Raw genomic sequence first — 56104 nt, 5'->3', positions numbered from 1 at the left:
GGTGATGGCGCGGCCACCGACGATTGCCACGGCGCGCGCAAGGTCCTCAACCGACATATTGTCGAGCAGCACTGCGTCGACTCCCAGCGTGAGCGCTACATCGAGCTGCTCCAGCGTGTCGACCTCGACCTCGATCTTCACCATGTGGCCTGCGGCGGCGCGCGCCCGCTCTATTGCCGTGCGAATGTCGCCGGCGATCGCGATGTGGTTGTCCTTGATCAGCACGGCGTCGTCGAGCCCGAAGCGGTGATTGGCGCCGCCGCCGACGCGTACCGCATATTTCTCCAGCGCGCGCAGGCCGGGCGTGGTCTTTCGCGTGCACACGATCTTCGCCTTGTGGCCACGCACGGCCTCGACCATCGCCGCTGTGGCAGTGGCGATGCCGCTCAGGCGGCACAGAAAATTGAGCGCCGTGCGCTCGGCCGTGAGCAGGCCTCGCGCCGGTCCGCACAACTTGGCGATAGTCTCGCCCGCCGCGACATCGCTGCCGTCAGCTCGCCAGATGTGCATGTCGATCGCAGGCTCGACGAGCATGAAGGCGAAGGCGGCCAGATCGAGACCGGCAACGATGCCCATCTGTCGCGACTTGAGCACCAAGGTGGCCGTGCGATCACGCGGGATCACGGCGTCGCTGGTCAGATCACCGCATCTGCCCAGGTCTTCGAGAAGAGCACCGCGCACGATCGGCTCGATCAGGGTTGAGGGAAGGGGTGAGAACGAATTCATGTCAGGGTGCTCCGTATCGGCGCCCGCCAGCTGAGTGCGACGGCGGTCTGTATTGCGCTGCACAGTGTCAGCCGTGACTGGCGCGCATCTGCATCGCGTCCGGGGAAATCGGAACGATAGTGCGAGCCGCGGCTCTCTTCGCGCCGCAGGGCCGCAATGGCGATCATCAGCGCGACCAAGGCGGGGTCGGAGGCAGCGCTGTCGTGAGCTGCGATCGGCAACAGGGTCGCCACCCCGTCGCGTAGCGTCTCGCTATCGCGGATGATGCCGAGCGCGGCCGAGACGATTGGGCGGATGCCGGAGGCGTCTGGCCGTCGAGGCACGAATGCGGAACACACGCGCGGACGCCGGGTGTGTGATACGTCGGCGACGCTTTCAGCAACCCAGCTCGCTGTGACCGCCGCTTCGATAAGCGAGTTGCTGGCGAGTCGGTTCGCGCCGTGCAGACCGGTGCATGCGACCTCGCCACATGCCCACAATCCCTCGATGGAGCTGCGGCCGGCAGCGTCTACAGCGACACCGCCCATGTGATAATGTGCCGCCGGGCGCACCGGGATCGGGTCGGTCGCGGGATCGATGCCGGCCTGGTGGCACAAATCGGCGATCGCCGGAAAGCGCTTGTCAAATCTGAGGCCGAGACATTGCCTTGCGTCCAGGAACACACGGCGTCCGACAGCGAGCTGATGCCAAACCGCGCGCGCAACCACGTCGCGAGGCGCAAGCTCGCCCCCGGGGGTTTCAGCGAGGAAACGCTCTCCTTGCTCGTCGATGAGCACAGCACCCTCGCCGCGCACCGCTTCGCTCACCAGCGGCATCGGCCGCCGCGGACCCTCGAGGGCGGTCGGGTGGAACTGCACGAATTCCAGGTCGGCGAACTCCGCCCCGGCACAGGCGGCGAGCGCGAGCCCCTGTCCACATGAGCCAGGAGGGTTTGTCGTATCGCTAAACAAGCCGCCGATGCCGCCGGTCGCCAGGACCACGCGGCGCGTTGGCAAGGCGATTGCGCCCGTGCACCCGGCCGCGACCACGGCGATAATCGCCCCGTCTTCCACGACAAGCCGGCGGGCCTCCACGTTTTCCAGGATAGTGATGGAGGCTGTGCGCCGTGCCGCGGCGATCAGCGCGCGGACCAGCTCGCGACCGGTGGCATCGCCCGCCGCATGCACGATCCGCCGCTGCGAGTGCGCCGCCTCAAGCCCGAGCCGCAACGCGCCGTCAGCGCGTCGATCGAATGCGACACCGAACCGCTCTAGAGTCCTGATCGCTTCAGGTGCAGCTCGGACCGTTCGCCGCACAGTCGTCACGTCGCAGAGACCGTCGCCGGCCGCGACGGTGTCACAAAGATGAAGTTCGGGACTGTCCTCGCCGCCGACACTTGCCGCAAGACCGCCTTGGGCGAGCTCGCTGCAGGCTCCGGTTCCCAGCCCCGCATTGGACAGAAGCACAACCGGTTCCGGCGCCAGATGAAGCGCCGTCATCAGGCCTGCCACACCGGCGCCGATGATGACCGGGGCCCCGCCGATGTCATGAACGTCGAGGCTCATATGGAAAGCATACGCTCGACCGAGCGGCGCGCGCGCCCTGCAATCCCGGGATGGATCCGAACCTCATGCCGGTTCTCCTCGAGTGCGACGCGAATGTTAGCCAGCGTGATGCGCTTCATGTGCGGACAGAGATTGCAGGGGCGGACGAACTCGACGTCGGGATGCGCGATCGCGATATTGTCGCTCATCGAACATTCCGTCATCAACACTACGCGGGGTGGTTTTTCCCGCTCGACATAATCCGACATGGCCGCGGTGGAACCCGAAAAATCCGCCTCTGTGACAACGTCCGGGGGGCATTCGGGATGGGCCAGCACGATGACACCCGGATGTGCGGCGCGCAGTTCGCGAATATCGGCCGGGGTGAAGCGCTCATGCACCTCGCAACGACCCTTCCAGGCGATGATCCCAACCTTCGTCTCGGCGGCGACGTTCTTGGCGAGATATTCGTCGGGCAGCATAATCACACGCGGCGCGCCGAGCGATTCCACCACCGCCTTTGCGTTGCCCGAGGTGCAGCAGATGTCGGACTCGGCTTTCACAGCGGCGGAGGTGTTGACATAGGTGACAATGGGCACGCCGGGATAACTCTGTCGCATCAGCCGCACGTCTTGTGCCGTGATCGAATCGGCCAGCGAGCAACCAGCGCCCAGGTCGGGGATAAGCACGGTCTTTTTCGGATTAAGCAGCTTGGCCGTCTCGGCCATGAAATGCACGCCGGCAACGACGATGACTTGCGCCTCGACTGTCACAGCCTTGCGGGCCAGCGCCAGGCTGTCGCCGACAATGTCTGCGACGCAATGGTAGATCTCGGGCGTCTGATAGTTGTGCGCCAGGATGATGGCATTGCGCTCGCGCTTGAGCGCAAGGATGGCTTCGATATCGTCCACGAAAGACGGCCATTCAATCGGCGGGATCACGCGCCGGACGCGCTCGTAGAGGAACGCGGCCGTAGGCAGCACGGCGCTCATTGATGCCCCCGCTTATACTCTAGTTGAAGATAACCGGCATATACTTGCCGTGAGTATAAGGGATGTCAACCCCGCGCCAGCGGCAATTTTGTCCCGGCGACGGCCCTTTCGTCGAGAACGGCGTGGCGGAAGCGGTAGAGCTTCGCCGGCCGACCACCGGTCTCCGCAGTGGTCTCGCCGGTCTCCTCGACCAGTTCCTGTTGCTCGATCAGGCGGCGAAAGTTCGGCTTGTGGATGAGCCTGCCGGCGAGCGCCTCCACGGTTCGCTGCAGCTGCAGTAGCGTAAAGGTCGGTCGCATAAGCTCAAAGACGACGGGCCGGTATTTGATCTTGGAGCGCAGCCGCGCAATGCCCGTTGCCACGATACGGCGATGATCAGCGACCATGGATTTGCTCGGCACCAGGGGAAGCGGCGTCTCCCGTCCTCTTCCGGCCTCTTGGACCAGGCCTGCTTCATAAAGTAACTCATATCGCTGAAGCACGAGCTCCTCATTCCAATAACGGTCGTCGAAGCCAAAGGCGATCGCCGCCCGCTGCCGGCGTTCGCGTCGCGTGGCCGCGTCGCTCGCTCCGTCTGCCCAACCGATCAAGCGTGGTCGCACAACATCCAGCACCACCGGCGGGGTGCCGGAGCGGTGGTCCTCCCATGGAAAATAGTCGTACCAGCTTTGCCAGCCGCACTTGCATGAGCCCGTTGCCTGTTCTTTGCTGGTCAAAGCGAGATAGCTGATGGAGATGACGCGCTGCTGGCGTTCGGCGCCGATTCGGTCCCGATCGGCGAAGGTGTAAAGCTGCTCGATGTACCCCAAGGGCTGGCCGGTCTGCTGCTCGACCCACCCCCTCAAACCGGATTGCGGCGACCGGTGCTCAAGCGCAAAAGGTCCGGACGGCAGGGTGTCAGCCTGGCCGATGGTTAGGAGACAGGGGTCACTTTCATTTACGGCCACGACGACGGCGATCAGGTCCACTTTGACTTGGTCCGCCTTGCCGGCTTTGTCTTTCCTGGTTCCTGTTGCCTGATCGTCCATGTTCGTGAAAGTGGTTGACCCGAGCCCGGGAGCCTTAATCGATTTAATGTAAGCGAGGCTGTCCGCACGTCAACACCGCACAGCTGCATCCCCATTTTTAGCTCTTCGCACTTGCACAAAAATGTGCCAAACGCGACACCCGCGGCGGGTAACGCAAGGGAAGGAGGGATGGGTTGAGCGCAGCTGGTGATCGAAAGGGAATTGCACCGCTGGATGTTCGGATGCGGAAAGGCCAGACTCCACTCGTCTGCCTGACGGCATATACCACGCCGATCGCCAGTTTGGCCGATCGACACTGCGACATCGTTCTCGTCGGCGACAGCGTCGGCATGGTCCTGCACGGCCTCTCGTCGACGCTGAGCGTCACTCTCGACATGATGATCATGCACGGCCAGGCGGTGCGCCGCGGTCTGGTGCGAGCATTGATGGTCGTAGACCTGCCATTCGGTTCCTATGAAGAAAGCCCCGAGCAGGCCTTCCGCAACGCTGCGCGCCTGATGGCGGAGACCGGTTGTGCAGCGGTGAAGCTCGAGGGGGGGCAGACCATGGCCGAGACGATCCGCTTCCTCGCCGCGCGCGGCGTGCCTGTCATGGCCCATGTCGGCTTGACGCCGCAGGCGGTCAATACTCTCGGCGGCTACCGCGTCCAGGGGCGGGGAGACGATGCCGAGCGCATCAGGCGCGACGCCGGTGCGGTCACGGAAGCCGGCGCTTTCTCGGTGGTGCTGGAGAAAGTGCCCGAGCCGCTCGCACGGCGCATCACTGCGGAGATCGCCGTCCCCACAATCGGCATCGGCGCCTCGCCGGCCTGCGACGGCCAGATTTTGGTCAGCGATGATATGCTTGGGCTTTTCGGCTCTTTCCGGCCGAAATTCGTCAAACGCTACGCCGAACTAGGCAACCAGGCCGATGCGGCGATCGCGGCTTATGCCGCCGACGTGAGGGAACGGCGCTTTCCGGCAGCCGAACATCTCTACGCCAACGAGACGAAGGCCGGAGACGTCACATGAGCGTGCCGATCGTTCGAACCGTTGCCGAACTCCGCGCTGTTGCCGCGGGATGGCGTCGCTCAGGCGCCCGTGTCGCCGTTGTGCCGACCATGGGAGCCTTGCATGAAGGCCATCTGAGTCTCGTGCGGGCCGCACTTCAGAAGGCCGAGCGGGTAGTCGTGACGCTGTTCGTCAATCCCAAGCAGTTCAACAGTGCCGCCGACCTTGCCGCCTATCCTCGGACGGAAAACGAAGATGCTGCCAAGCTCGTGCCGACAGGCGCACATCTGCTCTATGTACCGGATGCAGACGAGATGTATCCAGCGGGCTTCGCCACGGCCGTTTCGGTGTCCACTCTCAGCGAGGGCCTGTGCGGCGCCTTCCGGCCCGGCCATTTCGATGGCGTGGCGACGGTCGTGGCCAAGCTCTTCCTGCAGACCGGCGCTGACTTAGCCTTTTTTGGCGAAAAGGATTTCCAGCAGCTTCAGCTTGTCAGGCGCTTGGTCCGGGACCTTGACATCCCGATCACCGTGCTCGCATGTCCGACAGTCCGCGAAACCGATGGTCTTGCACTATCGTCGCGCAATAGCCGGCTCTCGCCAGCAGAACGCGCCATTGCCCCAAAGCTGGCTTCGGTCTTGCTCGACACGGCTGAGCGGCTTGCGCGTGGCTCTCCTGTCTTGCCCATGCTTGATGAAGCGCGTGCAACAATTCTGGCGACAGGCTATCGCGAGGTCGAGTACCTGGAACTTCGCGGCGAAACAGACCTGCAGCCGCTAGCAAGGCTTGACCGACCAGCACGCTTGCTTGTCGCGGCTTGGCTCGGCGACACGCGGCTCATCGATAACGTCTCAACATCCCCGGCTGGTAAGCGGCCAGGTGCACGGGGTTCGCTTCACCGGGAAGCAGCAAAGTAATGCCGGCGATGATGGCGACCAAATCGTCCGCGTCGCATCGATGCAGAGTCGTTTAGACCCAGGTTTCCGCCTGGCATCGAGCAACATTCGAGGAGGTCGCGCAAAGGGCTGATGTATCGCGTGTTCGAAAACTTCGTCGAGCAACTCTCTGCAAGCGTCGATGCAGTCGACCTACATGAGGCGATGGCGTCCGCCGCAGCCGGCTTCGACTTTCCGCTCTTCGCCTATTTCAGTTACCCGTCGGTCTCCGGCCAGACGCCGCGATTGATTTCAAATTATCCTTCATCCTGGACATCGCACTATCTGCAACTGCGCTACCACAGCCATGATCCGGTGATCCTGCGCGGGCTGCAAGGCTGGGATACTTTTGATTGGGGCGTGGATCGACCCCGCCAGTGTCTGCCGGCCTCGCAGCAAGAAATCCTGGAAAAAGCAGCTCACTTTGGCATTCGCGGCGGATTGACCATGTCCATGCATGACCATCGCGGCCGGTTTGCGGCGCTGACCTTCGCTTCCGACCAGTCCCGTCCGCCTCTCTTGCGGTCACTCACTCGCTACGAAAAAGCATTGCAGCTGGTCGCAATCAACTTTCATATACATGCCCGGCGCCAGCTCGCCGAAGATTGCGTGGTGGATGGCATAACGCTGACCCCGCGGGAGTTCGAATCCCTGAAATGGGCGGCGCGCGGTAAGTCCGCCTGGGATATCAGCCAGATCCTCGGCGTCTCGAAACGCACCGTGACCTTCCATCTGGAAAACGCCAAGGCAAAGCTTGGCGTGCGAACCATAAACCAGGGCATAGCGCGGCTGACTGCTTCCCGTCAGTGGAGATCCTGACCTCCTTTTGTTGGAAAGCTGTAAAGGTCTACAGGCTGCATCAATGTCGGCTTTGCTCTTCGATAGCGGGAACACATCCTGCACGGAGGCGACAGATGATGCAGCTGATAACACCTGAACTCTACGGCGAGTTTCCAAACGAGCTCAACGAAATGCACGGGCTCAGGCATCGGGTCTTCAAGGAAAGGCTGGATTGGGAAGTTCAGACCGAAAGCGAGATGGAAACAGACGCATTTGACAGCCTGAACCCCGTCTATCTGCTTCTCAAGGGATCCGACTGGCGAATTTGCGGTTGCGTCCGTCTTTTACCGACTACCGGACCGACAATGTTGCGCGATACCTTTCCGATGCTGCTGGGTGAGACTGCGGCGCCCGCGAGTGCCCGCATTTGGGAGAGCAGTCGTTTCGCACTCGATCTCCCTCCATCAGCGCCTAAGTCTGGCGGACTGGCGCAAGCAACATACGAGCTCTTCGCCGGCATGATCGAATTCGGCTTGGCGAATAATCTCACTCGGATTGTGACAGTGACCGATACGCGCATGGAACGGATCCTGCGTCTCGCAACGTGGCCGTTGACGCGCATCGGACAGCCGAAGCCGGTTGGTAACACGGAGGCGGTCGCCGGTTTTCTCGAGATTTCCCACGCTAGCCTCAAGCGCATCCGCTGGAGGGGACGTCTGAACGGACCTGTATTATGGCAACCGGTTCTCGGCCTGTCGGCGTAGCGCTTAACGATGCTCAGCCTGACCAATGCTCCTGCCGGCGGGCGCTACGCACGGTTGATATGCTGGCCGGACGGCGTAGTGCGAAGCTTACGACTATTCCGGTCGATTCCCCCGCACGACCTGGGCCCAGGAAGTTTTTAGGTGCAATCCGCAATTCCGGCGTTACCACGCCAAATGGCGCGCCCCGCCGCAGACACCCGAGTTTTTGGACGCCGTAAAACCCCGGATTTCTTACGCCGCAAAAAAGCAGCAACTCAGGGATCGTTCACAGAGCGGCCAAGTCCTGCACCGCTGGACGATTGCTCCTCTCAGCGGTGCCTTCTGGTACCAAAAAAGCCCCGGCGCTGGGTCGATGCGCCGGGGCTTTGGGCACGTACGAGCTACACCAACATGTCCGCTTATGAACGTGCGCTAACAAAGTGAACGAATGGTGAATCGCGCAATAGCTCGCCGAACGGGGTTCGTATTCATGCTCCCATCTAAGAAGTGCTGGCATGGTCAACGCTGCCGTAGGCCTAAGAGCGACGCGTCGCGGCGATGTCGGCCATGCCGTCCCTTTAGTTGTGTGCGTCATGTTCTGCAAAGATGGCGTGGCATTAGCGGTGACGTTGGCGTGTCCGCCGCGCAGCCCCCGTGTTAGCGGAGCGGCGGACATGGCGGGCCGCGTCTCAGGCGGCCAGTGCCCTCAGGTTCTCTTTCTTGTGCTCGCGCAGATGATCCATGTTGAGGTAGCGGGTCGCCTCAAGCCAGTTCTCGTGGATCTCCACTGATTGCGCGATTTTCCTGCTCGATTAACTGCAGAAGCGCGGCGTAACCGCCAAGCAGGCGCACCGGCGGAATATTTTCGCGCAATCCCTGTAACGTGAAGGAGAAGGTAACTAATGAGCGCGGCTCGTGCACGTGAGGTATATTTGAACGTGTGCAGCAGATCGTTGCGCTCTCCCCGGACACATCCGCGCGCCACAGAGCCTCGGTGGCCGGCCGCTCGGACGCGCAGGTGGAGCCAAAAATCCGCAGATGCATTCCGGTCATATGCTAGCTGCCAAGCATATGACCGGCATTTCGCAAGGCGCCTAGGAAGAGACCGGCATGGACGGTGACATCGATCTTGGCCTGCATTGACAGGGGCATGCTGGCCCAGTTCTCCAATGGCGAAATGAAATGTGAGAAAGTGCCATTGACCATGCAAGAGCGGGTAACAAGGCCTTGTCTGTCCAACGCGACCACGCCCGTCTGGTCGGCTCGATATCGGATGGCTGCGATCCGCTGGACCTCCGAGTCACCATCGACCCGCACGTCGAAAACCAGGACACCGTGGCTCCTCGTGGCTATCTCTGCGGCCTTTTCGTTGAAGCTTAGGGAGAGTGAGCGGACGCTTTCGACCGCCATCTGGAAAATCGCCAAATCCAGTTCATCCAACGCCATGTAGGCTATTGCGCGCAATATAGGGGTGATTGCAACGGCGGATTCGTGTTCCAGATCGAACTGATCCTGAAGCGGGGCGCGCGCACTGTCCTTGAACTTGGGCTTCTGCACTCCCGCCGTTAAAGAACTCCGTACCTTCCTCGTTACTTCGCCAATTCGCGTGTGGCCTGTGCAAGCATCCGTAGCGCAGATTTGGATAGGTCAGCTTCTTCCCCAGCAATGCCTCGAGTCGCTTCGCATTTGTCCTTCTGAGCATATGCTTGTTTGGACATTGAAAGAGCCCGCGGTCGGCGCCCGCTGCGCCACGGCACGTCAGCGACCAGACTCCCACCGGGTTCACAAAGTTGACTAGCTGGGGTAGGGGGACCGCAGAGAAATCTCCGGTCGCAGCCTTACCCGGTCAAAACAAGGATACCACGATGAAGACTCTCGTCATCTGCTCCGGCGGATTGGACTCCGTTTCCCTTGCTCACAGCGTGGCAGCGGAGCACGAGCTCGCCGGCCTCCTGTCTTTCGATTACGGCCAACGGCACAGGAAAGAATTGGGCTTCGCCGCTCTCTGCGCGGAGCGACTGAACACTACGCACCAGATCATCAACATCCCCGAAATCGGCCGCGGCCTTTCCGGCTCAGCGCTCACCGATAATTTCGACGTGCCGGACGGCCACTACGCCGAAGACACGATGAAGATCACGGTAGTGCCGAACCGGAACGCCATCATGTTGGCAATTGCCTTCGGTCTCGCCACCGCGCACAAGGCCGAAGCGGTGGCGATGGCCGTCCATGGTGGGGACCATTTCATCTATCCAGATTGCCGTCCGGCCTTCATCGAAGCTTTCCAGATGATGCAAGACCGCGCGCTGGAAGGCTACGCAGAGATTCGCCTTTACACGCCTTACGTCAACCTCACGAAGGGCCACATCGTCCGGGATGGAGCAAGACACGGAACGCCATTTGCGGAGACCTGGTCGTGTTACAAGGGCGGCGAGCGTCACTGCGGACGGTGCGGGACCTGCGTGGAGCGGCGCGAGGCGTTTCATCTCGCGGGGCACGCTGATCCTACCGACTACCAAGACCCTGTCTTCTGGCTCGAGGCGCTGCGGAGGAGAAGCGCCTGATGTTCCGCATCACCAAGGAATTCCACTTCTCGGCCTCGCACCAGCTCACCTCTTTGCCGCCGGATCATCAGTGCGCGCGCCTGCACGGGCATAACTACATCGTCGAAGTGGAACTTTCGGCGAAGGATCTGGACGCGCACGGCTTCGTGCGCGACTATCACGATCTGGCGCCGCTCAAACGCTATATCGACGAGAGCCTCGACCATCGGCACCTCAACGAGGTGCTGGGACATGAGCAAGTCACGGCGGAATACTTGGCCAGACATTTCTATGAATGGTGCAAGGCACGTCTGCCGGAAACCGCGGCCGTGCGGGTGAGCGAAACCCCGAAAACCTGGGCGGAATACCGGCCGTGACGGACACGCGTCCCGCAATCCGTGTGAGCGAGATATTTGGGCCCACGATCCAGGGCGAGGGAGTGCTCATCGGTTTGCCTACAGTCTTCATCAGAACCGGCGGGTGTGACTACCGGTGCTCCTGGTGCGACAGCCTCCATGCGGTGGACAGTCAATTCCGCCACGAATGGGAGATGATGCCAATCGATGCGGTGTGGCAAAGCGTCGTTGGGCTTTCCGGTGGCCGGCCAGTGATGGTGTCGCTGTCAGGCGGCAATCCGGCCATTCAGCCCTTCGGTGCGCTGATCGAGCGAGGCCATGGTGAAGGTTACCGTTTTGCGCTGGAAACCCAAGGTTCGGTGGTCAGCGACTGGTTTGCGGATCTTGATGTGCTGGTTCTCAGCCCAAAGCCGCCGTCAAGCGAAATGAGTACCGATTGGGCTGCATTCCAGGCGTGCATAGAAGCGGCGCAGCAGAAGCCGCAAATCGTGCTCAAGCTCGTTGTTTTCGACGAGAATGACTACGCCTACGCCAAAGACGCCGCGGCGCGATTTCCGCACCTTCCGGTCTATCTGCAACCCGGCAATCACACGCCACCGCGCCCTGGCAATGAAGACGCACCTGTCGACCTGGACGGAATAATAAAGCGCATGGAGTGGCTTGTGGAAAAGGTGACACACGACAGGTGGTTCGAAGCACGCGTGTTACCGCAGTTGCACGTTTTGCTCTGGGGAAACAGGAGAGGCGTCTAGTCGCGCCTGTGCGGGAAATGCGCCGCCATTTGGCGGCGCTGCCGGGTACTTCCTGAGGTGCTCGATGCCGAGATGGTGCTGGGCGCTTCGAAAGTGAGCGCGCACCGGAGCGGCTAGGCTACCGCTCCGCTGTATTGTGGCCGCAAACTTGGCAGCCATCTATCCATGGCGTGGAAGGGCTTCATCGAAACAAACGATTTTCTCAACCTTCCGGAATCTCGCATTGACCTCAGCACCGGCACGCATCGACCGTCCCTGCCTCTGTCGCGTGAAAAGGGACCCGAAAGGGGAAAATCTTTGCATGAGCTCAGACGTGCGCTGGAATTGTCCTGGGAATGAGTTGCAGCCAGGCCGACGATTTCGAATAGTCCGACCTCTCTTTCTTAGCGGAGTCTTCCCCTCTCAGAACCGTTGAACGGCCGGCGTCACCTACCCCTAACTCATTCAGGCCAGTCCGCACCTGCCTCTTCCCGCAAAGAAATTCGTCAGCCCATTTTTCCGCCCGTCATTGCCGTCGCTGGTCGGCAAAGCTTCCGGACTGACCGGGGCTGACGCCGGAACTCCTCTTTCACTCGCAGCCGCGAACACTGCAAATCACCAGTCGTTTCAGAGTCGTTTGCCGCGTTAATTTGTTCACGCGGATAAGACGGCAAGCAATCCAACCTACACAGACATAACTGGGCTAGCAGTGTTATACGTATAACCTTCGGAATGGCAATGGGATACTTTACAAAGCGCGACGGCAATCAAATTATATACCGCAGCTGGGAGGAGTCGGAACAGTCAAGCGCCAAGATGAGAATTTTGGCGCTTAAGCTTGATCGTGTCGGGGACTTTTGGATGTCTCTAGCGCCCCTGATGGACCTGCGTCAGCGCTTTGCGCAAGCCCACATTACGCTGGTGGTCGGAAGCTGGAACATCGACACTGCAAAACAGTTCAACCTCGCCGACGATTACGTTGCTTTTGACTTCTTTCCTCGCAACCCGAAGGTCGATACCCGCAAGAAAGCGGCCGACATACGGCCGCTGCTGACCGGCGAGTTTGATCTTGCCATTGATATGCGTGTCCCGGATGAGACAAGGCCCATTTTGCTCGAAGTCCCCGCCAGGCATCGTGCGGCGATAGTTGATCCTTACGGAATGCATCAGATCGATATTGCGATAGCGCCATTCGATCTGAAATTGCGCAGAACCATCCTCTACAAGCTGGCCCAAAAAATAGGGATCGCCGACAAATTCCCTCGCACATGGCTTGATTGGTTCGTTGACCGTAAGCAGATACGTCTCCAGCATGTGTCGGAAATTCTCCTCTTTCTGGTCGCAAAGACAGCGGCCTGTTTCGACGCAGAAAGTGAAGCCGGCCGCCGACAGAGTTCGACAGAAGGCAAGTCCCCGATCGTCGTGGCTCCGTTTTCGAATTCCAGCCTGCGCGATTGGCCGATCGAAAACTTTGGCAAACTTGTCGCTGCTCTTTCTACCCGTCGTGAGGTGATCCTCGTCGGCCGTGGCGAAAGCCGGGAAGCGCTTGAGGAGGTCGCGATGACAGCTCGCGACCGTGGGGCCGCGGAGATTCGAACGGCTGTCGACTTGTCAGAATTGGAATTCAATCATCTCATGAATTCGGCCGCGCTCGTGGTGTCGAACAATTCAGGCACTGGGCATGTCGCTGCCCAGCTTGGCCGCCCTACTGTGGGAATTTTCACCGCGTCACATCTACCGGAAATTTGGGGTTTCCGTGGTCCACTGGTCAGCATGCTTATGAGCGTTATTGAATGTCGGGGATGTGGTCTGGACAAAGTGCGGCGCTGTCCGGTCAAAGTCCGCTGCAAGTTCGACATCACGCCCGATCTGGTGATTGCCGAGGTAGACGCCTTGATGAATTATTGTAAGGGGCGGGACAAACTTATTGTGGCTCGCGGGCGGTGCGGCCAGAACGACGATCGCGCGCGAAGAAGCAGCTCAGGGCCCATGCCCTAACACGCCCGGTCGATTACTCCATCTGTGGAGCGCCAGACTATACGGGTCGCGGTAGCGATCGCCTGTTCACAGTGGTGTTTGATATCCGACAGGCTCAGCCGACTGGGCGATGGCTTGGACATAGCCATAGCCAGATGTTGACCATCTAGATCCCGATCGCAGCCACCAAGGCAAACAGGTTGCCTCGACGACCTTTCGGCCGCTGCCAGGCCGCATGTCCGCCGACGGTCTGCCCTTGTTTTTAAGAGAGGACGCGCCCGCGGCGAATGCGGCACTGCGTGAGAGGTTCTGCGCGTTATCGCGCCGCCGCTGCTTGGCACGCCGCTTGCGCCCGAGATGGCAGCAGCGTTCGACCGGAGCGTCGCCAGTGAGAGGGCTTGAAGCGAGGAAGAGCCCGCCGCGATCCGGCAGGGAGAGAAACGGTGTTAGCTCCACAAGCCCACAGCGCGAACGCCGGGCCTCGTAAGCCCCATATTGCGCGGCTTTACGTTCAAGTGCTTGCCGCCGTCGCCCTTGGCGTCGCTGTTGGCCTTTTCTATCCGGGGACTGGAGAGGCTCTGAAGCCGCTCAGCGATGCTTTCATCAAGCTCGTGAAGATCATCATCGCGCCTGTCATCTTCCTGACAATTGCGACCGGCATCGGCGGCATGAACGATCTCAAGAAGGTCGGCCGGGTCGCCGGCAAGGCAATGATCTATTTCCTCACCTTCTCCAGCCTCGCATTGATTGTCGGTCTCATTGTCGCAAATGTCGTTCAGCCAGGTGCCGGCCTCAACATCGATCCAGCCTCGCTCGATGCTGCTCAGGCCGTGAAGGGCTATGCGGCGAAGATCCACGAGCAGTTCGTGACCGGCTTGCTGATGCCGTCAATCGTTGGTGCCTTCGCCGAAGGCGACATCATGCAGGTCCTGTTCTTCTCGGTGCTGTTCGGCATAGCCATGGCGATGGTCGGCGACACGGGCAAGCCTGTGCTTTCCTTGCTTCAGGCGCTCCTCGCGCCGGTGTTCAAGCTGATCGGCATTCTGATGAGGGCCGCGCCCGTCGAAGGGGCGAGCGCCAGGCGTTCGGTCGTGGGCCTCGGCATCCCGGCCGCATATTCATTCAATCTGCACGGCACCAATATCCACATGACGCTGGTCCCCCTCTTCCTCGCCCAGGCGACGAACACGGATATGTCGATCGGCGGTCGGATCCTGCTGCTGTTCGTCGCCTTGCTCTCTTCGAAGGGAACAACTCGCATTACCGGTGCGGGCCTCCTCACGTTGGCCGCGGCGCTCTTTGTCGTTCCGACCGCCCCAGCTGCCGGCGCGACGCTTATTCTTCGCGTCGACCACTTTGTGTCGGAGTGCCGTGTGCTGACCATTTTTCTCGGCAACGCAGTGGGAAGGCTCGTTGTCGCCCGGAGCAGGCGAGCCGGATGATGGACGATTGGCAAAGGCTCTCACGAGCGGGTCCTTCGGCGCTCGGGCGTTCGTTGAAGGGCAGATCGCCCGGCGTGATGACCGGTGGTCTCGGCTGGCAACTCGCGAACGCCGCTCAGCTATTGCAGTCAGCCCATTGGAGCGAAGCCGTCATAAAGCAACCGCCAGATGGCGCCGGCATCGACATTGTGAGCCTCCCCCGCGACTGCCGATACTGCGGGAAGTGTTGGGCAAGCGATCCAAAGCGACGACCAACTTTCACGCCAAAAGGCCAGCCGTTGCTGCCCCGTTAACGGCTGATTGGAGCCCGACCCATGTCAAAGCAAAACGCCGTCCTTGTCGCCGTAATCGGTTTTTTAGTCCTCGCCCTGTTCGTGCTGGGAACGCTAAGGCGACAGCCAGATAGGTTGACGACCTGCAACGGCTCGGAGATGAACGCCTTGCTCGCGGCGGACTTGAGGATACTCATTCCGCAGCATCGCGACGCACTCCTCAACGACCTCGCCTCGCCAGTCGCCGACAATCCGCAGGGCGACGTCCCCCTGGTCTCATTCCTCGACTACAACTGCCCGCTGTGCAAGGAAATGGACCTCATTCTCCAGCAAGCCCTCAAGCATGATCCCAATCTGAGGATCGTGCGTAAACAGCTCCCGGTCCTGGGACCTGCTTCCGAATTCGCCGCGCGTGCGGCGCTCGCCTCCCACAAACAGGGAAAATATGAGGCGTTTAATCGCGCCCTTTTTGCTTTTCCCGGCTTGGTGAACCAAAGAACCACCCTAGTCATTGCGGCACGTGTCGGCCTCGATGTTGAGCAGCTCAAGCGGGATATGGAAGGCCCGGCCATCACCGAAGCCATCGCACGCGATCGCGCGCTCGCGAACGAGCTGTACATCACCGGCACGCCGGCGTTGGTGGTCGGCGACGAAGTGATAGCCGGGGTGGTAGAGACGGCCGGGCTGCGAAGCTGCATCGCCGATGTGCGCGCAAACGCCAAGCTTCAGTCTTCCACAGCTGCAAAATGGGCATTTTGACCGCATCAACTGCTCTCGGGAACAGAGTCCTGAGCGCCCGCGCGCCTGAAGGCGCGCGCCGGGTGCTCGTGCACCGAGCCCGCTTTTTCTTCGACAGGCTCAGGCGGTCTCGGCCATCCGGCTTCGCCCCCTGACGCGGGCAGCCTGTCGGCTGCTGACGGTCGCCGGCCAGCTGGCCGGCGTCGATTTTTGTGGTGGCCTTCCCCGGTGGCACGGGGTGGGCGGCACTCCCTTCTAGGCCAGCCGCGGCATCCCGCAACCCTCCGCTTGCCGCTCCGGGTCCTCCTCTTCGTTCCGGTCCTTCGGATGCGGTCCGCCTTCTACGGCGGGCCTTTTCGGTCGCTTTCGCCGCCCACCCCGCTTCCGGGGAGGGCGCGATTGGCGAATGGAGGACCAGACAATGCGTGCAAACAACAAGCGTTCCGGCAGCCGAGGGGCTGGCTCGGGCAAGGGCGGGCGCTCAGGCGCCAGCCTCTACCAAGAGATCACAGACCGCATCGTTGCCGAACTGGAGCGCGGCACCGTGCCATGGGTCAAGCCCTGGGGCAGGGCAAAGGCAGCCCTTGGCCTGCCCAGGAATGCAGCCACCCAGCGCCGCTATTCCGGCATCAATATCCTGATCCTGTGGGGCGCCGTCATCGAGCGCCCATACCCCAGCCAGAACTGGCTCACCTTCCGGCAGGCGCTTGCCCTTGGCGGCAATGTCAGGAAGGGCGAGCGCGGCACGACCATCGTTCACGCTGACCGCTTTATTCCCAAGGACGAAAAGGAACGCGCCAAGGCCGATGGCGACGAACCGCAGGCCGTGCCTTTTTTGAAGCGCTTTACCGTCTTCAATGTCGCGCAGTGCGATAATCTGCCCGACCACCTCCATGCCGCCGCTGAGCCGCTGCCGGCGCGCGAAATCGTCCCGCAGGCCGAGCAACTTATTCGCAGAAGCCGTGCGGATTTCCGTATCGGTGGCGATCGCGCTTTCTACATGCCCGGCAGCGACACCATCCAGGTGCCGCCCCAGCCGGCTTTCTTCCACCAGATCGACTACTACCGGACCTGCTTTCACGAGCTTGGCCACTGGACCGGCCACCCGGCGCGACTCGCGCGCGACCTGTCAGGCTCATTCGGCTCCAGAACCTATGCGCGCGAGGAATTGGTCGCCGAGATGGCCGCAGCCTTCATCTGCAGCAGTCTCGGTATCGAGCCGACCGTGCGCCATTCCGATTACATCGGCTCATGGCTGACGGTTCTGCGCGAGGACAATCGCGCCATTTTCCGCGCGGCCAGCCATGCCTCGAAAGCCGCCGATTTCCTGCTTGGCCTCAATGCCGACGTCGAAAGCGTGGCGCAGGCCGAGATCGAAGGTGAGGCGAATGCCGAGATCGCCGCGTGAGCGCGCTCCATCGCCATGCGCGACCGCCTTGCGCTTCTGGCGCGCCGATGCGCGTCCCCGCGCGGCGCACCAGCCGCTCGTATCCGCCTGTTTCAAAAAGCCGCACTCAATCAGCCCGAACCGTCTTGAAGGAATTCCGCAATGATCCTGATCACCGATGAACTGCGCGCCCGGCTCCTCGCCAACGGCGCTGCCGACACCGAAACCGACCACGCACCCGTCGTGAAACTGTTCGATCCGGCCGGTCCTGCGATCTGGCTTCTGACCGAACTCGATGCAGACGGCGACACGCTGTTCGGCCTTTGCGACCTCGGCTTCGGCTTCCCTGAACTCGGCAGCGTCAGCCTTGCCGAACTCGAATCCATCAAGGGTCCGCTCGGACTGGGCATCGAGCGCGACCTTTGTTTCATAGCGCGTTTTCCGCTGTCCGTTTATGCGGAGGCCGCGCGCAGCGCCGGCCAGATCACCGAAGCCGAGCGGCTTCTGCGGCAGGCAGCGGAAGCACTTGCCAAATCCCATTCCGAGCTTCCGCCAGACGCGGCGGAGCCAGAGCGCCGCTAGGCGCAAACCCGTCCCCGCCGCATCGGCCTTCGGTCTCCCCGGCGGGGACAATCGCACCCCAAACGAAGGAGAAAGACATGAAGCTTGCCCATATTCCGCTCGACCGACTGAATCCGGCCTCAACATGCGCCACGGAAAACGCGCGCCCGACCTGTCCGACATTCTGCCGTCCGTCCGCGCGCGCGGCGTCCTCGTGCCGCTCCTGGCGCGGCCCAACGGCTCGCCGGAAAGCTTCGAGATCGTCGCCGGACGGCGCGCTAGTTCGCCGCAAAATCGCTCGCCGACGAGCGAGGTAAAGCCGATCCCTTGCCCTGCGCCATCATGGAGGCTGGCGAGGACGCCGATGCCCTCGAAGCCTCGTTGATCGAGAACGTCGCCCGCCTCGACTCCGACGAAGTGTCGCAATGGGAGACGTTGTCACGGCTGATCAGAGAGGCGTGCAGCTTGGGGCTGCTCGACCATCCGAGCGAAGCACTTCTCCTGATGGTGGCGCATGCGATAGCCGGTTCCGGCCTGTGGCAGGTTCGCCGCGAACCGTAGCGCGCTTGCAGCGAGATCGTGGCCGCAAGCCTCGCCGGAAGCAGCGGAAGCCGCGTTCGCCGAAAAACGGCGCGAGGTCTTGGCGCTGCTTGGGCAACCGGATGAGGATGGCACAATCGCTGCGGCAATGGCGACGACCTCGGTACGGCAAGCATCTTCGCGCGGCTCCTGGCGCTCCGCGACGATCATGTCGTGCGCGTTCTCAGCATCGTCATGGCCGAGACACTTGAAGCCGGCAGCGCCGTCATCGAGGCGCTCGGCAAGCATCTGAATGTCGACATCGGCGCTTGCTGGCAACTGGACGACGCATTCTCGATTTGTTGCGCGACAAGGAAATTGCCAATTCCATGCTTGCCGAAGTCGGCGGCGAACATGTCGCGGACGGCAGTGTCGCCGAAAAGGTGAAGACGCAAAAGAAGATCATCCGCGACTTTCTTTCGGGCGATAACGGCCGCAGACAAGTCGAGACCTGGCTGCCGTGCTGGATGAAATTCCCGGTCGAAAGCTACACTGATCGAGGCGGCTTCCGCACCGCCGATCAATGGGCACGGGTCAGGTCACCGTCCGTCTGCGAATAGCCTGTCACGGCCGGGCCGCGGCTTCTCGGCAGCACCCTTCGGCACTGAACCCCGGTCGCAGTGGCTGCATGTTCGAGCTTCCATTGCCCCGCATCGCGCACCAAAATCCAGGCCGGCAAACTCCTGATCCCCATGGATCGGTCCGCCCGCCCGATGCCTGATCTGCGCCCAACCTGCGGTCACGATCTCGATCGGCGTGGGCACCTTATCAGCCGCAGGCCTTGTAAATTCCCGCCCCTCCTGCCTGGCTGTAGCGACCGCATTTCCCATGCTCTCCTGCTCTCTTCAAGGACCATTCCCCTGCGGCTGGCTTGTGACCTATGGGCGGATCCGGCCGCCCGAAACCCTCGCCGATCAGCTTTTTTCCCCGCCGCCTGCGGCGGCTTCCTCGCGCCGCTTCGCTTCAAAAAAGCTGCCCGCTCGGGTCCTCCGCTATCGCTTCGGCCCTGGCGGGTTCAGGCGGTCCGGACGCGCCCATTACGGTCCGCCATCGCAGGGGATGGTCCCCGGCGACAGCAAAAGGAGACTTCGAAATGACCGCGATCGGTTACGTCAACAAGCAGGAAAACGGCGGCTACAAGGGCCAGCTCAAGACGCTCAGCGTCCGCGCCGACATCGACATCGTCCCCAACCAGGCCAAGAGCGCCGACAACCATCCCGACTTCCGGGTGCTGACGCAAGGGGTCGAAGTTGGCGCCGGCTGGATCCGCACCGGCGAAACCTCCGGCAAGGACTATGTGAGCCTGTCTATTGCGGCGCCGGAGTTCGGACCGCGCAAGCTCTACGCCAATCTCGGCCGCGCCGCCGGCCAGGACGATGACGACACCTACGCCATCATCTGGAACCCGGCCGACTGATCGGCCGACCCGAGCCTCGCGCCCCAGCCGGCGCGGGGCTCATTCCCAGGCGCTCCAGCCAAACCCGTCCGCCCGAAAAGGCGGCGAAAACTCTCCCCCGGACTCTTCGCCCGTCCCGGAGGCGATCTCGCTCGCCCATCCTCGCCCTCGCTTGTCCGAAGCGAAACGAGGATCACCATGGACGACGAAAACGAACGCGCGGCCCGCGCCAAAAAGGGCAGTCCCTTTCTCAGCACGGCCCAAGCCGCCTTCTATATCGGGCTCTCCCAGCGCACGCTGGAAAAGATGCGGCTCACGGGCAGCGGCCCGAAATTCCGCAAGCACGGCCGCTATGTCCGCTACCACATCGACGAACTCGACGGATGGTCGAAAGGACACCCGCAGTACGCCGGTAACGAGGGTGGTGAGGCCGGTTCCGGCCAAGCCGGCCAGGGAGGCCGAGCATGAGCCGGCGCCCTTCCATCCGTCTGATCGGCAGCCGCCTGCGGCGCCTCCAGGCACGCAAAACCATCGCCGCTGCCGTGATTGGACTGACCGTGATCGGCTTCGCCGGCACCGTCAAACCAAGGCCCTGGCTGGTCTTGAACGCCTCTGCCAGCGCGCCCGTCGGCCTCTATCGCCTCGGGTTTGCAGCGCCGGCTCGGGGCGATCTGGTGCTCGCCCGCCCGCCAGAATCGCTCGCCGAACTCGCCGCCGAACGCGGCTATCTGCCCCGCAACGTGCCGCTGGTAAAACGTCTTGCCGCGGTTCCGGGCGACGATGTCTGCGCCTTCAATGACGCGATCATCATCGAAGGCGAGATCGTCGCGCGACGGCTGGCGAAGGATACCCGAGGCCGCCCGCTGCCATGGTGGAACGGGTGCCGGACACTCGCCGACAACGAAATGTTCCTGCTCGGCAGCGACGATATTCGGTCATTCGACAGCCGCTACTTCGGGCCGGTGCCGCGCGCAAATGTCATCGGGAGGCTCGTGCCGCTATGGACCGAGTGACCCTGCTGATGTTCGGCATGATCGCCTTTGCGCCAAGCGCCTGTTCCGCCTCGACCGGCGCTGAGCCGGTCGCCATCTCCCAAATTCCGCACCTTCAAAGGTGGCAGGAGTTCACAGACGAAGCAAGCAGACGCTTCCGTATTCCTCAGGCCTGGGTTTACGCCGTCATGGATGCAGAAAGCGGCGGCAAGACCATGCTCGACGGCCGCCCAATTACCTCACGCGCGGGCGCAATGGGCCTCATGCAGGTGATGCCGGAAACGTATGAGGACATGCGTGCCGAGCACGGTCTGGGAGCCGATCCGCACGATCCGCGTGACAATATTCTCGCCGGAACCGCCTATCTCAGCGCCATGTTTGACCGCTTCGGATTCCCCGGCCTGTTTGCCGCCTATAACGCAGGACCCGAGCGCTACGAAGAGCATTTGAAGCGTGGGAAGCCGCTGCCCAAGGAGACGGTTGCCTATCTCAAACAGCTCAGGGGGACGGGGATTTCGGCGGACGACATTGATCAAGTCGAAGGGGACTCCAAGGCGCCAAATAGCCAAAACGCTCCCTCCGGCCGCTCGCTCTTTTTCCTTCGTAACGGCGTTCGCGCCGGCGAAGCGAAAGGCGATCTCTTTGTGCCGCTGCGCGTCAATCGCGCTCGGACGAAACCGAATGGCGGGTGACTCGGCGAGCGGGGACGCGGTTTTGCGGGGCCGAAAGAGCGGGTGCGGAAGCCGGAAAGCGGAAGGGCGGCGTAAGGCAAGATAAAGGCATTGCCTCCAGGAGGCGGCGAAGTCTTTGTCTGCACATCGTTTTTCCCGGAGGCTGCTGGCAGAGCCGGGAGTGTGGGACACGCAAGTATCTGACACTGCTTGAAATTCTGGGAGGCCACGATGCAGGATGACGAATTCAGGCCGAAGCTCGGCAGAATAGGCTCACGCGGCTCGAAGGCAGGCAAACGCTTCGCCAGCCAGGTCCAGGCGGCGATCAACAGAGCCGGCGGCCGGCCCCAGCGCGGCGGCCGCTTTAACGGCAGCCGGGCAGGGCGCGGCGGAGCGGCCGCCGCGCTGCTGAAATCACGCGACAGGTATGCTGCCTTCCGGCAGCGGCGGGTGGTGGTCAAGGCGCGCGTCGTCAAGCTGGCCGGCAAAGGCCAGGGTGGGGCGCGTGCGCATCTGCGCTACATCCAACGCGACGGCGTTACCCGGGAAGGCGCGCCTGGCGAGCTCTACGACGCCGACAGTGATCGCGTCGACGGCAAAGCCTTCCTTGATCGTGCCGATGGCGATCGGCATCAATTCCGCTTCATCGTCGCACCCGAAGACGGCATCCAGTATGACGACCTGAAGCCACTCACGCGCCGGCTCATGGCGCAGATGGAGGAGGATCTCGGCACGAAGCTCGATTGGGTTGCCGTCGATCATTTCAACACCGGCCATCCGCACACCCATATCATCGTCCGTGGCAAGGACGACCGCGGCGAGAACCTCGTCATCGCGCGGGAATATATCTCAAGCGGAATCCGCGAACGGACCGCCGAGCTGGTCAGCCTCGATCTCGGTCCACGAACCGATCGCGAGATCGAGCACCGCCTGCGCCAGGAAATGGAGCAGGAGCGCTTCACCAGCATCGACCGGCAGCTGCTCAGCATCCGCGACAGCGACGGACTGGTTTCTCCGGTCGGCCGCGACGCCTTTCGACAGACCCTGCACCAGGGCCGCCTGCGCAAGCTCGGACGGATGGGTCTGGCCGAGGAGATCAGCTCCGGCCGCTGGCGCCTCGACGATGAGCTCGAAGCGACACTGCAGCGCATCGGCGAGCGCGGTGACATAATCAAGACGATGCACCGAGACATTGCGGGTAGAGGACTATCCCGAAGTGCAGCCGACTGTGTGATCCACGATCAATCCGGGCAGCTCGCGCAACCTTTCGTTGGCCGCCTTGTGGCGCGCGGGCTTGCCGACGAGATCAACGACCGCCACTACCTCATTGTGGATGGGGTGGACGGGAAAAGCCACTACATCGATGTCGGCAAAGGCGATGCCACCGAACCAACGCCCGACGGCTGCATCGTCCGTGTCACGCCGAGAAATACCGGGCCGAGGCAGGTTGACCGCACCGTCGTCGAGATCGCTGCCGTCCATGGCGGGCGCTACAATGTTGATATCCACCTGAAGCACGATCCGTCTGCCAGCGAACGCTTCGCCGAAACCCATGTGCGTCGTCTGGAAGCCATTCGCCGCGAGACCGGCACTCTCAGGCGCGAAGCCGACGGCACATGGATCATCGCGCCGAACCATCTCGACCAAGTCACCGACTACGAGCGCAAGCGAGCCATGGCTGTGCCTGTTGTCGTCGACAAGCTCTCATCAATGCCGCTGGATCAGCAAATCGGGTTCGACGGTGCCACCTGGATCGACCGGGAAATGGTTTCCGATGCACCGGAGGCCCTGCGCAACTCCGGCTTTGGCCGTGAGGTGCGGGAGGCGCAAGCCCGCAGGCGGCAATGGCTGATTGCTCAGGGTCTCGCGCATGAAGAGCAGGACCGCACCGTCTATCGCGCCAACATGATTTCGATCCTCCGCCAGCGTGAACTGAACCGTGTTGCCGGTCAGCTCTCGGAAGAGCTCGGTCTGTCCTATGCTGAAGTGCGAGCCGGAGACCGGGTACAAGGCACTCTCCGCCGCTCAGTTGAGCTCGCCAGCGGCAAATACGCCCTTATCGAGAAATCGCGCGAGTTTGTGCTCGTCCCGTGGCGGCCGGTGCTCGAGCGGCATATCGGCAAAGAGATTTCTGGCATAGTGCAGCGAGACGGTATCTCCTGGAACATCGGTCGGCAAAGGAGTGGGCCTAGCGTTTCATAACTTGTGTGGCAGCCATGCGTGAGTGCGGTGTGCCTTGGACTGGCCCGGCAAGAGATCGACCAAGGCGCTCCGAGAGCGTGAGTGCCGCTCTGGTAGGTCTATCGGACCAACGACAGCGCGCCCGTGGCCAATTGCGATCCCATTCTAACCAAGATGCTCGGGCTCGCGCCAGATCGCCGTTAAGCTTGCCGGAGTTCGCGCAAACGTCGAGGACATTTGCTGAACCAGCTCGACAAAAAACAAGGGATCGAGCTCCTCCCGGCTGCTGTCGCTGTGCCCTTCCACATGGCATGAGGATAAGGGCATTCCGAGCAACGAGTCCGCCTCCGCTTCAATGGCTCGCGAACGATTATCTGACGAGGTCGAGCAGTTTGGCCATGCGCTTCGAGCATCAGAGTATCGCCGCTTTCCAAGCTGATCGGTGGACGAGGTGAACCGCTCTTATGCTCGGAAAAGGCGAGGCTCGTTGCAATGTAACGATGTCGACATCGGCGATAAACGTTACGAGCATCGTTGGCTGTGGGCGAGCATTATGCTTCCGTCCCAATTCGGGAGGGAGCCATGAGCAGCCCCAACACCTCGAAAATTGGCCTCGCCTACTCAAAAGACCGCGACCCTGCGCAGCCGATTCATAACCCAGCAACGGCACATAAAAAACGAACTGCTGCTGCGCATGTCTCCGGCCGACCCGCAATTGCTCAGCCCACACCTTCACCGCAGCTATCTGCCATTGAGAACCCAACTCGAAACCGCAAACGCCCCTATAGAGGCTGTCTACTTCTTTGAGATGGGGATCGGCCCGGTGGTGGCGAAACTCCGGCCGGAGCTCGACGCCGAAGTTGTCGTCATCGGTTTCGAGGGCACGGCTCGGCGTTGATCATGGGTGTGTCGGTAGCTTTTCAAGTAGTCCGGTTTTTGTAGCACATCAGCTGTCCGTTTTGGGTTGATGGCGAAACCCGGATGAAAGCGGAAGAACACCCGGGGCCGCTTGCTGGTTCAGGTGACTGCCACGGCAGGCTCCTGCGCATGTGCTTATCGCTGCCCTTGCGTCGTTTCCGGTGAAGCGCCGACCTCGTGTCGAGACGCAATCAAGGTTGGTCGCCACGCTGCCGAGGGCGCCGGCTGCGACGCTTCCCGGCCACGCCTTGAGGGGCGTCGAGCCGCCGGCCGGGATGTCAGTGTGCCGATGGAAGTCAGGATCGTTGCCACGCGCTGTTTGGCATTGTCAGAACTGATGAGTTTGGCGCAAGTTCCAGACGGACGACAGTGCGCGTGAGCAAACATGCAGGAGTTTGCCAAGGCGGCCAGCAAGGCAGTCGAACAGGCAAAGGGAAGGTCCGGGTGACTGCATCCCTCAGCGGCGACGAAGACGTCCGCCATGCCTCTCTGCAGGGTTTCTGAGATGACGAGTAGCCCGCCGCTTCGATCTGATGAGTTCAAGCAGCTCAGCCTCATCCGCGTCAGCCTCTTCTTCCAACGCGACCAAAATATCCAGGGCGAGATTGTCGGCCTCCAACGATGAGCGGGCGATATGCTCGTCACTACATATCTGGTCGAATACCCGTTGGCATAGATCGAGATCGGCAGGGTATAGACCGGCCCGTTTGAACGGCATTTTGAAAACCCCTAAGCATTGTAGCAGTCAATGGATCTAAGGGCCGTTAACTGGGCGAGTCAACAGCATGTAAAAAGCGGACATTGCGATGATCGTTACGCCTCAGCCGACTACGGAAACTCGTCCCAACTGGCGGTTGGTGGACGCAAGCCGGCACCGCGCGTACCGTTTCTCGCTGGTCAACACGTCCTCTTCTATCCACTGGCTGGATGGCAGCCATCCCAACAATCGATTTTACCTGTTTTACCGAATTCTACTAGGAGGCTCAGCGCCGGGCGGTGCCCTTCGGGTCGGCTGAGGCTACGGGGAAGAATTCGGAGACGATCATGTGCGGGATTGTTGGCATCGTTGGGCATCAGCCGGTGTCGGATCGGTTGGTCCACGCTTTGAAGCGTCTCGAATATCGAGGATATGACTCAGCCGGCGTTGCCACCATCACCGAGGGCTCATTGCACTGCCGGCGCGCCAAGGGCAAGCTCATCAATCTCGAGACGAGGTTGAAGGAAGAGCCGCTGAGTGGCACCATCGGCATCGCACACACGCGCTGGGCAACGCATGGGGCACCGACTGAGCGCAACGCGCACCCGCACTTTACGGACGGTGTGGCCGTCGTTCACAACGGCATTATCGAGAATTTCGCCGAGTTGAAGGACGAACTGGTGGCGGCGGGCGCCGAGTTCCAGACCGACACCGACACCGAGGTCGTCGTGCATCTCTTGGCAAGACACCGCCGGGAGGGCATGGGGCGGGGTGAGGCAATGCACGCCATGCTGAAGCGCGTCAGGGGCGCCTACGCGCTTGCCATTCTCTTCGAGGATGATCCGTCGACCATCATGGCGGCGCGCAATGGACCACCGCTGGCGATCGGTCACGGCGACGGCGAGATGTTCCTGGGCTCCGACGCCATGGCGCTAGCTCCCTTCACAAATGCAATCACATATCTCGTCGACGGCGACTGGGCCGTTATCGGCAAGGCAGGCGCCGATATCTTCGATTTCGATGGCCATCCCGTCGAACGTCCGCGCCAGACTTCCACGGCCGGGGCATACTTGGCCAATAAGGGCAACCGTCGCCACTTCATGGAGAAGGAAATTTACGAGCAGCCCGAGGTCATCGCCCGTGCGCTCGGTCATTACATCAACTTCGAAGGGAATCGCGTCGATGCGGTTTCGAGCATAGATTTCGCCAGCATCCCGTGTCTGGCGATCTCGGCTTGCGGCACCGCCTATCTGGCCGGACTGATCGCAAAATACTGGTTCGAGCGCTATGCGCGCCTGCCGGTCGAAATCGACGTTGCGTCCGAATTCCGCTACCGGGAGATCCCGTTGCCGCCGGAATCGGCGGCTCTTTTCATTTCGCAATCCGGCGAAACCGCCGATACGCTCGCGTCCCTGAGGTACTGCAAGGGGCGTGGGCTGAAAACCGGCGCTGTCGTCAATTCCCGCGAATCGACCATCGCTCGGGAGGCCGACGCGATCTTCCCGATCCTTGCCGGCCCGGAGATCGGCGTCGCCTCCACCAAGGCTTTCACGTGCCAGCTTGCGGTTCTGGCCACACTCGCCATCGGCGCTGCCAAGGACCGTGGAACGCTAACTGAATATGAGGTGAAGGCGCTCGTCCGGAGCCTTGCCGAAATGCCGGGCGTCATGGGCCGGGTACTGAACAGCATCCAGCCAGATATCGAGCTCCTGTCGCGCGAACTGTCAAAGTGTCATGGTGTCCTGTATATTGGCCGCGGCACCAGTTTCCCACTGGCGATGGAAGGTGCGCTAAAGCTCAAGGAGATTTCCTACATCCATGCTGAGGGCTATGCGGCTGGCGAATTGAAGCATGGTCCAATCGCATTGATAGATGAGAACATGCCAGTGATCGTCATCGCGCCACATGATCGCTTTTTCAACAAGACCGTCTCCAATATGGAGGAAGCGGCCGCCCGTGGAGGGCGGATTATCCTCATCACCGATGAAAATGGGGCCGCTGCGTCGAAACTCGACACGATGCATACGATCGTGCTGCCGGCCGTCGACGAGATTATCGCACCTATGATTTTCTCGCTGCCGATACAGCTTCTTGCCTATCATACGGCGGTCTCCATGGGCAAAGATGTCGACCAGCCGCGCAATCTCGCAAAATCGGTCACCGTCGAATGATTGTGACGCGCTCACAGGTGGCATGCGTCCATCGGAAATACACTTCAAAGCGTCACCGGCATTAGGATGTCGACGAGACGCAGATCAGGTCTGCGGCCAAATGGGCATATTTGCTCCACCGAAAGTTCCAGTCTGAGCGATCCTGCCCATTCCCTCATCGCACCTGGTCGTGCGTAGTGTGCATTTCAGTTCACATCGCACCGCGCGATGCTTGGCCCCGCATGTCCAGAACTGCGGAGCAAGCCAATGACGCCTACGAAGTTGCTGATTGGGCAGATCGCCGTCGTGTTCGCAATCGTGATACTCGGCGTATGGGCGGCCACGCAGTGGTGCGCCCACATGCTCGGCCATCAACCGCCACTCGGCGCGCCATGGTTAGTCGCGGCTGGCTGGCAGATCTACAAGCCGTGGAAACTGTTCGAATGGTGGTTCCACTTCGACGCTTATGCGCCCGAGGTCTTCGATAAGGCCGGTGCGCTTGCCGGCGCCAGTGGGTTGGTGGGCTGTGCCGCCGCGATCGCCGGCTCGCTCTGGCGCGCGCGACAGCTCGGGTCGGTCACCACATATGGCTCGTCAAGGTGGGCCGCGACTCACGAGATCGAGACGGCAGGGCTGTTTCGGCCGGCCGGCGTTTTCCTAGGCAAGCTGAAGGATCGCTATCTGCGCCATGACGGGCCCGAGCATGTCATGGCCTTTGCCCCAACACGATCAGGCAAGGGCATCGGACTGGTTGTTCCAACTCTTCTGTCCTGGACCGGCTCGGCCGTCATTCACGATATCAAAGGCGAGAACTGGCAGTTGACCTCCGGCTGGCGCTCGAAGTTCTCCTACTGTCTCCTGTTCAATCCGACCGATCCGAGGTCGGCGCGCTATAACCCGCTGCTGGAGGTACGAAAAGGTCCAGATGAGGTCCGCGACGTCCAGAACATCGCCGACATCCTGGTAGATCCGGAAGGCGCGCTGGACCGGCGGAACCACTGGGAGAAAACCAGTCACTCACTCTTGGTCGGCGCCATTTTGCACGTGCTTTACGCCGAAGAGGAAAAGACGCTCGCTCGCGTCGCCACCTTCCTGTCGGACCCGCAACGCTCGTTTGCCGCGACACTACGGCGGATGATGACGACCAACCATCTCGGCGCGGCGGATAAGCCCCAGGTCCATCCTGTCGTGGCCTCGGCAGCTCGCGAGGTGTTGAACAAGTCGGAGAACGAGCGTTCAGGCGTTCTTTCGACCGCCATGTCGTTCCTCGGCCTCTATCGCGATCCTACCGTGGCGGCAGCGACATCAGCCTGCGACTGGCGCATTGCCGACCTCCTGGATGCCGAGCGACCGATGTCACTCTATCTGGTCGTGCCGCCATCGGACATCTCGCGCACGAAGCCGCTGGTGCGACTTGTGCTCAATCAGATCGGCAGGCGTCTGACGGAGCGGCTGGAGGGGGATCCTAAGAAGAGCAGGAAGCATCAACTGCTCATGATGCTGGACGAATTCCCGGCGCTCGGTCGCCTTGATTTCTTCGAAACCGCGCTCGCCTTCATGGCCGGCTATGGCATCCGTGCATATCTGATCGCGCAATCCTTGAACCAGATCTCCAAGGCGTATGGGGACAACAATGCCATTCTCGACAACTGCCATGTGCGGATTGCCTTTTCCTCCAATGACGAGCGCACGGCCAAACGCATTTCGGACGCGCTCGGCACGGCAACGGAGCTGAGGTCCATGCGCAACTATGCCGGCCATCGCTTGGCCCCCTGGCTGTCGCACGTGATGGTTAGCCGCCAGGAGACCGCCCGCCCACTATTGACACCGGGCGAGGTGATGCAGTTGCCGCAAGCCGATGAACTGGTGTTGGTTTCAGGGCTGCCGCCGATCCGGGCAAAGAAGCTGCGCTACTACCAGGATCGAAATTTCACCGAGCGCGTGCTTTCTGCGCCGGTATTGCGCGGCGGCGCTTACGCGGATCGGCCAGTACCGCGCCCGGACTGTTGGATCGGGCAGGTGCGGGGCGTTGACCGCCGTCTTGCTGGCGGCGGCGAAAGCGCGGGCGAGGCAATTGAAGATGAAGGAGGTGTCCAGCAACAGCGACATCCGGGTCTGCCTGAAGAGCATACAGCCGTCACCCTGGAGCCCGATCGGGACGACCTGCTCAAGCCCGCGGACGATGATAGCGAGGCAGTTGCCGACAGGCGCGTGATGGACCGAATTTCCACTGCCGCACGCGCCTATGGCATCAACGAGGGAACGGGCGACAACAAGGACATCGTACCCGGCTTCTGAAAGAAGCTGCCGAAGGCAGAGCGCAAATCAGCGTAGATAACGGCCATAAGCAATTTCGAGGAAGTCGCCGATGCTCGTTCCCGCCCGCGCAACAGCGCTGGGACAGTTGGAACGAGCCACATGAGCCCTCAGCGCATTCGTCATCAGTTTCTGCTCGAACCCGACCTGAGCAAGAAACTGGACGACCTCAACCGCGATCCATCGACGACCAAATCAGCGATCGTGGCGAAGGCAGTCGAGGCCTTTATCGAGCGGCGTGGCGAGAACGAGCTCGACCGGCGCTACGGCGTAAGGCTCGACCGTCTTTCTCGTGACCTCGGCCATGTCAGACGCGACGTCGAGATGATCCTAGAGAGCCTGGCGCTCTTCATTCGCTTTTCCATCACGCTTCATGCTCACACGCCAGTCCCGGACAGGGCGACGCAGGCGATTGCCCAGGAGCGCTTCGACAAATTCGTCGAGCAAGTGGGCCGTCAGATCGCCTCCGGCAAACGGTCGCTTGGGACGGATAATGGCGGGGGAGGGGAAGGATGAGTTCTCATCCGGAGGTCGACCATCGCCATCGTGCCATGTTGCGCACCGCCATGGGCCCGGCAATCGCTGAGGCCCTTGCCGATTCATCTGTTGTCGAGGTGATGGTCAATCCCGACGGTACGCTGCGGCTCGACCGGCTGGGAGAAGGTCGGGTCGGTACCGGCGTGCATATGCACCCATCCGAGGCGGAACGCATCGTTCGCCTGGTCGCTTCCCATGTGCGTGCCGAGGCGCATGCGGGTAGTCCGATCGTCAGCGCCGAACTGCCCTCGGGCGAGCGCTTCGAGGGGCTGTTGCCGCCAGTCGTTCTGGCGCCATGCTTCGCCATCCGTAAACCGGCCGCAAAACTCTACACGTTGGCCAACTATGTCGCCGACCAAATCATGCTGCCGCTGCAGGCCGATGCGCTGAGGAAGGCCGTGCGCGAGCGGCGCAACATATTGGTCGCAGGCGGCACGTCGTCGGGTAAAACCACGCTCGCCAATGCGCTGCTGGTCGAAGTCGCGGAATCCGACGAGCGGGTGATCCTGATCGAAGACACACGCGAGCTGCAGTGCGCTGCCAAGGACTGCGTTGCACTCAGGACAAGACGGGGCTCGGTGACGCTTGCCGATCTCGTACGCTCGACGCTGCGGCTCAGGCCCGACCGCATCGTCGTCGGCGAAGTCCGGGGTGCGGAAGCCCTTGATATGCTGAAGGCATGGAACACTGGCCACCCCGGCGGCATCGCAACGGTTCACGCCAATTCGGCGCGCTCCGCCCTCTACCGGATCGAGCAACTCGCGCAGGAAGCCGTCGTCACTGTACCACGCCGTCTGATCGCCGATGCCATCGATCTGATTGTCTTCATCGCCGGGCGCGGATCCTCGCGCCGCGTTGACGCCATCGCCGAGGTCACCGGTCTCGACGGCAGCGGCGACTACGCCGTCACCCAACTGACGCTCCCGCAACTTCAGCAGTTTTGAAAGGCCAATTCATGTGCAAGAAGCTTCGCTTTCTTTCGTCCACCGCGCTCGTGCTTGTTCTCACGGTCTCAGCCCGCGCAGCAGGCTCCGGCATGCCTTGGGAACAGCCGCTGCAGCAGATCCTGGAGTCTGTACAGGGACCGGTCGCCAAGATTATCGCCGTGATCATCATTATCACCACGGGCTTAACCCTTGCCTTCGGTGACACCGCAGGCGGTTTCCGCCGGCTGATCCAGATCGTCTTCGGGCTGTCGATCGCCTTCGCGGCATCGAGCTTCTTTCTCTCCTTCTTCTCCTTTGGCGGCGGAGCACTCGTCTGATGGCCGCTGGAGAGCAGCATATTGAGGGCTTTGCGGTTCCCGTTCACCGGGCATTGACCGAAGCCATCCTGCTGGGCGGTGCACCGCGAGCGGTGGCGATCCTCAACGGCACGGTGGCCGCAGTTATCGGCCTCGGTTTGCAGCAGTGGATCGCTGGGCTGGTGCTGTGGATTGCCGGCCACACGCTGGCGGTCTTTGCCACAAGACGCGATCCAGACTTCGCCAGCGTGCTCGTTCGTCACCTTCGTCTGAAGGGATGGTTGGCATGCTGAACCTGTCAGAATACCGCAGCAAAGCCGACAAACTTGCGGACCATCTGCCCTGGGCAGCGCTCGTCGCGCCCAGCATCGTGCTCAATAAGGACGGCAGCTTTCAGCGGACCTTACGGTTCCGCGGGCCCGATCTCGAAAGCGCGACGGAAGCAGAACTTGTCGGCATCTGCGCCCGGGCAAACAACGCGTTGAGAAGGCTCGGCTCCGGCTGGGCATTGTTCTTCGAAGCCGAGCGCATAGAGGCGCTCGGCTATCCTAACTCAACCTTTCCCGACGCCGCGTCTTGGCTGGTCGATGAAGAGCGGCGCGCGGCCTTCGAGGGCAAGGTCGCGCATTACGAGAGCCGCTATCACCTGACTTTGCTGTTCATGCCGCCCCCGGACGCACGGGCGAGGGCTGAAAGGGCGCTGGTTGACGCACACCAATCTGGCGGCGGGAGAGACTGGCCCCAGGAGCTGGCGCGGTTTCGCGACGAGACCGACCGGGTCCTCGATCTTTTGTCCGGTTTCATGCCCGAGGTGCGCGTGCTCGACGATGCCGAGACCCTGACTTACCTGCACGGCACAATCTCGACCCGCCGCCATCCACTTGCTGTCCCCGAAACGCCGATGTATCTCGACGGCATCCTGGTCGACGCGCCACTTACCGGCGGCTTGGAGCCGATGCTCGGCGAACACCATCTTCGCACCCTTACCGTCCTCGGATTCCCGAATCTCACCCGGCCCGGAATTCTCGACGCGTTGAATCATCAGGATTTCGCCTATCGCTGGGTGACGCGCTTCATCCCGCTCGACAAGACGGAAGCCACGAAGACTCTGACACGGTTGCGCCGCCAGTGGTTTGCCAAGCGCAAATCGATCGCGGCCATCCTGCGCGAGGTCGTGACCAACGAACCTGTCCCGCTGGTCGACAGCGATGCCGACAACAAGGCGCTCGATGCCGACGCAGCCCTTCAGGCGTTGGGCGGCGACCATGTCGGCTTCGGTTATCTCACCACAACGGTGACAGTGTGGGATGAGGACCATCAAGCCGCCGCGGAGAAACTTCGCGCGGTCGAGCGAATCATCAATGGGCTCGGCTTCACCACCATCCGCGAAAGCGTCAATGCGGTCGAGGCGTGGCTCGGCTCGCTGCCTGGTCATATCTATGCCAATGTTCGCCAGCCGCTCGTTCACACATTGAACCTTGCGCATCTCATGCCGTTGTCGTCGGTCTGGGCAGGTCCTACAGCGAACGAGCATCTCGCCAAGGTCACCCAGCGAGAGGCCTCGCCACTTCTGTTCGCAGAGACCAACGGATCGACACCATTCCGGCTATCAACCCATGTCGACGATGTCGGCCACATGCTGATCGTTGGCCCGACCGGCGCCGGCAAATCGGTGCTGATTGCCCTGATTGCACTGCAGTTCCGGCGCTATGCAGGCGCGCAGGTCTATGTCTTCGACAAAGGCAATTCGGCGCGCGCGGCAGTCCTTGCCACGGGTGGAGAACACCACGCGCTGGGTGCTGACGGTGCGCTCGCCTTCCAGCCCCTGCGCAATATCGGCGACCAGGCTGCCCGCAGTTGGGCAGCCGAGTGGATTGCCGGCCTCATTGCCCATGAGAATGTCACCGTCACGCCGGAGGTGAAGGAGGCAATCTGGTCGGCACTCACCAGCCTTGCCACCGCGCCGGCGCAGGAACGCACGCTGACCGGCCTTTCGGTCCTGCTTCAGTCCAACGGGCTGAAGTCCGCGTTGATGCCCTACACACTCGACGGTCCTTTCGGCCGCCTGCTCGACGCCGATGATGATCGGCTGGCCTTATCGAATGTGCAGTGTTTCGAGACGGAAGAGCTGATGCAGAGCCAAGGCGCTGTGCGGCCTGTGCTCACTTACCTGTTCCATCGTCTTGAAGAGCGGTTCGATGGAAGGCCGACGCTGCTGATGCTCGACGAGGCTTGGCTCTATCTCGACAATCCGCTCTTTGCCGCCCGTATCCGCGAATGGCTGAAGGTGCTCCGAAAGCGGAATGTCTCGGTGATCTTCGCTACGCAATCGCTGGCTGATATCGCGGGCTCTTCAATCGCGCCGGCTATCATCGAGAGCTGCCCCCAGCGCATTTTCCTTCCCAATGATCGTGCTGTGGAACCGCAAGCGCGGGCAGCCTACGAGCGCTTCGGCTTGAACGAGCGGCAGATCGAATTGATCGCCCGCGCCACGCCGAAGCGCCACTATTATCTTCAGTCACGTAGCGGAAACCGTCTCTTCGAGCTCGGGCTTGGCCCCATCACTCTTGCGCTTTGCGGCGCTTCCGATCCGGCGACGCAGACCCTGATCGACAAAATCCAGTCCGAAGACGGGCAAGACAGCTTTGCCTCCCGCTTTCTGAGCGCGCGCGGCCTCGATTGGGCTGCCCAGCTTCTCCAGCAATTCCCTCAACCAGACATGGAGCAATCCTCATGATTGGACGCCGTCTTTTCACCAGCCTGATCACCGTTTCCCTGATCGCCAAGCCAATGGCCGACTATGTGCAGCCGGCCTACGCCCTTATCGTGTTCGATCCATCCAATTATGCGCAGAACGTGCTGACGGCGGCGCGCGCGCTGGAGCAGATCAACAACCAGATCCAGTCGCTGCAGAACCAGGCAACCATGCTGCAGAACATGGCGCGCAATCTTCAGCGTCTGGATTTCTCTTCCGTGGGCCAACTCACCGGTTCGCTCCATCGCATTGACGGTTTGATGGACCAGGCGAGTGGCCTCAGCTTTGATCTGGGCAAGCTTCAAGACCAGTGGCGCAGCCAATATCCAGAAAGCTACGAGGCCACGGTCAAGGTCAGCGATGTGGCAGCCGCTGCGCGCGAGCGCTGGCAGAGCGCCATGCAGGCGTTCCGCCAGACCATGCGGGTCCAGTCGCAGATCGTCGAGAACGTCCGCGCCGACGGCGACCTGCTTGCCGATCTCGTCAACCGCAGCCAAGGGGCAGCCGGTGCGCTTCAGGCAAGCCAGGCCACCAATCAGCTGATCGCGCTTTCAACCAAGCAGCAGATGCAGATCCAAACGCTGCTCGCGACTCAGTTTCGAGCTGAGGCCGAGGATGCCGCGCGCAAGGCGCAGTCCGAGGAAGCCGCCCGCGAGACGACCAAGCGCTTCCTGGGTACCGGCTCGGCCTATCCCGGCAACTGATCACCAACTCTGACGAGGAAGGCGGCGGCATGAACGACCTTGGCGTCATCGATCGCTTCATGGAGACCTTCATCCGCTACATTGACAGCGGGTTCGGTCTGCTTTCGGGCGACGTCGCCTTCCTCACCACCATCCTGATCGGCATCGACATCACGCTGGCCGGGCTGGCCTGGGCGATCGGCGACGAGCCCAACATTCTCGGCCGGCTTACCCGCAAGGTGCTCTATGTCGGCGTCTTCGCCTTCATCTTGAATAATTTTAAGAATCTCGCCGACATCATCTATCGCTCCTTCGCCGGCCTCGGCATCAACGCGTCCTCCGGCAATCTCTCCCCAGACAATCTCCTGCGCCCGGGCCGCATCGCCGCGACCGGTTTCGAAGGCGCTTGGCCGCTGCTTGATCAGGCAAGTCAGCTGCTCGGCTTTCCAGAAATCTTCGGCAACGCGCTCACCATCTTCGTGCTGCTCATGGCCTGGTTCCTGGTCATCATCGCCTTCTTCATCCTTTCCATTCAGCTGTTCATCACAATCCTTGAGTTCAAGCTCACCACGCTTGCCGGCTTTGTTCTGGTTCCCTTCGCACTCTGGAATCGATCGGCGTTTCTGGCCGAGCGCGTGCTCGGCAATGTCATCTCTTCAGGCATCAAGGTGATGGTACTTGCCGTCATCGTCGGCATCGGCTCCACACTCTTCGGCGAGTTTGCTTCCGCGCTGCAAGGCAAGGAGCCGGACCTGGCCGCCGCGATGTCACAGGTGCTGGGCGCGCTGGCGCTGCTTGGGCTCGGCATCTTTGGGCCCGGCATCGCGTCGGGTCTAGTGTCCGGCGCGCCGCAGCTTGGCGCGGGCGCCGCACTTGGCACGACTGCGGCGGCTGCTGGTGCATCGCTCGTTGCCGGAGGCACGGCATTTGCTGGCGCGCGCATGGCAGCCGGCGGCAGTCTCGCCGCAATTCGGGCCGGCACAACGATGGGATCGGCTGCTTTAACGGCCTGGCAGATCGGGCGAGCAACCTCGCCCCACACCGGCCTGTCCGGTGTGGCTGCTGGATTGCAGGGCGTGACCAGTGCCGCCGGCGGCGCCGCAATGCGAGCAGCAAGAGCTGCCGCGGGAACGTTCGGGCGCAGCGCCGATGCCGGCCGGGAAGCGGCATGGACCGCGACCGGTGGTGCGCCCACCGCGTCCATGACTGGAAACCCAACCGCTGCAGATCCTAATGCCGCTCCGACGTGGGCAAGGCGCTTGCGTTCCGAACAGACCGCCCGTGCCCACCGCCACGCCGCCATGCAGGCTGTCCGTGAAGGCGACAGCCCGGGAGGCAGCGCCAATCCCTCTCTCAACGACAAGGACGACTAGATGCTGTTCAAGCGACCCGTTCAACGTTACGGCAAGACACCCGAACCGGTCACGCCGTATCAAAAGGCCGCCCAGCTATGGGACGAGCGCATCGGCTCATCTCGAGTACAGGCTAGGAACTGGCGGCTCATGGCCCTCGGCTGTCTGGCCTTGGCGACCGGGCTCTCTGGCGGACTCGTATGGCAGTCGATGCAGAGCCGTGTTGTGCCTTACGTCGTCGAGGTCGACCGCTTCGGCGAGGCACGCGCCGTCGCGCCGGCTATCCAAGACTACGAGCCCTCCGACGCCGAGATAGCCTGGCACCTCGGCCGCTTCATCCAGAATGTCCGTTCCGTCTCCACTGATCCGGTGCTGGTGCGGCAGAACTGGCTGGCGGCTTACGACCTTGCCACCGACCGTGCGGCACTCTTCCTCAATGAGTACGCCAAGGCGAACGATCCCTTCGGTCAGATCGGAACGCGCAGCGTGTCCGTCCAGGTGACCAGTGTGGTCAGGGCTTCCGACAGCTCGTTCCAGGTCAAATGGACTGAGCAGGTCTTTGAGCGCGGCAGCCTTGCCAGCACCACGCGCTGGACCGCGATCCTCACCATCGTGATCCGCCCGCCAAGCAATACGGATCAGCTGCGCAACAATCCGCTCGGTGTATTCATCAACGCCATCGACTGGTCGCGCGAGCTAGACAGTGCCGCACCGACATCCGTTTCCCCGAAGGAGCCCGCCGATGACAAATAGAGCCCAATCGTTCCGTGCCGCACTGATCCTATCCGCATCGGCAGCAGTTCTCTCGGCCTGCGCATCGAAGCCGGTGCCGCCTGAAATCTCGTATGATGCTGCCGACTTCAAAGCAGCGGCAATCGAGAAGGCGCCAGAGACACCGGTCAAGATAGTCGAGGTGCCAAGGCCGTTGCCGCTCCCCGGCCAGTTGCAGCCAGAACCGGGCAAAATCGCCTACGACAAGCGCCCTCCTGAAGAACGCGTCGCCGACGCCAACAAGGCGGCGACGCAGCAACCCACCCGGTACGGCTACGTCAATGCGGTGCAGGTCTATCCCTTCACCGATGGCGCGCTTTATCAGCTCTATGCCGCGCCGGAGCGCGTCACCGATATCGCCCTACAGCCGGGCGAGAAACTGACAGCCGTGTCGGCCGGCGACACGGTGCGCTGGGTCATCGGCGATACCGTCAGCGGCACCGGTGACGACCAGCGCACCCATGTGCTGGTAAAACCCTTCGCGCCGGGGCTTAGCACCAATCTGGTGATCACCACGGAACGACGCACCTACCACTTGCAGCTTCAAAGCACCGATAAGACCGCTATGGCGGCGATCTCCTGGACGTACAGCGAGGACCAAATCGTCGCGCTCCGCCAGCGTAACGCTCAGGCCGAGGCTACCATGCCGGTGGCGTCGAACGTGGCGCTCGAAAACATTCGCTTTCGCTACTCGATTAGGGGCGACACACCGCCCTGGAGACCGACGCGAGCCTTCGATGATGGCAGCAAGGTCTACATAGAGTTCCCGCGCCGCATAGACCAGGGAGAGGCCCCGCCACTCTTCATCGTCGGCTCTGACGGGGACAACCAGCTCGTCAACTACCGCATGCGCGGCAACTACTACATTGTCGATCGGCTCTTCGCCGCGGCCGAACTACGCCTCGGCACCAAGCAGCAGCAAGTGGTGCGCATCACAAGGACGGACGGCCGGCAACCGCCGCGTCGCGTATCTCTCTTTGCGCGCTCCAGCAGGTGAGGAGAGGGGCCTTATGACTGACACTTCCCCATCCAATGCTCCGCCAAAACTCGATCCCGAGCAGCTGCAGTTACGGGCCTCGCCCCGCCGGGCCGTGCGGTTCAGGCGCGGCGTGATCATCGCCATCGCTGCCGTCGGGTCCGGTACCATCCTGGGCGTCACGATGATGGCGCTGCAGGGACCGGCGCTTCGCTTCAAAGAACAGGCGGAAGATCTCTACAACACTGACCGCAAGCCAACCCCTGAAGGACTTGAAACACTTCCCAAGGACTATTCCGGAGTGAAGCCGAACCATCCTGTGCTTGGACCACCACTGCCGGGCGACCTCGGTCGCCCCATCCTTGAGCGGCGGCGCCAGCTCGGCATCGCGCCAGGGCAGGACAACTCCGCCGAGGAGCAGCGTGTTGCCCAGCAAGCGATTGAGGCGCGCGAATCACAAGTCTTCTTCCGCATTGAAAATCAACCCAAGGAGGCGGGCATCGGCGGTAATGCGAAAAGTGCCCAGCAGCCGTTCGGGGCGCCTCCGCAATCTGATGCCGCTCGGCCGTCAGATTCCGTTGCCCCGGCTGAGGGCGATCAGAACAATCAACAACGAAAGCTCGATTTTGTCAGCCAGCGCAACACCAGCGGGATCTACAACCCGCATGCATTGCAGACGCCAGCTTCGCCAAATCAGCTCATGGCCGGCAGCGTGATCGCCGCAAGTCTCATCACCGGCATAAATTCCGACTTGCCCGGGTTTGTCGTCGCGCAGGTCACCGAGAACGTGCACGACACGCTCACCGGCAGCATCCTGCTTATCCCGCAAGGCTCGCGGCTGATCGGGACCTATGACAGCGTCGTCGCTTTTGGGCAAAAACGGGCGCTTCTGGTTTGGCGGCGAATAATACTGCCAGACGGTTCTTCGATCGAAATCGACAATCTGCCGGCGACAGACACTGCCGGCTATGCCGGGCTCGAGGACAAGGTCGATTTCCACACCTGGCAGCTGATCAAGGGAGTCGCGCTGGCCACATTGCTGGGCGTCGGCACCGAGTTAAGTTTTGGAGAAAACGAAAGCGATCTGGTCAAAGCGATCCGGGAATCCACTCAGCAGAACGTCAGTCAAGCCGGCCAGCGCATCACCGAGAAGAACCTCAATGTTCAGCCCACCATCACCATCCGCCCAGGTTGGCCACTGCGCGTCATCGTGCACAAGGATCTGGTGCTACGGCCATACGCGAGTTGAGCGGGAGTGAATATGGCCAACTTGAAACTTGGAAAGCTTCCAGACCGAACACCTTCGAAGATTACCATCACCGTCAGCGCGGAGTTGGGCCAAGCACTCAAGGAGTATGCTGCCCTTTATCGTCAGACCTATGGCGAGTCTGAAACGGTGGCGGAACTCATCCCTTTCATGCTGGCGGGGTTTCTGGAAGGCGACCGAGCGTTTGCCAAGGCCAGAAAAGAAGGGTTGCCGACGTCCAGCAAGCCGGAGAAGTCGCGGCGTCTGGCAGGCTCAGATTCCGAGTAACCGAGGCATGAGTGAACCGCCCGCACACGAGCCTCGATGGGCTAACTCCGCTTGAATATGTAACCCGATCCGTCAAAGATCACACGTGAACAGGCTCACTCCCAAATGGAGGCAAACAGCGGAGCACGTCACCGCGACCGCACTCTTTGGCTCAAACTGCAACCGAGTGCCTGGCCCTTCCGCTTTGGAAATATTTGTCAAACCTGGCCGCGATGCTTCGGACGAATGGGCGACTTTCAGCCGGCACGACGAAACGGTCGCCATCCAGTTCAAGCAATCGAACGGGATCGTGGAGAGCCATCGTACTCGACTCGAGAAGGAGCTTCTGGCCGGCTTTGCCGAAGCGTTCCACCAGATCGACTGCCGAGAAGGCGAAATCACACATTAGCCTCTCGATGATCCAGCCGCGAACGCGGTCGTCGTCGGAAAGCGCGATACCGCGGACAACCGCCAGCCCGCCATGCGCGACTATACTTCCGTACTCGGCGGTTGAAATATTGTTCTGCACGTAGCCCTGGCGAAAACGGCCGATGGACGAAGGGCCAAGCCCGATCAGTGTCTCGCAGCGATCCTCCGTGTAGCCCTGAAAATTGCGATGCAAAGCCCCTGCGCGGGCCGCTATCGCCAAGGCATCGCCTGGCTTGGCGAAATGATCGAGCCCTATTGCTTCAAACCCCTTGTCCACAATCGCTCGCGCAGCGAGTTGCGATTGCGCCAACCGCTCCGTGGGGCCAGGCAGCCACGCCTCTTTGATTATCGTCTGATGCTTCTTGAACCAGGGCACATGCGCGTAGCCGAACAGCGCCATCCTGTCCGGTTCCAGGGTCAGCGCCTGCGCTACGGTGGAACAGACGCTCTCCCTGCTCTGGTGCGGCAATCCGTAGAGCAGGTCCAGATTGACGGAACCGACGCCGCGGGAGCGAACTCCGTCGACGACAGCCTTCGTTTGCAAAAAGCTTTGCTCGCGGTTGATTGCCTTTTGCACTTTTGGCTCGAAATCCTGGACGCCGAGACTCGCCCTGGTCATGCCGATTTCGGCTAGCGCATCAAGGCGCGCCTCATCCATGTCGTTTGGATCGATCTCGACGCTGATTTTTGTATCCGGGACAAAATCGAAGCTGTCCCGCAAAATCGCGCCAAGCGCCACCATGTCCTCGGGCTTCAGCATGGTGGGCGAACCGCCGCCGAAGTGGACTGCGCGGACATGGCCCTTGCCGCTGACGAGACCCCCAACCGTCGCGATCTCCGAGTGTAGCGAGCGCAGATAGGCCGTCACCGGCTCATAGTGGCGCGTCTGCTTGGTATGACACGCACAGAACCAGCAGAGTCTGTCGCAATAGGGGATGTGCAGATAGAGCGAGATCTCGCCGCCACTTTTGAGCGCCTCCAGCCAGCCACAATAAACCGCCGGATTGACGCCCGCGTGGAAATGCGGTGCAGTCGGATAACTGGTATAGCGCGGGACGTTCTCGCCAACCTGGGCAGCTAATTCGGACTGCATGTCGTGGTCCACCATGTTTGCATCGCTGGAATTCTGGGCTTGTTGGCAAGCCAAAGCCCTGATTTCGGTCAGCAACTCGGACAAACTGCCGCAAGGATTTTTCTACCTCAGATTGCTACCCTGTCGGCGCTTGGGAGAGGGGTAGAGCAACGGCATGACATTACGGCAAGACATTCACAGTTCCGGCGTTCCCGTTCTTTGCCTCTCTTGCGAGGCAAGGCGTCGTGGTGTCTGCGGTGCGCTCGATCCAGACCGTTTGGTTGGGCTCGCCAAGACTTCGTCGCGGCACAAGATCGAGCCGGGAGTCGAACTGATCGGCGATGCCGAGGCCGTCGACAGCTATTCGAATGTGCTTTCAGGCGTGGTGAAGCTAACAAAGAGCCTTTCGGACGGGCGCCAGCAGATCGTAGCTCTCCGGTTTGCGCCGGATTTTCTGGGACGCCCCTTCAAGGTGGAAAGCGAGATCAGTGCGGAAGCGGCAACAGCTGTCACGCTGTGCTCGTTTCCGAAGGCAGCCGTGGAACGGATGATGAAGGAATCACCGGAACTCGAGCATCGCCTGCTCAGGCAGACGCTGGACGAACTCGACGCAGCACGCGAATGGATGGTGACGCTGGGGCGCAAGACGGCATCGGAAAAGGTGGCGAGTTTTCTCGTCATGATCGCCCGGAATATCGATTCCAGTGTTGACCCGGCCGCCAGGTCAGCGTCGTTCGATCTGCCGCTGACTCGTGCCGACATCTCCGATTTCCTTGGACTTACGAACGAGACCGTGAGCCGCCAGCTGACGCGATTGCGAGCTGACGGCGTGATCCGGATCGAGAACAAACGCCGCGTGATCGTGGACAGCATGAGCCGGCTGGAGCAGCGTTGCGGCAGCCGAATGGCGCGGCAGTTTAGATAGGCCCAAGCTGCGGGGTCTGCGTCGCCAACTCCGATTAGTGGCAGGGACACGCCCGTTCGAATGCAATGTGTCGCCAACCTTCGTGATGCCGCGGCAGCATGAACCCGACAGCTTCCGCGCTCGCTCTCGGATCACCTGACAATCGCCAGGAGTGTTTCGGACAGCTCGCCGGCGAAGCATTGATCCCCGAGGTGGCCGACGCGCAATCGGCTGGTGGAGGCAACATTGCCCCTCCTCGAACCTGTGAACGTCACGAAGCAACTCAACGATTGCGTTGGCCGTCCCGAGCCATTCGAAGCGAGCGAGGTTTAGCAAGCCACGACAGTACTTTTCAGCTCGTCGCAGAGCCCCAGCTTTACGAATGGGCACGCCTCATTGTGTCGCCCGTCTCCACGCCCGCCCCGGCTCCGAGCCCACCCCACTTGTCCATGAGCGGGCAAGCCCGCGCTGCGTTCCCTCTTCATTCGCCACCATCTGATTGCGCCGAACTCGATGCTGCCCGAAACAAAACGGGCGGCCCTGACATGGATCAGGGCGAGCAGGCGGCGGCTGCGCAATTGATGCACAGCGGATTTGGCGTCCGCCGGATTCGAGATCGGGATTTGCGATGAAATTCGGCACAGAGATCGTGCTTCTAAGCCTGTTTGCTTTTGCGGCCCTGGTGGCTGCCGGTTTCGGGGTAGATGAACCTTTCCGCCAGCATATGTGGGTGTTGTTCTTCGCCGTAGCTGGTTTCACCGCGATCCTGTTGCGCAATACGGAGTTCAAGCCTGCAGTTCCGATAGACCCCGCCGCTTTTATGGACGGTCCAATCCGTTACGGGGCCGTCGCGACGGTGTTTTGGGGCGTCGTAGGCATGCTGGTTGGTGTGGTCATCGCGCTGCAGCTTGCCTATCCCGATCTCAGCGTCGAGCCCTGGTTCAACTTTGGCCGCTTGCGGCCGTTGCATACATCCGGCGTGGTTTTTGCCTTCGGCGGCAATGCGCTGCTTTGCACGTCCCTTTATGTCGTACAGCGCACCTGCCGCGCCCGGCTGTTCGGCGGCAATCTCGCCTGGTTCGTGTTCTGGGGCTATCAGCTGTTCATCGTCATGGCTGCGACGGGCTACCTGCTCGGCATCACCGAAAGCCGCGAATACGCCGAGCCCGAATGGTACGTGGATCTTTGGCTGACCATCGTCTGGGTCGCCTACCTCGTCCTGTTCCTCGGCACCATCCTGAAGCGCAAGGAACCGCACATCTACGTCGCCAACTGGTTCTACCTGTCCTTCATCGTGACCATCGCGATGCTGCATGTGATCAACAACCTGTCGATGCCAGTCTCGTTCGTGGGTTCAAAAAGCTATTCAGCCTTCTCCGGCGTCCAGGACGCCTTGACGCAGTGGTGGTACGGCCACAATGCCGTGGGCTTCTTTCTCACCGCCGGCTTCCTTGGCATGATGTACTATTTCGTGCCGAAGCAGGCGAACCGGCCAGTCTATTCCTACCGGCTGTCGATCATCCACTTCTGGGCTTTGATCTTTCTCTACATCTGGGCCGGCCCGCACCACCTCCACTACACCGCCCTGCCGGACTGGGCCCAGACGCTCGGCATGGCGTTCTCGATCATGCTTTGGATGCCCTCCTGGGGCGGCATGATCAACGGCCTGATGACGCTGTCCGGCGCCTGGGACAAGCTGCGGACGGACCCGATCATCCGCATGATGGTCATGGCCATAGCCTTCTATGGCATGTCGACCTTCGAAGGCCCGATGATGTCAATCAGGGCCGTCAATTCGCTGTCGCACTACACCGACTGGACCATCGGTCACGTCCATTCGGGCGCACTCGGTTGGGTCGGCATGATCTCGTTCGGCGCGGTCTATTTCATGGTGCCGAAGTTGTGGAACCGCGAGCGGCTCTATTCGCTGCGACTAGTGAACTGGCACTTCTGGTTGGCAACGCTGGGGATCGTCGTCTACGCCGCGGTGATGTGGGTCTCCGGCGTCATGCAGGGCCTGATGTGGCGCGAATACGACGAGCAGGGCTTTCTGGTTTTCTCGTTCGCCGAAACTGTCGCCGCCATGCATCCGTTCTACATCATGCGTGCCATCGGCGGCGCGATGTACCTGTCCGGCGCCCTTATCATGGCATGGAACGTCGCCATGACAATCCTCGGTTACCAGCGCGAGGAGAAACCGATGCCGCGTCCCACCGCCGCCGTCCGACCTGCGCGATCAGGAGCCAGCAAATGGGCTTGATGGACAAACATGCCGCCATCGAGAAGAACGCCACGCTGCTTCTCGTCGGCTCCCTTCTGGTGGTGACGATCGGCGGCATCGTCGAGATCGCGCCGCTCTTCTATCTCGACAATACGATCGAGAAGGTCGAAGGCATGCGGCCCTATTCGCCGCTCGAACTCGCCGGCCGCAACATCTATGTGCGCGAGGGCTGCTACCTCTGCCATAGTCAGATGATCAGGCCGTTCCGCGACGAGGTCGAGCGCTATGGGCATTACAGCCTGGCGGCCGAGTCGATGTACGACCACCCGTTCCAGTGGGGATCGAAGCGCACAGGACCGGATCTCGCGCGGGTGGGCGACCGTTATTCGAATGGATGGCACGTCCAGCATCTTACCGACCCGCGCTCCGTGGTGCCGGAATCGATTATGCCGAGCTACGCGTTCCTGAGGGAGACGCGGATCGAGGTGAAGGACTTCTCGACGCACCTGATCGCGAACAGCCGTGTGGGCGTGCCCTACTCCGACGACATGATCGCGAGCGCGAATGCCGATCTCATGGCGCAGGCCGATCCCAACGTCGACACGTCCGGTCTTGAAGCGCGGTATCCGAAGGCCAAGCTCGGTGACTTCGATGGCAATCCGCAACAGGTCACCGAGATGGACGCGCTGGTCGCTTACCTCCAGATGCTTGGCACTCTGGTCGATTTCAAAAACTACGACGAAGCCGCCGGTTACCGCTGAGGAAAATGGTGATGACCTACAACTTCATGCGGGCGTTTGCCGACACTTGGGGCCTCCTCGTTATGGTGCTGTTCTTCGTCGGATGCATCACCTTTGCGCTCCGTCCCGGCAGCAGGACCCGAGCCGACGAAGCTGGTCAAATCCCTCTCAAGGACGACTGATCATGAGCGGTGAGCACATTGACGAAGTCTCCGGCGTCTCGACCACCGGCCATGAATGGGACGGGATCAAGGAGTTCAACAATCCACTCCCGCGCTGGTGGGTGATCACCTTCTACGTCACCATCGTCTGGGCGATCGCCTACACTATCGCTTATCCAGCATGGCCTATGCTGAGCTCCGCCACCCGAGGCGTGCTCGCCTATTCCAGCCGCAACGATGTCAAGAATGAGCTGGCAGCGGCCGAGGTCGCCAAGGGCAAGTATGTTGCCGCCCTTCAGGCGAAGACCGTCTCCGAGATTGCTGCCGACGATGTGTTGCGCGGATTCGCTATCGCGGCCGGTGGCGCCGCGTTCAAGGTCAATTGCGTTCAGTGTCATGGCTCCGGCGCCCAGGGTTCGAAGGGCTTTCCCAACCTGAATGATGACGACTGGCTGTGGGGTGGCAAGGCCGAGCAGATCCAGCAGACAATCGCGCACGGCATCCGCTTTGCCTCCGACCCCGACACGCGCCTTTCGGAAATGCCGGCCTTTGGTGACATCATTACGCCCGAGCAGATTAGACAGGTCAGCGCTTATGTCTCGAGTCTCTCCGGCGCTGTTGGCGATCAAGCATTGGTCATACCCGGCGCCAATGTTTTCGCCGAGAATTGTGCCGCCTGTCATGGCGATAAGGCAAAGGGAAACACGGAGCTTGGCGCACCCGACCTGACCGACGCGATCTGGCTCTACGGGGCGGGCGAGACGGCTATTGCCGCGCAGGTTCGCGCGCCAAAGCAAGGCGTCATGCCGGCCTGGGTTGGGCGTCTCGGCGAGGTCAAGGTCAAGGAACTTGCGGTTTATGTCCATTCGCTTGGCGGCGGAGAATAGGAACGGAAGCCTATTCTCGGCCCTCCCCCTGCCAAGCGACGAGGCCCGGCGCGAGCCGGGCCTCGACACCATTCCGGCTTCGACCTGCATCAACACGGGGCGGACCGCCTACGGTGAGGCTGTTCGACGGGCGGCAGCGGGACTGGAGATGCTACGTGCGTGATAAAACGCAGACAGAACCGCCCGGAGCAGAAGCGATCGACTCCCCCAACACCCGTGAGCCGCTTTATGCCCCGCGCAAGAAGGTTTTCCCGAAGCGAATCTCGGGTAATTTCCGTCGCTTCAAATGGCTGGTGATGGCGATCACGCTGGCGATCTACTATCTGACGCCCTGGCTGCGCTGGGACCGAGGTCCGTTTGCACCGGACCAGGCCGTGCTGATCGATCTTACCAACCGCCGCTTCTATTTCTTCTTCATCGAGATTTGGCCGCAGGAATTCTACTATGTGGCCGGCCTTCTCGTTATGGCCGGCATCGGCCTTTTCCTGGTCACTTCCACGGTGGGCCGAGCGTGGTGTGGCTATGCGTGCCCGCAAACTGTATGGGTCGATCTGTTTCTAGCTGTAGAGCGTGCGATCGAGGGAGATCGCAATGCTCGCATAAAGCTCGACGCGGGATCCTGGACTGCGCGCAAGCTTGTGCTGCGTGTATCGAGACACGCCATCTGGCTGGCCATAGCGGCAACGACCGGCGGCGCCTGGATCTTCTATTTCGCCGATGCGCCATGTCTGATTGGCGAGCTCTTCGCTGGCACCGCTGCGCCACTCGCCTACATCACCATCGGCGTGCTGACGGCAACCACCTACACATTCGGTGGACTGATGCGCGAGCAGGTCTGCACCTACATGTGCCCGTGGCCGCGCATCCAGGCGGCCATGCTCGACGAGAATTCGCTCACTGTGACATACAATGACTGGCGCGGGGAACCCCGTTCGCGCCATGCCAAGAATGCTCTTGCCGCAGGGCAGCCGGTTGGAGACTGCGTTGATTGCAATGCATGTGTCGCGGTCTGTCCGATGGGGATCGACATCCGCGACGGCCAGCAGCTCGAATGCATCACCTGCGCGCTCTGCATCGACGCCTGTGACGGCGTAATGAACAAACTCGGCAAGGACCGTGGGCTAATCTCGTATGCGACGCTGTCCGATTACAACGCCAACATGGCGGCGGCGACCGCAGGGGGCGCTTGCTCGGTGAATCCGTCGCTGGTGCGGACAGACGGCAGCGCTTTCTCCGACAGGTTAGCCCATTTCCATGTCCGCAAGATCTTTCGACCGCGCACCTTCGTCTACATGAGTGCGTGGTCGGCGGTCGGTCTCGCCTTGCTCTACTCGCTGCTGACGCGCGATCGGCTCGAGGTCAACGTTCTGCACGACCGCAATCCGCAGTTCGTCACGCTATCCGATGGTTCGATCCGCAATGGTTACACCGTCAAGCTGCTCAATATGATCCCAGAGCCAAGAACGATTGTCGTCACCATGCAGGGCCTGGCGAATGCCGAGATGAGCGTCGTCGGGATCGACATGCCTGCGGATCGCTCCCTCTCCGTTCCGGTCGAACCGGACCGGCTGAAGACGTTGAAGGTTTTCGTCCGCCAGCCGGCGGAACAGATCAATGCCCAAGCGCAGACGTTCAAGTTCCGGGTCGAGGACAAGGCGAGCTTCGAGTCGGACGAATACACGGCCACGTTCAACGCACCGGAGATCGTTAGATGAGCGTCAATGCACGAAGGCCCCGCAAATTCACCGGCAGGCATATGTTGCGTATCATCCTTAGCTTTTTCGGCGTGATCGTTGGTGTGAACCTGACCATGGCAACACTCGCCAGCACGAGCTGGACCGGCCTTGTCGTCGAAAATACTTATGTCGCGAGCCAGCAGTTCAACCGGATAGCCGAGCAAGGGCGCGCGCAGGCCGCACTCGGCTGGACCGGCAAACTGACCATCGCACGGGGCGAGGTCCGCTACGGCCTCAGCGATGCCGCCGGCAAAGCGGTCCAGTTGCACGGCGTCAGGCTCCTGTTCCGTCATCCCGCCTACGAGGCCGAGGACAAAGCCGTCATGCTTTCGCTCGCCGCGAGCCAGGAATTTTCCGCCCAGCATACGCCAAGGGACGGCGTCTGGATTGTCCAAGTCGACGCCGATGCTGGTCTCGCAGAACCCTATCGCGACGTCCGTCGAATTATAATTTCCCATGGAGCGCTACAATGAGCTGTTGTGCACCGGGCGCCGAAACAGCGCTGGATCTGGAAAGCAGCATATCCGTCCTGCCATCAAACCAGGAGGTCAGGCTGGCGAGCCGCTCGCTTGGCGGCGATCTGCACCAAACCGATCTCTCGGTCCCGACGGTGCATTGCGCAGCCTGCATGCAGAGTATCGAGAGGGCGCTTGGAAAACTCGATCGCGTCGAGGGTGTACGTGTCAACCTGTCGACGAAACGGGTTGCGATCCGGTGGCGCGGAAATGAGGTTCCACCGTTTGTCGCCGCGCTTGGACGGCTGGGATACGAAGCGCATTTGTTCGCGCCCGAGACAGGGGAGAAGGACAAGACGCTATCGGAGCTGATCCGGGCCGTGGGGGTTGCCGGCTTTGCAGCGGGCAACATCATGCTGCTTTCAATGTCGGTCTGGTCCGGCGCTGAAGGTGCGACCCGCGACCTGTTCCACTGGGTCTCGGCACTGATCGCCATCCCCGCGCTCGCCTTCGCTGGTGGCATCTACTTCCGCTCAGCATGGAACGCATTGCGTCACGGCCGCATGAACATGGATGTGCCGATTGCGGTTGGTGTCTCGCTCGCCTATGCGATGAGCCTTTACGAAACCATCAACCATAGCGACCACGCTTACTTCGATGCATCGGTATCGCTGCTGTTCTTCCTGCTGATCGGCCGCACGCTTGATCACGTGATGCGCGAGCGTGCCCGGACCGCGGTGAACGGCCTGTCACGGCTGGCGGCGCGGGGCGCCATGGTGCTTCGCGAGGATGGTTCGCGCGATTACCTGCCGGTTGAGGAGATCAAACCCGGCTTGCAGCTGCTGATCACCGCCGGCGAAAGGATTCCCGTCGATGGCAAGGTTATTCGAGGCTCTTCCGATCTCGACTGTTCACTGGTTTCCGGTGAGAGCACACCCAGAACCGTGGCGTCAGGGGAAACCGTGCAGGCCGGCACGCTCAATCTCACAGGCCCGCTGACCATCGAGGCGACAGCCGCCGCAAAGGATTCCTTCCTGGCCGAAATGGTCCGGCTGATGGAAGCCGCCGAGGGCGGTCGCGCGCATTATCGCAGGATCGCCGACCGCGTTTCAGCGCTCTATGCTCCGGTGGTCCATCTGACCGCCTTGGTGACTTTCCTCGGCTGGATGGTGGCCACCGGCGACTGGCACCGGGCAATGACGATCGCCATCGCCGTCCTTATCATCACGTGTCCCTGTGCGCTCGGCCTCGCCGTGCCGATCGTGCAGGTGGTCGCCGCGCGCCGCCTGTTCGAAAATGGCGTGATGGTCAAGGACGGTTCGGCGATGGAGCGCCTGGCGGCGATCGATACGGCGGTGTTCGACAAGACCGGCACGCTTACGCTCGGTGAGCCCCGACTCGTCAACGCGTCTTCCATCGATCCGACTCTCCTGGCAGTCGCAGCCGATATGGCCGCGCACTCCCGTCACCCGCTTTCGAAGGCCATTGCCAGGTCTGCCGGTTTCGCCGGTCAGCCAAAGCTCAAGGCTGTCAGCGAACACCCCGGATTCGGCATCGAAGCCACCGCGAGGGGGAGCACCTGGCGACTGGGGCGGCGTGGTTGGGCTGCATGGAAGGCTCGAACCGGTGGCGAAAGCAGATACGGCGGAACGGTTCTGACCAAAGACGGGATCATCGTGGCGTCCTTTGTCTTCAGGGACGCGCTGCGTCCGGACGCGAGGGCGGCAATCGAGCAATTGAACAACGCCCGAGTTTCCGTGAAAATGCTGTCGGGCGATACCGGGACTGCATGCGGCGAGATCGCGACGACGTTGGGGATACATCACTTTGTTCCGGCGCTGCTTCCTTCGGGCAAGGTCAAGTATATTGAAAACCTGGCGAAGGACGGCCATAAGGTGCTCATGGTTGGCGACGGCCTCAACGACACCCCTGCGCTGGGCGCGGCACATGTCTCGATCGTTCCAGCCACGGCGGCCGATGTCGGCCGCAAAGCTGCGGATTTCGTTTTCCTGCACGAAAGCCTTTCGGCCGTCTCCCTTGCCCTCGACGTTTCGCGAAAGGCCGGACGACTGATCCGGCAAAACATCGCCATCGCGATTGTCTACAACGCCATTGCCGTCCCGATCGCCATTTTGGGGCAGGTAACACCATTGATTGCGGCAATCGCGATGTCGGCCTCATCACTGCTTGTCATTGGCAATGCGTCGAGGCTGCAAGGTTTTGTGCCAGACGTGCCAAGGAGAACTTGCTCCGCCTGATAGCCGCTCCCACACCGGCACATTGACGCAAACCTCATGACAATCCTGGTCTATCTCATACCGGTGGCTCTGTTGTTGGGCGGGCTTGGACTGTCTGGCTTCCTGTGGGCCTTGAGGAGTGGTCAATACGAGGATCTCGACGGAGCCGCCGAGCGTATCCTCATTGACCGGGACGAGAGGCCGGAACGCTGATTCCGACGCTCAAGGGCCTGCGTCGCCCATTCCGCCATGCAAGCTGATGCCACGAAGTACCTCGCACGGCCGGAGAACGCTGGCGATGTACCTGTTCCAAGTGCAACGGAGCGAATAGACCGGCGGCACGGGTTTGTCGTGTCTGGCTGACCCAGATCAGTGCTGTCTCCTCATCGCCCTGATTCAATGGAGGAGTCTTTTCAAGGGGAGAACGCATGTCTAGCCGGACGGAAGCTGAGCGGCATCAGGTGCTGGCCGTGTTCGCCGGGGGCGCCGGCATTGTCGAAGCCGTTAGCAGGCCGGCGCACGTCATTGCAGGAGCCGATGCGTTCGAATGAGCGAGTTCAAGCCAGTTCGGTTCGTTGATGTCGCGCTGGAGGGGCAATTCTGGCGCGAGCGGCTGGAGACGGTGCTGACACGGACCATCCCCAGCCAGCACGTCCAGCTTGGCAAGCAAGGTGTATTGCTGTCCCTCACACTGCCGAACCAGTCGCTGCCACTGAGCGTCCCAGGCAACGAGCACGATTTCGGGCAGGTGTTCTGGGACTCCGACGCCGGTAAGTGGATAGAAGCAGCATCCTACGCGCTGTCACACAGGCGTGATCCCGACATCGAGGCATGGATCGAAAACATTGTCGATGATCTCGAAAAGGCGCAGGCTCCCGACGGTTATCTGAACTGCTGGTACCTGCAGCGCGAGCCCGACAAGCGCTGGACCAACCTGCGCGACAATCACGAACTCTACAATCTTGGACATCTGCTCGAGGGCGGTATCGCCTACTTCCTCGCGACGGGCCGGCGCCGGCTCCTGGACATCCTTGAGCGGTATGTTGACCATGTGCGCAAGACATTCGGCCCGAACCCCGGCCAGAAGCGCGGCTATTGCGGCCATCAGGAAATCGAGCTGGCCCTCGTTAAGCTCTATCGCTTGACTGGAGACAGAATGCATCTCGACCTCGCGGCCTATTTCATGAATGAGCGCGGGCGTCAGCCGCACTACTTCGATCAGGAAGCGGTCGCGCGCGGGGAGAACCCCAGGGATTTCAGGGCGAAAAGATATGAGTACAACCAGTCGCACAGGCCGGTGCGCGAGCAAACTAAGGTGGTCGGACATGCGGTCCGAGCGATGTACATGCTTTCTGCCATGGCCGACCTCGCGGCGGAACTGAATGACGACAGCCTCAAGAAAGCATGCGAGGTGCTCTGGGCCGACGTCATCTCCTCGAAAATCTACATCACGTCCGGCTTGGGTCCGGCTGCCGCGAATGAAGGCTTTACTGAGGATCACGACCTGCCGAACGATACGGCGTATGCGGAGACCTGCGCCTCGGTAGGCCTGATCTTCTGGGCACATCGCATGCTGCATCTCGAACTCGACGGCCGATACGCCGACGTTCTGGAACAGGCGTTGTTCAACGGCGCGCTGACCGGCCTTTCGCGCGATGGCGAGCGCTATTTCTACTCCAATCCGCTCGAGAGCGATGGGCGACGCAGCAGATGGGCCTGGCACTCATGCCCATGCTGCACGATGAATTCGTCTCGCCTGATTGCTTCGATCGGAGGCTATTTCGTCTCGGCCAGTGAAAACGCAATCGCCTTCCATCTCTACGGCGGCGTTTCGACGAACATCCAACTCGCTACGGGCAATGTGTTCCTGCGGGAAACCAGCGCCTATCCATTTTTCGGCTCGATCAGGATCGAGGTCAGCCCTGACGCACCGGCCGAGTTCACTATCAACCTCCGCATTCCCGGTTGGGCTCATGAAGCCGAAGCTTCGGTCGGGGGATGTGCAGTCGACGTGACGGCATGCACCAGAAATGGCTATCTTGCGATCTCGCGGCTATGGAATGCCGGAGACATCATCGCCCTCGAGCTACCGATTTCTCCCAAGCGCATCTATGCTCATCCCTCGGTCAAGCAGGACATCGGCCGGGTGGCGCTCAAGCGCGGGCCGTTGGTTTATTGCGTTGAAGAGGTCGACAATCCCGGGGGGGCGGTGCAGCAGCTCAAACTGCCGCGAGACGCCAGGATCGAAACGGTGGAACGGGGCGATCTCTTCGATGGCGTGGTCACGCTGACCGCCTCCGCAGAGCGTATCGAAGACCAAGAGTGGGGAGACAGCCTGTACAGGAATGCGCCCCCGATCGTTTCGGGCTGCCGGCTAACCGCTCTGCCATATTATCTCTGGAACAATCGGGCGAAAGGCTCGATGCAAGTGTGGCTGCTGGAAAGCTGAATTCAGCGCCGTATGGGAGGCCACTTCTCAACCAATGAATGCCGACAAGATGCAGTCATCAGAAGCCTCAGATAATATTCTCATTCGTCCGGCGGGCGGTCCACCGGTCCGTGCTCTGGTTGACGAGTTCCACGACCTGATTGGAACCGACCCTGCATACAGGGGGATAAGGGCGCCGCGTCGGTCAAAAACTGCCGACGTGACAATCTCGCTTGCTAGCTGGGTATGTGCTTGGCTGCGCGGACGCGAGCGCTGGTCCGATCACCCGCGTACGAGTTTGAGGCGTTTTCCTGCTTCGTTGCTGATACATGCGGATTTTCCCGCCCTGCGCCTTGAGGCGATACGGCGGGCATTGGAACGCAGCGCACGACAGGAGGCTGAACTCAACCAGCGTCTCACGAGGATAGCCGCCGCGATGGCACGCTGATGGGCGGCGCTGATGACAGATTCGATATCGTTGTTGTCGGAGCCGGGCCGGTCGGCCTTTCCTTCGCCGCATCACTCGCTCAAAGCCAACTCAAGGTCGCAGTTGTCGAACAGAACTCAATCGATACTCTCGCCAATCCGCCTTTTGACGGTCGGGAAATCGCGCTGACCCACGCCTCGATCAGAATCCTTCGCGAGATCGGCGCCTGGGATGGCATCCCCGCTTCGGACAAATCACCGCTTCACGGCGCCCGCGTGCTCAACGGTTCGAGCCCTTTCGCTCTGCGTTTCGATCCTCCCAGCGGGTCTGGCGAACCCCTCGGAGTTTTGGTCCCAAATTGCCGAATTCGCGACGCGCTGTTCAAGACCATCCACTTGCAGAATCACGCGCGGCTGCTGTGCGGCCACTCGGTCGTAGATGCAACAACCAGCCAGACAGGAGCAGTCGTAACGCTGTCTGATGGCGTGCAGTTGAACGCTAGCCTTGTGGTTGCCGCCGATTCACGTCTGTCGGCCACTCGTGATCTGCTCGGCATAGGCGCCGATATCAATCGGCTTGGCTACTCCATGCTAATATGCCGGGTACGGCATGAGCGCGCCCACCACCAGGTGGCAATCGAATGGTTCGATCACCATCAGACGATAGCGATGTTGCCCTTGGCGGAGGGCGTGTCGTCGCTGCTGCTCACCCTGCGCTCAAACGAGGCCGATAGACTGCTTGCCTTCAGCGACCATTTGTTTCTGAGGGAATTGACGAACCGGTGTCGAGGGCGCCTTGGAAAAATGACCTTGGTAAGCAAGCGCCATGCCTATCCGCTGGTCACGACTTGGGCGCACAAATTCCGAGCTCCCAGCGCCGCACTCATCGGCGACGCTGCCATCGGCATGCACCCGGTAACTGCGCATGGTTTCAACATCGGTATCAGCAGCCAGAAGCAACTCGCCTACGGAATCCTAGCAGCATGTCGCGACGGTCGCGAGATTGCCGATCCCAACATGCTGCACGGATACGAAAGGTGGCTTCGCCTGTCAGCGGCGCCGCTCTTCCATGGCACGAACATTGTCGTCGGACTCTACTCAAGCGAGCACCCGGCGGCACGGCTTGCAAGACATGTGGGGCTTCGGTTTGCCCAACATGTTCCCTTTATGCGGCATGGCATTTCGGCCATGCTTAGGCGATGAAACCGTACCAGCAGCTTTGGACCTTGCGCGATGAAAGAGAGTCTCATTCGCCGGAGTAATCGCTGCCCCTGCACGCAGAGGCGGCAGCTTCCCGCGGCAGGCCATAAATGTCGCCCCGAAGAGGTATTGTCTCAGCGCTTTATTTGGTCGCCGCCGTCATCAGTCACTGCATCGAGCAGGGCCCGATGGGCCGGGCGAGGCGGGAATGGGAAACGCGTTGATCACTGGCGTGCCACACGCTGTTCGTGGCGCAGGTTAGGTTTTCCAGGGTGGCAAGTCGCCTCCAGTCCGTGATTCACTTCGGTTCCGCCGATCATGATGTCCGGAAGCAAAGCGAAGGCTTAGAAGGGTAGTCCGCTTGCTCAGGTCAGACGAATCCCAGTTGTTGGGCCGTCTGGAACAAAGCGAGCAGCATGATCAGGCAGCCGACGAGCCGCAAAAGCGTCCGCTCGGCAATCGCCTTGAGCACCCATCCGGCAAGCGGAGCGGCGACTATGCCGCCCACGATCAGCCCCAGCACCGAGCTTGCATGTGTCGACAGCGCCCCCGCTTCCTGCCAGTGCCCACTGACGAGCGCGACGATGAAGGTGACGGACACCGCTAGCGTGATCAGGAACTCGGCCGCATTGACAGTGCCGATCACGTAGCGGGGCGGCGCGCCGGCGCCGAGCAATCCGGTCACGACCATGGGGCCCCATCCGCCGCCACCTGCAGCGTCGAGGAAGCCGCCGACAGTGCCCAGCGGCGCCACAAGACGGGTAGGAACCGGATTGCTGGGGATCTTGCGGAACGACCGGAAGAACAGCCAGAGCCCGATCACAGCGAGATAGGTCGTGACGTAGGGCTTCACCATGTCGCCGTCGAACGAGGTCAGCACGAAGGCGCCGAGGCAGCCGCCGAGAATGCCGAAAGGAGCAAGCCGCCAGAACAGCTTCCAGTCGATATTGCGGTGGTAGTGGTGCGCCGTGCCGGAAGCGGCCGTGGTGAACACTTCCGCCGCGTGTACCGCGGCGGAAGCCTGCGCCGGCGGAACACCGAAGGAGAGCAGCACGGTGGAGGAGATCGCGCCATAGGCCATGCCTAACGCGCCGTCAACCGCCTGGGCGAGGAAGCCGACAATGGCGAACAGAATGAAGTCAGTCATTGGTGTCCGCCGTGAAAGTGCCGCCGTATGTAGCCTTGTGGATGTGGCATCCGGCTTGGCTCCGCGTCAGAGAAAAGGGCGGCATCGCTGCCGCCCATCGAGATTGTTGAGGTGCGTGGACCTTAAAAATCCATACCGCCCATACCGCCCATGCCACCCATGCCGCCGCCGGGCATGCCGGCAGGCATACCGCCGCCAGCCGACTCCTTCTTCGGAGCCTCCGCGATCATGGCTTCGGTGGTGACCAGCAGGCCGGCGACCGAGGCCGCATCCTGGAGAGCTGTGCGCACGACCTTGACCGGATCGACGATACCCATGGCGATCATGTCGCCATATTCGCCGGTCTGGGCATTGAAGCCGAAGGTCGGGCCCGTGTTCTCGAGGATCTTGCCGGCAACGATCGATGCTTCCGCACCGGCGTTGGCCGCGATCTGGCGAGCCGGAGCCTGCAGCGCGCGACGCACGATGGCGATGCCAGCGGTCTGGTCGGAGTTGGCGCCGCTGACGGTGATGGCCAGCGAAGCGCGCAGAAGTGCGACGCCGCCGCCGGGAACGATGCCTTCTTCGACGGCCGCGCGGGTCGCGTTGAGGGCGTCGTCGACTCGGTC

55 protein-coding genes and 1 pseudogene (1 of these 56 cut by a window edge) are annotated in these 56104 nt (G+C 61.5%); 45 read left to right on the top strand and 11 right to left on the bottom strand.

The features are described from left to right. From nadC to AC0L3H_RS17595, 4 genes are all read right to left on the bottom strand, one after another. Window positions 1-726, bottom strand: the 5' portion of a protein-coding gene (nadC, locus tag AC0L3H_RS17610; RefSeq protein WP_473491933.1) for a carboxylating nicotinate-nucleotide diphosphorylase. The gene continues 162 nt to the left of window position 1, outside the view; only the first 726 of its 888 coding nucleotides appear in the window; its start codon is at window positions 724-726; its stop codon lies off the left edge, out of view. Next, window positions 723-2270, bottom strand: a complete 1548-nt coding sequence (locus AC0L3H_RS17605) for an L-aspartate oxidase (protein ID WP_473491932.1) — start codon at window positions 2268-2270, stop codon at window positions 723-725. The genes nadC and AC0L3H_RS17605 overlap by 4 nt, the downstream gene beginning before the upstream one ends. Further along, complete coding sequence (gene nadA, locus AC0L3H_RS17600) at window positions 2267-3241, bottom strand: quinolinate synthase NadA (RefSeq protein ID WP_473586314.1); 975 nt, start codon at window positions 3239-3241, stop codon at window positions 2267-2269. The genes AC0L3H_RS17605 and nadA overlap by 4 nt, the downstream gene beginning before the upstream one ends. Window positions 3242-3306: 65 nt before the next feature. Then, the gene (locus AC0L3H_RS17595) at window positions 3307-4269 is read right to left on the bottom strand and encodes an NUDIX hydrolase (RefSeq protein ID WP_473491928.1); all 963 of its coding nucleotides are present in this window, start codon (window positions 4267-4269) and stop codon (window positions 3307-3309) included. A 173-nt stretch (window positions 4270-4442) separates the two neighbouring features. Between AC0L3H_RS17595 and panB the strand changes: the two genes are divergently transcribed. The 4 genes from panB (at window position 4443) to AC0L3H_RS17575 (ending at window position 7737) form a co-directional block, all read left to right on the top strand. Continuing rightward, entirely contained in the window at window positions 4443-5279 is an 837-nt protein-coding gene (gene panB / locus AC0L3H_RS17590; protein WP_473491927.1) for a 3-methyl-2-oxobutanoate hydroxymethyltransferase, read from the top strand. Next, a complete protein-coding gene (gene panC, locus AC0L3H_RS17585; RefSeq protein ID WP_473491926.1) occupies window positions 5276-6175 on the top strand; it encodes a pantoate--beta-alanine ligase in 900 nt (299 codons plus the stop codon). The genes panB and panC overlap by 4 nt, the downstream gene beginning before the upstream one ends. Before the next feature lie 111 nt (window positions 6176-6286). After that, complete coding sequence (locus tag AC0L3H_RS17580; RefSeq protein ID WP_473491925.1) at window positions 6287-7012, top strand: LuxR family transcriptional regulator; 726 nt, start codon at window positions 6287-6289, stop codon at window positions 7010-7012. 95 nt (window positions 7013-7107) lie between these two features. Beyond that, window positions 7108-7737, top strand: coding sequence for an acyl-homoserine-lactone synthase (locus AC0L3H_RS17575; RefSeq protein WP_473491923.1), 630 nt, complete (start codon window positions 7108-7110; stop codon window positions 7735-7737). Window positions 7738-8478: 741 nt separating this feature from the next. Here AC0L3H_RS17575 and AC0L3H_RS17570 read toward each other — a convergent pair. Both AC0L3H_RS17570 and AC0L3H_RS17565 read right to left on the bottom strand, forming a co-directional pair. Then, window positions 8479-8769, bottom strand: coding sequence for a hypothetical protein (locus tag AC0L3H_RS17570; RefSeq protein WP_473491921.1), 291 nt, complete (start codon window positions 8767-8769; stop codon window positions 8479-8481). Between the two features lie 3 nt (window positions 8770-8772). Next, complete coding sequence (locus AC0L3H_RS17565) at window positions 8773-9162, bottom strand: hypothetical protein (protein ID WP_473586349.1); 390 nt, start codon at window positions 9160-9162, stop codon at window positions 8773-8775. 419 nt (window positions 9163-9581) lie between these two features. Between AC0L3H_RS17565 and queC the strand changes: the two genes are divergently transcribed. The 8 genes and pseudogenes from queC to AC0L3H_RS17525 all read left to right on the top strand — a co-directional run bounded on the left by queC (window position 9582) and on the right by AC0L3H_RS17525 (window position 17744). After that, window positions 9582-10280 (top strand): 7-cyano-7-deazaguanine synthase QueC, encoded by a 699-nt coding sequence (gene queC, locus AC0L3H_RS17560; RefSeq protein WP_473523870.1) that lies wholly within the window; start codon window positions 9582-9584, stop codon window positions 10278-10280. Beyond that, complete coding sequence (gene queD / locus AC0L3H_RS17555; protein ID WP_065010611.1) at window positions 10280-10636, top strand: 6-carboxytetrahydropterin synthase QueD; 357 nt, start codon at window positions 10280-10282, stop codon at window positions 10634-10636. Before queC ends, queD begins: the two co-directional genes overlap by 1 nt. After that, a complete protein-coding gene (queE, locus tag AC0L3H_RS17550; RefSeq protein ID WP_473586313.1) occupies window positions 10633-11367 on the top strand; it encodes a 7-carboxy-7-deazaguanine synthase QueE in 735 nt (244 codons plus the stop codon). Before queD ends, queE begins: the two co-directional genes overlap by 4 nt. 717 nt (window positions 11368-12084) lie before the next feature. Further along, on the top strand, window positions 12085-13344 hold the full coding sequence (locus tag AC0L3H_RS17545) for a glycosyltransferase family 9 protein (RefSeq protein ID WP_473586312.1): 1260 nt from the start codon (window positions 12085-12087) through the stop codon (window positions 13342-13344). A 422-nt stretch (window positions 13345-13766) separates the two neighbouring features. Continuing rightward, a pseudogene (locus AC0L3H_RS17540) lies at window positions 13767-14747 on the top strand (cation:dicarboxylate symporter family transporter); the annotation flags it as partial. 332 nt (window positions 14748-15079) lie between these two features. Beyond that, a complete protein-coding gene (locus AC0L3H_RS17535; RefSeq protein ID WP_473586311.1) occupies window positions 15080-15796 on the top strand; it encodes a DsbA family protein in 717 nt (238 codons plus the stop codon). A 400-nt stretch (window positions 15797-16196) separates the two neighbouring features. Further along, window positions 16197-17183, top strand: a complete 987-nt coding sequence (locus AC0L3H_RS17530) for an ArdC family protein (protein ID WP_473586310.1) — start codon at window positions 16197-16199, stop codon at window positions 17181-17183. 141 nt (window positions 17184-17324) lie between these two features. Next, window positions 17325-17744, top strand: coding sequence for a DUF2958 domain-containing protein (locus tag AC0L3H_RS17525; RefSeq protein WP_473491911.1), 420 nt, complete (start codon window positions 17325-17327; stop codon window positions 17742-17744). A 417-nt stretch (window positions 17745-18161) separates the two neighbouring features. Here AC0L3H_RS17525 and AC0L3H_RS17520 read toward each other — a convergent pair whose 3' ends face one another. Continuing rightward, a complete protein-coding gene (locus tag AC0L3H_RS17520; protein ID WP_473586309.1) occupies window positions 18162-18581 on the bottom strand; it encodes a hypothetical protein in 420 nt (139 codons plus the stop codon). 50 nt (window positions 18582-18631) lie between these two features. On the opposite strand from AC0L3H_RS17520, the gene AC0L3H_RS17515 reads away from it, so the two are divergent. The 7 genes from AC0L3H_RS17515 to AC0L3H_RS17485 all read left to right on the top strand — a co-directional run bounded on the left by AC0L3H_RS17515 (window position 18632) and on the right by AC0L3H_RS17485 (window position 24440). After that, window positions 18632-18862 (top strand): hypothetical protein, encoded by a 231-nt coding sequence (locus AC0L3H_RS17515; protein WP_473586308.1) that lies wholly within the window; start codon window positions 18632-18634, stop codon window positions 18860-18862. A gap of 533 nt (window positions 18863-19395) precedes the next feature. Further along, window positions 19396-19719: a DUF736 domain-containing protein gene (locus tag AC0L3H_RS17510; protein ID WP_065010508.1), complete on the top strand. Its 324-nt coding sequence runs from the start codon at window positions 19396-19398 to the stop codon at window positions 19717-19719. Window positions 19720-19896: 177 nt separating this feature from the next. Next, window positions 19897-20166 carry a helix-turn-helix transcriptional regulator gene (locus AC0L3H_RS17505; protein ID WP_473491906.1) on the top strand — a complete coding sequence of 90 codons (270 nt, stop codon included), beginning with the start codon at window positions 19897-19899 and terminating at the stop codon, window positions 20164-20166. Beyond that, window positions 20163-20711 (top strand): S26 family signal peptidase, encoded by a 549-nt coding sequence (locus AC0L3H_RS17500; RefSeq protein ID WP_473491905.1) that lies wholly within the window; start codon window positions 20163-20165, stop codon window positions 20709-20711. The genes AC0L3H_RS17505 and AC0L3H_RS17500 overlap by 4 nt, the downstream gene beginning before the upstream one ends. Then, a complete protein-coding gene (locus AC0L3H_RS17495; protein ID WP_473586307.1) occupies window positions 20699-21382 on the top strand; it encodes a lytic transglycosylase domain-containing protein in 684 nt (227 codons plus the stop codon). Before AC0L3H_RS17500 ends, AC0L3H_RS17495 begins: the two co-directional genes overlap by 13 nt. 210 nt (window positions 21383-21592) lie before the next feature. Beyond that, on the top strand, window positions 21593-23563 hold the full coding sequence (rlxS, locus tag AC0L3H_RS17490) for a relaxase/mobilization nuclease RlxS (protein ID WP_473586306.1): 1971 nt from the start codon (window positions 21593-21595) through the stop codon (window positions 23561-23563). Window positions 23564-24149: 586 nt separating this feature from the next. After that, window positions 24150-24440 carry a hypothetical protein gene (locus AC0L3H_RS17485; protein WP_473586305.1) on the top strand — a complete coding sequence of 97 codons (291 nt, stop codon included), beginning with the start codon at window positions 24150-24152 and terminating at the stop codon, window positions 24438-24440. A 477-nt stretch (window positions 24441-24917) separates the two neighbouring features. Here the strand turns inward: AC0L3H_RS17485 and AC0L3H_RS17480 are convergent, their stop codons facing one another. After that, the gene (locus tag AC0L3H_RS17480; RefSeq protein ID WP_473458200.1) at window positions 24918-25178 is read right to left on the bottom strand and encodes a hypothetical protein; all 261 of its coding nucleotides are present in this window, start codon (window positions 25176-25178) and stop codon (window positions 24918-24920) included. Between the two features lie 326 nt (window positions 25179-25504). On the opposite strand from AC0L3H_RS17480, the gene glmS reads away from it, so the two are divergent. From glmS to AC0L3H_RS17415, 13 genes are all read left to right on the top strand, one after another. Beyond that, on the top strand, window positions 25505-27328 hold the full coding sequence (gene glmS, locus AC0L3H_RS17475) for a glutamine--fructose-6-phosphate transaminase (isomerizing) (protein WP_473586304.1): 1824 nt from the start codon (window positions 25505-25507) through the stop codon (window positions 27326-27328). A 246-nt stretch (window positions 27329-27574) separates the two neighbouring features. Beyond that, window positions 27575-29605, top strand: coding sequence for a conjugal transfer protein TraG (locus AC0L3H_RS17470; RefSeq protein ID WP_473492063.1), 2031 nt, complete (start codon window positions 27575-27577; stop codon window positions 29603-29605). Between the two features lie 120 nt (window positions 29606-29725). Beyond that, the gene (locus tag AC0L3H_RS17465; protein WP_473586303.1) at window positions 29726-30139 is read left to right on the top strand and encodes a CopG family transcriptional regulator; all 414 of its coding nucleotides are present in this window, start codon (window positions 29726-29728) and stop codon (window positions 30137-30139) included. Next, window positions 30136-31104 carry a P-type conjugative transfer ATPase TrbB gene (gene trbB, locus AC0L3H_RS17460; protein WP_473586302.1) on the top strand — a complete coding sequence of 323 codons (969 nt, stop codon included), beginning with the start codon at window positions 30136-30138 and terminating at the stop codon, window positions 31102-31104. The genes AC0L3H_RS17465 and trbB overlap by 4 nt, the downstream gene beginning before the upstream one ends. A gap of 11 nt (window positions 31105-31115) precedes the next feature. Further along, window positions 31116-31424: a TrbC/VirB2 family type IV secretion system protein gene (locus tag AC0L3H_RS17455; RefSeq protein ID WP_008871922.1), complete on the top strand. Its 309-nt coding sequence runs from the start codon at window positions 31116-31118 to the stop codon at window positions 31422-31424. Beyond that, window positions 31424-31696, top strand: coding sequence for a VirB3 family type IV secretion system protein (locus AC0L3H_RS17450; RefSeq protein ID WP_473586301.1), 273 nt, complete (start codon window positions 31424-31426; stop codon window positions 31694-31696). Before AC0L3H_RS17455 ends, AC0L3H_RS17450 begins: the two co-directional genes overlap by 1 nt. After that, a complete protein-coding gene (gene trbE / locus AC0L3H_RS17445; RefSeq protein ID WP_473491891.1) occupies window positions 31690-34140 on the top strand; it encodes a conjugal transfer protein TrbE in 2451 nt (816 codons plus the stop codon). The genes AC0L3H_RS17450 and trbE overlap by 7 nt, the downstream gene beginning before the upstream one ends. Then, window positions 34137-34862, top strand: coding sequence for a P-type conjugative transfer protein TrbJ (gene trbJ / locus AC0L3H_RS17440; protein ID WP_473586300.1), 726 nt, complete (start codon window positions 34137-34139; stop codon window positions 34860-34862). The genes trbE and trbJ overlap by 4 nt, the downstream gene beginning before the upstream one ends. Window positions 34863-34891: 29 nt before the next feature. Beyond that, window positions 34892-36214: a P-type conjugative transfer protein TrbL gene (trbL, locus tag AC0L3H_RS17435; protein ID WP_473586299.1), complete on the top strand. Its 1323-nt coding sequence runs from the start codon at window positions 34892-34894 to the stop codon at window positions 36212-36214. Next, window positions 36215-36946, top strand: a complete 732-nt coding sequence (trbF, locus tag AC0L3H_RS17430; protein ID WP_008871927.1) for a conjugal transfer protein TrbF — start codon at window positions 36215-36217, stop codon at window positions 36944-36946. Further along, window positions 36936-37961, top strand: a complete 1026-nt coding sequence (gene trbG, locus AC0L3H_RS17425; RefSeq protein WP_065010496.1) for a P-type conjugative transfer protein TrbG — start codon at window positions 36936-36938, stop codon at window positions 37959-37961. Before trbF ends, trbG begins: the two co-directional genes overlap by 11 nt. Before the next feature lie 13 nt (window positions 37962-37974). Further along, complete coding sequence (locus tag AC0L3H_RS17420) at window positions 37975-39189, top strand: TraB/TrbI/VirB10 family type IV secretion system protein (protein ID WP_473491884.1); 1215 nt, start codon at window positions 37975-37977, stop codon at window positions 39187-39189. 12 nt (window positions 39190-39201) lie between these two features. Further along, window positions 39202-39474: a DUF2274 domain-containing protein gene (locus AC0L3H_RS17415; protein WP_473491883.1), complete on the top strand. Its 273-nt coding sequence runs from the start codon at window positions 39202-39204 to the stop codon at window positions 39472-39474. 151 nt (window positions 39475-39625) lie between these two features. Here AC0L3H_RS17415 and hemN read toward each other — a convergent pair whose 3' ends face one another. Further along, the gene (gene hemN, locus AC0L3H_RS17410; RefSeq protein WP_473586348.1) at window positions 39626-40975 is read right to left on the bottom strand and encodes an oxygen-independent coproporphyrinogen III oxidase; all 1350 of its coding nucleotides are present in this window, start codon (window positions 40973-40975) and stop codon (window positions 39626-39628) included. A 154-nt stretch (window positions 40976-41129) separates the two neighbouring features. On the opposite strand from hemN, the gene AC0L3H_RS17405 reads away from it, so the two are divergent. The 13 genes from AC0L3H_RS17405 to ubiM all read left to right on the top strand — a co-directional run bounded on the left by AC0L3H_RS17405 (window position 41130) and on the right by ubiM (window position 54352). Beyond that, window positions 41130-41879, top strand: coding sequence for a Crp/Fnr family transcriptional regulator (locus tag AC0L3H_RS17405; protein WP_473491881.1), 750 nt, complete (start codon window positions 41130-41132; stop codon window positions 41877-41879). A 607-nt stretch (window positions 41880-42486) separates the two neighbouring features. Next, complete coding sequence (ccoN, locus tag AC0L3H_RS17400; RefSeq protein WP_473491880.1) at window positions 42487-44118, top strand: cytochrome-c oxidase, cbb3-type subunit I; 1632 nt, start codon at window positions 42487-42489, stop codon at window positions 44116-44118. Further along, a complete protein-coding gene (ccoO, locus tag AC0L3H_RS17395) occupies window positions 44109-44840 on the top strand; it encodes a cytochrome-c oxidase, cbb3-type subunit II (protein WP_473491879.1) in 732 nt (243 codons plus the stop codon). The genes ccoN and ccoO overlap by 10 nt, the downstream gene beginning before the upstream one ends. Before the next feature lie 11 nt (window positions 44841-44851). After that, window positions 44852-45001, top strand: a complete 150-nt coding sequence (locus AC0L3H_RS17390; RefSeq protein WP_473491877.1) for a cbb3-type cytochrome c oxidase subunit 3 — start codon at window positions 44852-44854, stop codon at window positions 44999-45001. Window positions 45002-45003: 2 nt separating this feature from the next. Further along, window positions 45004-45867 carry a cytochrome-c oxidase, cbb3-type subunit III gene (gene ccoP, locus AC0L3H_RS17385; protein WP_473491875.1) on the top strand — a complete coding sequence of 288 codons (864 nt, stop codon included), beginning with the start codon at window positions 45004-45006 and terminating at the stop codon, window positions 45865-45867. 155 nt (window positions 45868-46022) lie between these two features. Next, the gene (gene ccoG, locus AC0L3H_RS17380; protein WP_473491873.1) at window positions 46023-47582 is read left to right on the top strand and encodes a cytochrome c oxidase accessory protein CcoG; all 1560 of its coding nucleotides are present in this window, start codon (window positions 46023-46025) and stop codon (window positions 47580-47582) included. Then, window positions 47579-48076 carry a FixH family protein gene (locus tag AC0L3H_RS17375; RefSeq protein WP_473491871.1) on the top strand — a complete coding sequence of 166 codons (498 nt, stop codon included), beginning with the start codon at window positions 47579-47581 and terminating at the stop codon, window positions 48074-48076. Before ccoG ends, AC0L3H_RS17375 begins: the two co-directional genes overlap by 4 nt. Next, on the top strand, window positions 48073-50316 hold the full coding sequence (locus AC0L3H_RS17370; RefSeq protein WP_473586298.1) for a cation-translocating P-type ATPase: 2244 nt from the start codon (window positions 48073-48075) through the stop codon (window positions 50314-50316). The genes AC0L3H_RS17375 and AC0L3H_RS17370 overlap by 4 nt, the downstream gene beginning before the upstream one ends. A gap of 36 nt (window positions 50317-50352) precedes the next feature. Further along, window positions 50353-50508 carry a cbb3-type cytochrome oxidase assembly protein CcoS gene (gene ccoS, locus AC0L3H_RS17365; RefSeq protein WP_008871940.1) on the top strand — a complete coding sequence of 52 codons (156 nt, stop codon included), beginning with the start codon at window positions 50353-50355 and terminating at the stop codon, window positions 50506-50508. 215 nt (window positions 50509-50723) lie between these two features. After that, a complete protein-coding gene (locus AC0L3H_RS17360; protein WP_280174574.1) occupies window positions 50724-50846 on the top strand; it encodes a hypothetical protein in 123 nt (40 codons plus the stop codon). After that, on the top strand, window positions 50843-52744 hold the full coding sequence (locus AC0L3H_RS17355; RefSeq protein WP_473586297.1) for a glycoside hydrolase family 127 protein: 1902 nt from the start codon (window positions 50843-50845) through the stop codon (window positions 52742-52744). Before AC0L3H_RS17360 ends, AC0L3H_RS17355 begins: the two co-directional genes overlap by 4 nt. A gap of 34 nt (window positions 52745-52778) precedes the next feature. Further along, entirely contained in the window at window positions 52779-53171 is a 393-nt protein-coding gene (locus tag AC0L3H_RS17350; RefSeq protein ID WP_473491866.1) for a globin domain-containing protein, read from the top strand. Further along, complete coding sequence (gene ubiM / locus AC0L3H_RS17345) at window positions 53171-54352, top strand: 5-demethoxyubiquinol-8 5-hydroxylase UbiM (RefSeq protein WP_473586296.1); 1182 nt, start codon at window positions 53171-53173, stop codon at window positions 54350-54352. The genes AC0L3H_RS17350 and ubiM overlap by 1 nt, the downstream gene beginning before the upstream one ends. A 367-nt stretch (window positions 54353-54719) precedes the next feature. Here the strand turns inward: ubiM and AC0L3H_RS17340 are convergent, their stop codons facing one another. Then, entirely contained in the window at window positions 54720-55496 is a 777-nt protein-coding gene (locus AC0L3H_RS17340) for a sulfite exporter TauE/SafE family protein (RefSeq protein WP_473491863.1), read from the bottom strand. Between the two features lie 122 nt (window positions 55497-55618). Then, window positions 55619-56104 (bottom strand): TCP-1/cpn60 chaperonin family protein (locus AC0L3H_RS17335; protein WP_473586295.1); only part of this gene is annotated, 486 nt, incomplete at its 5' end.

The organism is Mesorhizobium sp. WSM4816 (genome assembly GCF_055811535.1).
This window is presented reverse-complemented; position numbering and strand designations above follow the sequence as displayed.

Coding starts and splice junctions, on each gene's coding strand:
- AC0L3H_RS17605 (WP_473491932.1), bottom strand. CDS start 2,270: ATGAGCCTCGACGTTCATGACATCGGCGGGGCCCCGGTCATCATCGGC.
- nadA (WP_473586314.1), bottom strand. CDS start 3,241: ATGAGCGCCGTGCTGCCTACGGCCGCGTTCCTCTACGAGCGCGTCCGG.
- AC0L3H_RS17595 (WP_473491928.1), bottom strand. CDS start 4,269: ATGGACGATCAGGCAACAGGAACCAGGAAAGACAAAGCCGGCAAGGCG.
- panC (WP_473491926.1), top strand. CDS start 5,276: ATGAGCGTGCCGATCGTTCGAACCGTTGCCGAACTCCGCGCTGTTGCC.
- AC0L3H_RS17580 (WP_473491925.1), top strand. CDS start 6,287: ATGTATCGCGTGTTCGAAAACTTCGTCGAGCAACTCTCTGCAAGCGTC.
- AC0L3H_RS17575 (WP_473491923.1), top strand. CDS start 7,108: ATGATGCAGCTGATAACACCTGAACTCTACGGCGAGTTTCCAAACGAG.
- AC0L3H_RS17570 (WP_473491921.1), bottom strand. CDS start 8,769: ATGACCGGAATGCATCTGCGGATTTTTGGCTCCACCTGCGCGTCCGAG.
- AC0L3H_RS17565 (WP_473586349.1), bottom strand. CDS start 9,162: ATGGCGTTGGATGAACTGGATTTGGCGATTTTCCAGATGGCGGTCGAA.
- queC (WP_473523870.1), top strand. CDS start 9,582: ATGAAGACTCTCGTCATCTGCTCCGGCGGATTGGACTCCGTTTCCCTT.
- queD (WP_065010611.1), top strand. CDS start 10,280: ATGTTCCGCATCACCAAGGAATTCCACTTCTCGGCCTCGCACCAGCTC.
- AC0L3H_RS17545 (WP_473586312.1), top strand. CDS start 12,085: ATGGGATACTTTACAAAGCGCGACGGCAATCAAATTATATACCGCAGC.
- AC0L3H_RS17535 (WP_473586311.1), top strand. CDS start 15,080: ATGTCAAAGCAAAACGCCGTCCTTGTCGCCGTAATCGGTTTTTTAGTC.
- AC0L3H_RS17530 (WP_473586310.1), top strand. CDS start 16,197: ATGCGTGCAAACAACAAGCGTTCCGGCAGCCGAGGGGCTGGCTCGGGC.
- AC0L3H_RS17525 (WP_473491911.1), top strand. CDS start 17,325: ATGATCCTGATCACCGATGAACTGCGCGCCCGGCTCCTCGCCAACGGC.
- AC0L3H_RS17515 (WP_473586308.1), top strand. CDS start 18,632: ATGCTTGCCGAAGTCGGCGGCGAACATGTCGCGGACGGCAGTGTCGCC.
- AC0L3H_RS17510 (WP_065010508.1), top strand. CDS start 19,396: ATGACCGCGATCGGTTACGTCAACAAGCAGGAAAACGGCGGCTACAAG.
- AC0L3H_RS17505 (WP_473491906.1), top strand. CDS start 19,897: ATGGACGACGAAAACGAACGCGCGGCCCGCGCCAAAAAGGGCAGTCCC.
- AC0L3H_RS17500 (WP_473491905.1), top strand. CDS start 20,163: ATGAGCCGGCGCCCTTCCATCCGTCTGATCGGCAGCCGCCTGCGGCGC.
- AC0L3H_RS17495 (WP_473586307.1), top strand. CDS start 20,699: ATGGACCGAGTGACCCTGCTGATGTTCGGCATGATCGCCTTTGCGCCA.
- rlxS (WP_473586306.1), top strand. CDS start 21,593: ATGCAGGATGACGAATTCAGGCCGAAGCTCGGCAGAATAGGCTCACGC.
- AC0L3H_RS17480 (WP_473458200.1), bottom strand. CDS start 25,178: ATGCCGTTCAAACGGGCCGGTCTATACCCTGCCGATCTCGATCTATGC.
- glmS (WP_473586304.1), top strand. CDS start 25,505: ATGTGCGGGATTGTTGGCATCGTTGGGCATCAGCCGGTGTCGGATCGG.
- AC0L3H_RS17470 (WP_473492063.1), top strand. CDS start 27,575: ATGACGCCTACGAAGTTGCTGATTGGGCAGATCGCCGTCGTGTTCGCA.
- AC0L3H_RS17465 (WP_473586303.1), top strand. CDS start 29,726: ATGAGCCCTCAGCGCATTCGTCATCAGTTTCTGCTCGAACCCGACCTG.
- trbB (WP_473586302.1), top strand. CDS start 30,136: ATGAGTTCTCATCCGGAGGTCGACCATCGCCATCGTGCCATGTTGCGC.
- AC0L3H_RS17455 (WP_008871922.1), top strand. CDS start 31,116: ATGTGCAAGAAGCTTCGCTTTCTTTCGTCCACCGCGCTCGTGCTTGTT.
- AC0L3H_RS17450 (WP_473586301.1), top strand. CDS start 31,424: ATGGCCGCTGGAGAGCAGCATATTGAGGGCTTTGCGGTTCCCGTTCAC.
- trbE (WP_473491891.1), top strand. CDS start 31,690: ATGCTGAACCTGTCAGAATACCGCAGCAAAGCCGACAAACTTGCGGAC.
- trbJ (WP_473586300.1), top strand. CDS start 34,137: ATGATTGGACGCCGTCTTTTCACCAGCCTGATCACCGTTTCCCTGATC.
- trbL (WP_473586299.1), top strand. CDS start 34,892: ATGAACGACCTTGGCGTCATCGATCGCTTCATGGAGACCTTCATCCGC.
- trbF (WP_008871927.1), top strand. CDS start 36,215: ATGCTGTTCAAGCGACCCGTTCAACGTTACGGCAAGACACCCGAACCG.
- trbG (WP_065010496.1), top strand. CDS start 36,936: ATGACAAATAGAGCCCAATCGTTCCGTGCCGCACTGATCCTATCCGCA.
- AC0L3H_RS17420 (WP_473491884.1), top strand. CDS start 37,975: ATGACTGACACTTCCCCATCCAATGCTCCGCCAAAACTCGATCCCGAG.
- AC0L3H_RS17415 (WP_473491883.1), top strand. CDS start 39,202: ATGGCCAACTTGAAACTTGGAAAGCTTCCAGACCGAACACCTTCGAAG.
- hemN (WP_473586348.1), bottom strand. CDS start 40,975: ATGCAGTCCGAATTAGCTGCCCAGGTTGGCGAGAACGTCCCGCGCTAT.
- AC0L3H_RS17405 (WP_473491881.1), top strand. CDS start 41,130: ATGACATTACGGCAAGACATTCACAGTTCCGGCGTTCCCGTTCTTTGC.
- ccoN (WP_473491880.1), top strand. CDS start 42,487: ATGAAATTCGGCACAGAGATCGTGCTTCTAAGCCTGTTTGCTTTTGCG.
- ccoO (WP_473491879.1), top strand. CDS start 44,109: ATGGGCTTGATGGACAAACATGCCGCCATCGAGAAGAACGCCACGCTG.
- AC0L3H_RS17390 (WP_473491877.1), top strand. CDS start 44,852: ATGACCTACAACTTCATGCGGGCGTTTGCCGACACTTGGGGCCTCCTC.
- ccoP (WP_473491875.1), top strand. CDS start 45,004: ATGAGCGGTGAGCACATTGACGAAGTCTCCGGCGTCTCGACCACCGGC.
- AC0L3H_RS17375 (WP_473491871.1), top strand. CDS start 47,579: ATGAGCGTCAATGCACGAAGGCCCCGCAAATTCACCGGCAGGCATATG.
- AC0L3H_RS17370 (WP_473586298.1), top strand. CDS start 48,073: ATGAGCTGTTGTGCACCGGGCGCCGAAACAGCGCTGGATCTGGAAAGC.
- ccoS (WP_008871940.1), top strand. CDS start 50,353: ATGACAATCCTGGTCTATCTCATACCGGTGGCTCTGTTGTTGGGCGGG.
- AC0L3H_RS17360 (WP_280174574.1), top strand. CDS start 50,724: ATGTCTAGCCGGACGGAAGCTGAGCGGCATCAGGTGCTGGCCGTGTTC.
- AC0L3H_RS17355 (WP_473586297.1), top strand. CDS start 50,843: ATGAGCGAGTTCAAGCCAGTTCGGTTCGTTGATGTCGCGCTGGAGGGG.
- AC0L3H_RS17350 (WP_473491866.1), top strand. CDS start 52,779: ATGAATGCCGACAAGATGCAGTCATCAGAAGCCTCAGATAATATTCTC.
- ubiM (WP_473586296.1), top strand. CDS start 53,171: ATGGGCGGCGCTGATGACAGATTCGATATCGTTGTTGTCGGAGCCGGG.
- AC0L3H_RS17340 (WP_473491863.1), bottom strand. CDS start 55,496: ATGACTGACTTCATTCTGTTCGCCATTGTCGGCTTCCTCGCCCAGGCG.